The 57671-nt window shown below is 38.7% G+C and carries 55 protein-coding genes and 1 pseudogene (1 of these 56 running past the window's edge); 34 read left to right on the top strand and 22 right to left on the bottom strand.

Going from position 1 to position 57671, the window contains the following annotated elements; translation table 11 throughout:
• Window positions 1-231: the 3' end of a ribonuclease E activity regulator RraA gene (gene rraA, locus Xmir_RS17255; RefSeq protein WP_099115376.1), read on the top strand. It extends 279 nt beyond the left edge of the window; 231 of the gene's 510 nt are visible here — the last part of the coding sequence; its start codon lies off the left edge, out of view; its stop codon occupies window positions 229-231.
• 72 nt (window positions 232-303) lie between these two features.
• On the opposite strand, the gene zapB is transcribed toward rraA, so the two are convergent.
• Complete coding sequence (zapB, locus tag Xmir_RS17250; protein ID WP_099115375.1) at window positions 304-546, bottom strand: cell division protein ZapB; 243 nt, start codon at window positions 544-546, stop codon at window positions 304-306.
• A 322-nt stretch (window positions 547-868) separates the two neighbouring features.
• Between zapB and Xmir_RS17240 the strand changes: the two genes are divergently transcribed.
• Entirely contained in the window at window positions 869-1666 is a 798-nt protein-coding gene (locus Xmir_RS17240) for an MIP/aquaporin family protein (RefSeq protein ID WP_099115374.1), read from the top strand.
• 71 nt (window positions 1667-1737) lie between these two features.
• Entirely contained in the window at window positions 1738-3261 is a 1524-nt protein-coding gene (gene glpK, locus Xmir_RS17235; RefSeq protein ID WP_099115373.1) for a glycerol kinase GlpK, read from the top strand.
• A gap of 119 nt (window positions 3262-3380) precedes the next feature.
• On the opposite strand, the gene emrD is transcribed toward glpK, so the two are convergent.
• On the bottom strand, window positions 3381-4568 hold the full coding sequence (gene emrD / locus Xmir_RS17230; protein ID WP_099115372.1) for a multidrug efflux MFS transporter EmrD: 1188 nt from the start codon (window positions 4566-4568) through the stop codon (window positions 3381-3383).
• Window positions 4569-4902: 334 nt separating this feature from the next.
• Here emrD and fpr point away from each other — a divergent pair, with 334 nt between their 5' ends.
• On the top strand, window positions 4903-5649 hold the full coding sequence (gene fpr, locus Xmir_RS17225) for a ferredoxin--NADP(+) reductase (protein ID WP_099115371.1): 747 nt from the start codon (window positions 4903-4905) through the stop codon (window positions 5647-5649).
• A gap of 84 nt (window positions 5650-5733) precedes the next feature.
• On the opposite strand, the gene Xmir_RS17220 is transcribed toward fpr, so the two are convergent.
• Window positions 5734-6162, bottom strand: coding sequence for a DUF805 domain-containing protein (locus Xmir_RS17220; RefSeq protein WP_099115370.1), 429 nt, complete (start codon window positions 6160-6162; stop codon window positions 5734-5736).
• A gap of 59 nt (window positions 6163-6221) precedes the next feature.
• Between Xmir_RS17220 and Xmir_RS17215 the strand changes: the two genes are divergently transcribed.
• Together Xmir_RS17215 and tpiA are read left to right on the top strand one after the other, a co-directional pair.
• Window positions 6222-6842 carry a DUF1454 family protein gene (locus tag Xmir_RS17215; RefSeq protein ID WP_099115369.1) on the top strand — a complete coding sequence of 207 codons (621 nt, stop codon included), beginning with the start codon at window positions 6222-6224 and terminating at the stop codon, window positions 6840-6842.
• 144 nt (window positions 6843-6986) lie between these two features.
• Window positions 6987-7754, top strand: coding sequence for a triose-phosphate isomerase (gene tpiA / locus Xmir_RS17210; protein WP_099115368.1), 768 nt, complete (start codon window positions 6987-6989; stop codon window positions 7752-7754).
• A gap of 142 nt (window positions 7755-7896) precedes the next feature.
• Here the strand turns inward: tpiA and Xmir_RS17205 are convergent, their stop codons facing one another.
• The 6 genes from Xmir_RS17205 to Xmir_RS17175 all read right to left on the bottom strand — a co-directional run bounded on the left by Xmir_RS17205 (window position 7897) and on the right by Xmir_RS17175 (window position 13648).
• Window positions 7897-8949, bottom strand: a complete 1053-nt coding sequence (locus Xmir_RS17205) for a sulfate ABC transporter substrate-binding protein (RefSeq protein WP_422646024.1) — start codon at window positions 8947-8949, stop codon at window positions 7897-7899.
• Window positions 8950-9164: 215 nt separating this feature from the next.
• The gene (gene pfkA, locus Xmir_RS17200; protein ID WP_047962244.1) at window positions 9165-10142 is read right to left on the bottom strand and encodes a 6-phosphofructokinase; all 978 of its coding nucleotides are present in this window, start codon (window positions 10140-10142) and stop codon (window positions 9165-9167) included.
• Between the two features lie 233 nt (window positions 10143-10375).
• A complete protein-coding gene (fieF, locus tag Xmir_RS17195; protein WP_099115366.1) occupies window positions 10376-11278 on the bottom strand; it encodes a CDF family cation-efflux transporter FieF in 903 nt (300 codons plus the stop codon).
• A gap of 31 nt (window positions 11279-11309) precedes the next feature.
• Window positions 11310-12254 carry a phosphatidate cytidylyltransferase gene (locus tag Xmir_RS17190; RefSeq protein ID WP_099115365.1) on the bottom strand — a complete coding sequence of 315 codons (945 nt, stop codon included), beginning with the start codon at window positions 12252-12254 and terminating at the stop codon, window positions 11310-11312.
• A complete protein-coding gene (locus tag Xmir_RS17185) occupies window positions 12251-12892 on the bottom strand; it encodes a lysophospholipid acyltransferase family protein (RefSeq protein ID WP_099115364.1) in 642 nt (213 codons plus the stop codon). Before Xmir_RS17185 ends, Xmir_RS17190 begins: the two co-directional genes overlap by 4 nt.
• Window positions 12893-13147: 255 nt before the next feature.
• Entirely contained in the window at window positions 13148-13648 is a 501-nt protein-coding gene (locus tag Xmir_RS17175) for a Spy/CpxP family protein refolding chaperone (RefSeq protein WP_099115362.1), read from the bottom strand.
• Window positions 13649-13800: 152 nt separating this feature from the next.
• On the opposite strand from Xmir_RS17175, the gene cpxR reads away from it, so the two are divergent.
• The 18 genes and pseudogenes from cpxR to trmL all read left to right on the top strand — a co-directional run bounded on the left by cpxR (window position 13801) and on the right by trmL (window position 33631).
• Complete coding sequence (gene cpxR / locus Xmir_RS17170) at window positions 13801-14493, top strand: envelope stress response regulator transcription factor CpxR (RefSeq protein ID WP_099115361.1); 693 nt, start codon at window positions 13801-13803, stop codon at window positions 14491-14493.
• Window positions 14490-15866 (top strand): envelope stress sensor histidine kinase CpxA, encoded by a 1377-nt coding sequence (cpxA, locus tag Xmir_RS17165; protein WP_099115360.1) that lies wholly within the window; start codon window positions 14490-14492, stop codon window positions 15864-15866. Before cpxR ends, cpxA begins: the two co-directional genes overlap by 4 nt.
• Before the next feature lie 487 nt (window positions 15867-16353).
• On the top strand, window positions 16354-17337 hold the full coding sequence (locus Xmir_RS17160; protein ID WP_099115359.1) for an NAD/NADP octopine/nopaline dehydrogenase family protein: 984 nt from the start codon (window positions 16354-16356) through the stop codon (window positions 17335-17337).
• On the top strand, window positions 17337-19133 hold the full coding sequence (locus Xmir_RS17155; protein ID WP_099115358.1) for an aminotransferase class I/II-fold pyridoxal phosphate-dependent enzyme: 1797 nt from the start codon (window positions 17337-17339) through the stop codon (window positions 19131-19133). Before Xmir_RS17160 ends, Xmir_RS17155 begins: the two co-directional genes overlap by 1 nt.
• 16 nt (window positions 19134-19149) lie before the next feature.
• A complete protein-coding gene (locus Xmir_RS17150) occupies window positions 19150-19539 on the top strand; it encodes a ParB N-terminal domain-containing protein (RefSeq protein WP_167386004.1) in 390 nt (129 codons plus the stop codon).
• Window positions 19540-19607: 68 nt separating this feature from the next.
• On the top strand, window positions 19608-20855 hold the full coding sequence (locus Xmir_RS17145) for an oligosaccharide flippase family protein (RefSeq protein ID WP_099115356.1): 1248 nt from the start codon (window positions 19608-19610) through the stop codon (window positions 20853-20855).
• 10 nt (window positions 20856-20865) lie between these two features.
• Window positions 20866-21525 carry a LicD family protein gene (locus Xmir_RS17140; RefSeq protein WP_099115355.1) on the top strand — a complete coding sequence of 220 codons (660 nt, stop codon included), beginning with the start codon at window positions 20866-20868 and terminating at the stop codon, window positions 21523-21525.
• Between the two features lie 74 nt (window positions 21526-21599).
• Window positions 21600-22633: pseudogene (locus Xmir_RS17135) on the top strand (IS630 family transposase).
• A 283-nt stretch (window positions 22634-22916) separates the two neighbouring features.
• Window positions 22917-24551, top strand: coding sequence for a phosphoethanolamine transferase (locus tag Xmir_RS17130; RefSeq protein WP_099115354.1), 1635 nt, complete (start codon window positions 22917-22919; stop codon window positions 24549-24551).
• A gap of 545 nt (window positions 24552-25096) precedes the next feature.
• Window positions 25097-26089, top strand: coding sequence for a glycosyltransferase family 2 protein (locus Xmir_RS17125; protein ID WP_099115353.1), 993 nt, complete (start codon window positions 25097-25099; stop codon window positions 26087-26089).
• The gene (locus tag Xmir_RS17120; protein ID WP_099115352.1) at window positions 26076-27164 is read left to right on the top strand and encodes a hypothetical protein; all 1089 of its coding nucleotides are present in this window, start codon (window positions 26076-26078) and stop codon (window positions 27162-27164) included. Before Xmir_RS17125 ends, Xmir_RS17120 begins: the two co-directional genes overlap by 14 nt.
• Window position 27165: 1 nt before the next feature.
• Window positions 27166-28233, top strand: coding sequence for a glycosyltransferase family 4 protein (locus tag Xmir_RS17115; RefSeq protein ID WP_099115351.1), 1068 nt, complete (start codon window positions 27166-27168; stop codon window positions 28231-28233).
• Window position 28234: 1 nt separating this feature from the next.
• Window positions 28235-29266 carry a polysaccharide biosynthesis protein gene (locus Xmir_RS17110; RefSeq protein WP_099115350.1) on the top strand — a complete coding sequence of 344 codons (1032 nt, stop codon included), beginning with the start codon at window positions 28235-28237 and terminating at the stop codon, window positions 29264-29266.
• Entirely contained in the window at window positions 29259-30134 is an 876-nt protein-coding gene (locus Xmir_RS17105; RefSeq protein WP_099115349.1) for a dTDP-4-dehydrorhamnose reductase family protein, read from the top strand. Before Xmir_RS17110 ends, Xmir_RS17105 begins: the two co-directional genes overlap by 8 nt.
• The gene (wecB, locus tag Xmir_RS17100) at window positions 30109-31260 is read left to right on the top strand and encodes a non-hydrolyzing UDP-N-acetylglucosamine 2-epimerase (RefSeq protein WP_099115348.1); all 1152 of its coding nucleotides are present in this window, start codon (window positions 30109-30111) and stop codon (window positions 31258-31260) included. Before Xmir_RS17105 ends, wecB begins: the two co-directional genes overlap by 26 nt.
• A 2-nt stretch (window positions 31261-31262) precedes the next feature.
• On the top strand, window positions 31263-32465 hold the full coding sequence (locus tag Xmir_RS17095) for a glycosyltransferase family 4 protein (RefSeq protein WP_099115347.1): 1203 nt from the start codon (window positions 31263-31265) through the stop codon (window positions 32463-32465).
• Window positions 32466-32484: 19 nt separating this feature from the next.
• Window positions 32485-32997, top strand: a complete 513-nt coding sequence (locus tag Xmir_RS17090) for a WbuC family cupin fold metalloprotein (protein WP_099115346.1) — start codon at window positions 32485-32487, stop codon at window positions 32995-32997.
• A gap of 130 nt (window positions 32998-33127) precedes the next feature.
• On the top strand, window positions 33128-33631 hold the full coding sequence (gene trmL, locus Xmir_RS17085) for a tRNA (uridine(34)/cytosine(34)/5-carboxymethylaminomethyluridine(34)-2'-O)-methyltransferase TrmL (RefSeq protein WP_099115345.1): 504 nt from the start codon (window positions 33128-33130) through the stop codon (window positions 33629-33631).
• A gap of 69 nt (window positions 33632-33700) precedes the next feature.
• Here trmL and cysE read toward each other — a convergent pair whose 3' ends face one another.
• The 4 genes from cysE to Xmir_RS17065 all read right to left on the bottom strand — a co-directional run bounded on the left by cysE (window position 33701) and on the right by Xmir_RS17065 (window position 36542).
• On the bottom strand, window positions 33701-34522 hold the full coding sequence (gene cysE, locus Xmir_RS17080; RefSeq protein WP_099115344.1) for a serine O-acetyltransferase: 822 nt from the start codon (window positions 34520-34522) through the stop codon (window positions 33701-33703).
• Between the two features lie 21 nt (window positions 34523-34543).
• Window positions 34544-35563: an NAD(P)H-dependent glycerol-3-phosphate dehydrogenase gene (gene gpsA, locus Xmir_RS17075; protein ID WP_099115343.1), complete on the bottom strand. Its 1020-nt coding sequence runs from the start codon at window positions 35561-35563 to the stop codon at window positions 34544-34546.
• On the bottom strand, window positions 35563-36033 hold the full coding sequence (gene secB, locus Xmir_RS17070; protein WP_099115342.1) for a protein-export chaperone SecB: 471 nt from the start codon (window positions 36031-36033) through the stop codon (window positions 35563-35565). Before secB ends, gpsA begins: the two co-directional genes overlap by 1 nt.
• A 71-nt stretch (window positions 36034-36104) precedes the next feature.
• A complete protein-coding gene (locus Xmir_RS17065) occupies window positions 36105-36542 on the bottom strand; it encodes a rhodanese-like domain-containing protein (protein ID WP_099115341.1) in 438 nt (145 codons plus the stop codon).
• A gap of 367 nt (window positions 36543-36909) precedes the next feature.
• Here Xmir_RS17065 and envC point away from each other — a divergent pair, with 367 nt between their 5' ends.
• The 4 genes from envC (at window position 36910) to Xmir_RS17045 (ending at window position 40554) form a co-directional block, all read left to right on the top strand.
• Window positions 36910-38223: a murein hydrolase activator EnvC gene (gene envC, locus Xmir_RS17060; protein WP_099115340.1), complete on the top strand. Its 1314-nt coding sequence runs from the start codon at window positions 36910-36912 to the stop codon at window positions 38221-38223.
• A 30-nt stretch (window positions 38224-38253) separates the two neighbouring features.
• Window positions 38254-39231 carry a divergent polysaccharide deacetylase family protein gene (locus tag Xmir_RS17055; protein WP_099115339.1) on the top strand — a complete coding sequence of 326 codons (978 nt, stop codon included), beginning with the start codon at window positions 38254-38256 and terminating at the stop codon, window positions 39229-39231.
• A gap of 304 nt (window positions 39232-39535) precedes the next feature.
• On the top strand, window positions 39536-39751 hold the full coding sequence (locus Xmir_RS17050) for a hypothetical protein (protein ID WP_099115338.1): 216 nt from the start codon (window positions 39536-39538) through the stop codon (window positions 39749-39751).
• A gap of 5 nt (window positions 39752-39756) precedes the next feature.
• Window positions 39757-40554 (top strand): hypothetical protein, encoded by a 798-nt coding sequence (locus Xmir_RS17045; protein ID WP_099115337.1) that lies wholly within the window; start codon window positions 39757-39759, stop codon window positions 40552-40554.
• A 38-nt stretch (window positions 40555-40592) separates the two neighbouring features.
• On the opposite strand, the gene tdh is transcribed toward Xmir_RS17045, so the two are convergent.
• Both tdh and kbl read right to left on the bottom strand, forming a co-directional pair.
• Window positions 40593-41618, bottom strand: a complete 1026-nt coding sequence (gene tdh / locus Xmir_RS17040; RefSeq protein WP_099115336.1) for an L-threonine 3-dehydrogenase — start codon at window positions 41616-41618, stop codon at window positions 40593-40595.
• A 9-nt stretch (window positions 41619-41627) separates the two neighbouring features.
• The gene (gene kbl / locus Xmir_RS17035) at window positions 41628-42824 is read right to left on the bottom strand and encodes a glycine C-acetyltransferase (protein ID WP_099115335.1); all 1197 of its coding nucleotides are present in this window, start codon (window positions 42822-42824) and stop codon (window positions 41628-41630) included.
• Window positions 42825-43061: 237 nt separating this feature from the next.
• Between kbl and rfaD the strand changes: the two genes are divergently transcribed.
• The 3 genes from rfaD to rfaC are packed head-to-tail and all read left to right on the top strand — an operon-like array spanning window position 43062 to window position 46039.
• Complete coding sequence (gene rfaD / locus Xmir_RS17030; protein WP_099115334.1) at window positions 43062-44000, top strand: ADP-glyceromanno-heptose 6-epimerase; 939 nt, start codon at window positions 43062-43064, stop codon at window positions 43998-44000.
• A gap of 9 nt (window positions 44001-44009) precedes the next feature.
• Window positions 44010-45062, top strand: a complete 1053-nt coding sequence (rfaF, locus tag Xmir_RS17025) for an ADP-heptose--LPS heptosyltransferase RfaF (protein WP_099115333.1) — start codon at window positions 44010-44012, stop codon at window positions 45060-45062.
• A complete protein-coding gene (rfaC, locus tag Xmir_RS17020; protein WP_099115332.1) occupies window positions 45062-46039 on the top strand; it encodes a lipopolysaccharide heptosyltransferase RfaC in 978 nt (325 codons plus the stop codon). The genes rfaF and rfaC overlap by 1 nt, the downstream gene beginning before the upstream one ends.
• On the opposite strand, the gene Xmir_RS17015 is transcribed toward rfaC, so the two are convergent.
• The 7 genes from Xmir_RS17015 to rfaQ all read right to left on the bottom strand — a co-directional run bounded on the left by Xmir_RS17015 (window position 46019) and on the right by rfaQ (window position 54825).
• Complete coding sequence (locus tag Xmir_RS17015) at window positions 46019-46906, bottom strand: GNAT family N-acetyltransferase (protein ID WP_099115331.1); 888 nt, start codon at window positions 46904-46906, stop codon at window positions 46019-46021. The genes rfaC and Xmir_RS17015 overlap by 21 nt on opposite strands.
• 497 nt (window positions 46907-47403) lie before the next feature.
• Window positions 47404-48378 carry a glycosyltransferase family 2 protein gene (locus Xmir_RS17010; RefSeq protein WP_099115330.1) on the bottom strand — a complete coding sequence of 325 codons (975 nt, stop codon included), beginning with the start codon at window positions 48376-48378 and terminating at the stop codon, window positions 47404-47406.
• Between the two features lie 377 nt (window positions 48379-48755).
• Window positions 48756-50327, bottom strand: a complete 1572-nt coding sequence (locus Xmir_RS17005; protein WP_167386003.1) for a phosphoethanolamine transferase — start codon at window positions 50325-50327, stop codon at window positions 48756-48758.
• A gap of 99 nt (window positions 50328-50426) precedes the next feature.
• A complete protein-coding gene (locus Xmir_RS17000) occupies window positions 50427-51389 on the bottom strand; it encodes a polysaccharide deacetylase family protein (protein ID WP_099115328.1) in 963 nt (320 codons plus the stop codon).
• 144 nt (window positions 51390-51533) lie between these two features.
• Window positions 51534-52637, bottom strand: a complete 1104-nt coding sequence (locus Xmir_RS16995; RefSeq protein ID WP_099115327.1) for a glycosyltransferase — start codon at window positions 52635-52637, stop codon at window positions 51534-51536.
• Complete coding sequence (locus tag Xmir_RS16990; protein ID WP_099115326.1) at window positions 52634-53764, bottom strand: glycosyltransferase family 4 protein; 1131 nt, start codon at window positions 53762-53764, stop codon at window positions 52634-52636. The genes Xmir_RS16995 and Xmir_RS16990 overlap by 4 nt, the downstream gene beginning before the upstream one ends.
• Window positions 53761-54825 carry a putative lipopolysaccharide heptosyltransferase III gene (gene rfaQ / locus Xmir_RS16985; protein WP_099115325.1) on the bottom strand — a complete coding sequence of 355 codons (1065 nt, stop codon included), beginning with the start codon at window positions 54823-54825 and terminating at the stop codon, window positions 53761-53763. Before rfaQ ends, Xmir_RS16990 begins: the two co-directional genes overlap by 4 nt.
• A gap of 220 nt (window positions 54826-55045) precedes the next feature.
• Between rfaQ and waaA the strand changes: the two genes are divergently transcribed.
• Genes waaA through coaD form a run of 3 tightly spaced genes read left to right on the top strand, consistent with a single transcriptional unit; the run spans window position 55046 to window position 57578 of the window.
• Entirely contained in the window at window positions 55046-56323 is a 1278-nt protein-coding gene (gene waaA, locus Xmir_RS16980; protein ID WP_099115324.1) for a lipid IV(A) 3-deoxy-D-manno-octulosonic acid transferase, read from the top strand.
• Window positions 56323-57096 (top strand): glycosyltransferase family 2 protein, encoded by a 774-nt coding sequence (locus Xmir_RS16975; protein ID WP_099115323.1) that lies wholly within the window; start codon window positions 56323-56325, stop codon window positions 57094-57096. The genes waaA and Xmir_RS16975 overlap by 1 nt, the downstream gene beginning before the upstream one ends.
• The gene (gene coaD, locus Xmir_RS16970; protein ID WP_099115406.1) at window positions 57096-57578 is read left to right on the top strand and encodes a pantetheine-phosphate adenylyltransferase; all 483 of its coding nucleotides are present in this window, start codon (window positions 57096-57098) and stop codon (window positions 57576-57578) included. The genes Xmir_RS16975 and coaD overlap by 1 nt, the downstream gene beginning before the upstream one ends.
• Window positions 57579-57671 lie beyond the last annotated feature (93 nt).

Raw genomic sequence — 57671 nt, 5'->3', positions numbered from 1 at the left:
GGCGCGGTACGTCAGGTTGATCACCTTGCTGAACTTGATATTGGTATTCAGGCAATGGCCGCCATTCCTGCCGGTTCCAATAGCGAAGGCGTGGGTGAAAGTGATATCAGAGTGAACTTCGGTGGCGTAACTTTCTTCTCTGGTGACTACCTCTACGCAGACAACACCGGCATTGTGTTATCAGATGTACCACTGGATCTTGACGAAGACAGTGACGACGATGAAGCGTAATACCCATTATCTTTATTGGATATAAAAAAAGGGCGCAATCATCGCCCTTTTTCAGCTAAGCCTTTAGATACCTTATTGTACATCTTCCATCTTACCCAACAGGGTACGTAAGCGCTCTTGCCATGCTGATTGTTCTTGTTTGAGCTGCTCATTTTCACGTGCCAGTGAATCACGGCTGTCTGTCACATTCTGAACATTCTGAGATAACGCCGCATTCTGTTCTTTTAATTCTTCAATTTCCATTTGCAGCAAAGTGATGGTATCAATCGCCTGCTGAACTTTAGATTCTAGCTTTTCAAACACTTCAAATGACATTCTCGGGCCCTCTTGTAAGCAATCTCTTGATTGTATTTAGCCTATTAACGCCTGTCTAGTTTCATCCTTTCAATGTGCGTTATAACGAGAAATATAGCGACTAAAGCAAAATGTATACAAGATCACATTTCCAAGTGAAAGAAAGCCATAATCAAATGCGAATTCGCTCATTTTGTTGACGCAACACGCATATTTCAATTTCGCTATTTCTCGTTTACGCGCATTAACGATAAATTCACAGGCACCTTTCTCTTAATATATAAGAAATGACTAATCATTAATCTTTCCCTGTACTTTTTTATAGGATTTATAGGATATAGAAATGAGCCAAACCACTAATCCAACATTATCAGGTCAATGCGTTTCAGAATTTCTGGGTACTGCATTACTCGTTTTCTTTGGCTTAGGCTGTGTTGCTGCCGCCCGGCTTGCAGGGGCACAACTGGGTTTATGGGAAATCAGTATTATCTGGGGTTTTGGTGTTGCCTTGGCAGTTTATCTGACCGCAGGGATCTCAGGTGCACACCTCAATCCCGCAGTCACCATTGCACTATGTTTATTCGCTAACTTTGACAGAAAAAAAGTGCTGCCTTACATCATTGCCCAAATGCTTGGGGGCTTTGTTGCAGCTCTCATCATCTATATGATGTATTACAATCTCTTCCTGGATTATGAACAAGTTCACAACACGATTCGGGGTTCACAGGAAAGTCTCTTCACGGCGGGAGTTTTCTCTACTTACCCTGCTGCACAGATCTCCGTACTACAGGCATTTATCGTCGAAGTTATTATCGCCGCCGTTCTGCTGTGCCTGATTTTGGCCCTGACAGATGATGGCAACGGCATCCCGCGCGGGCCTTTAGCCCCTCTGCTGATTGGTATTCTCATTGCGGTTATCGGTGGTTCATTCGGTCCCCTGACCGGATTTGCCCTGAACCCGGCCCGTGACTTCGGCCCCAAATTGGTTGCTTATTTAGCAGGTTGGGGAGATGTTGCCCTGACAGGCGGCCGAGATATTCCTTATTGCCTTGTTCCTTTGGTAGCTCCTGTCGTTGGCGCGATTTTAGGCGCTTTTGGCTACCGTAAACTGATTGCTCGCCATTTACCGCGCGAGATTTAAACTTGCCATACTTAAGTGATGGCAATCCAATAAAACAATAAAAAATGAGTCATTGAAACCAGGTTATAGTTATGACAACAGAAAATATCACTGAAAAAAAATATATCGTCGCTCTGGATCAGGGCACAACCAGTTCACGAGCTGTTGTGCTTGATCACGATGCCAATATTGTCTGCATCTCACAACGCGAATTCCCTCAAATTTACCCCAAACCAGGTTGGGTAGAGCACGACCCAATGGAAATCTGGGCAAGCCAGAGTTCTACACTGGTTGAAGTACTGGCAAAAGCAGATATCAGTTCCGATCAAATTGCCAGCATTGGTATTACTAACCAACGGGAAACAACCATTGTCTGGGAAAAAGAGACTGGTAAGCCTGTTTATAATGCGATTGTATGGCAATGCCGCCGGACAGCAGATATCTGTACCAAACTGAAACAAAAAGAGGGTTTGGAAGAGTATATCCGCCACAATACAGGTTTAGTCGTTGATCCCTATTTCTCCGGCACAAAAATAAAATGGATTTTAGATAACATCGAAGGCGTTCGTAAACGCGCCGAAAACGGAGAGCTTTTATTCGGTACAGTCGATACGTGGTTAGTCTGGAAAATGACTCAGGGACGTGTACATGTGACCGACTATACCAATGCTTCCCGTACCATGTTGTTCAATATCCATAACTTGGATTGGGATCAAAAAATTCTTGATGAATTGGGAATACCTCGCATTATGCTGCCAAAAGTCGCAGCTTCCTCAGAGATCTATGGTCAAACCAATATCGGTGGTAAAGGCGGCACTCGTATTCCTATCGCGGGTATCGCAGGTGACCAGCAGGCCGCCCTGTACGGACAATTATGTGTTCATCCCGGCATGGCCAAAAATACTTACGGCACTGGCTGCTTCCTGCTGATGAACACAGGCAAAGATGCCGTTCGCTCCAGCCATGGCCTGCTGACGACCATCGCCTGTGGCCCACGCGGAGAAGTTAACTATGCACTGGAAGGCGCCGTATTCGTTGGTGGAGCTTCCATTCAATGGCTACGTGATGAGTTGAAACTCATTGCCGATGCGACAGATTCAGAATATTTCGCAACTAAAGTCAAAGACAGCAATGGCGTTTATGTCGTTCCGGCGTTTACTGGCCTGGGCGCCCCATACTGGGATCCTTATGCTCGTGGTGCTATTTTCGGCCTGACCCGTGGTGCAAATAGCAATCATATTATTCGCGCCACGTTGGAATCCATCGCTTACCAAACCCGTGATGTATTGGATGCGATGCAAGCTGACTCGGGGACACGCCTGCAAGCTTTACGTGTAGATGGCGGTGCTGTTGCCAATAACTTCCTGATGCAGTTTCAATCCGACATTCTCGGCACGCGCGTAGAACGCCCGGAAGTACGTGAAAGCACCGCGTTGGGAGCCGCTTTCCTTGCTGGTTTGGCCGTCGGATTCTGGCGAGATCTGGATGAAGTGAAGAGTAAGGCAGGCATCGAAAAAGAATTCCGCCCAGGTATCGAAACGACTGAGCGCAATCATAAATACAATGGCTGGAAGAAAGCCGTTGCCCGTGCTCAAGAATGGGAAGATCGCGCTTAATCGCGAACCACCGGATAAACAAAAGCTCTGGCATCGTAGAATGCAATATCACATTGCATCAATGTCAGAGCATTTTTATCGGATGCTCCGGTTTTCTTCGATTTTGCCAAGTCGAGACTTTATAAGGCCGTCGGCTCCTGACGTTGGATCCGTTGGGAAATCGGCAACCAGCAAAACAGAATCAACAGGGCCATGGAAAACATCAAAAGACCGACACTGAATTGGCTATTTTGCGGTAACATTGCCGACAGCCATGTCGCTACCCCCGAACCCACGTTCTGAAATCCCCCCACCAGAGCACCTGCCGCTCCTGCCAAATAGGGAAAAGGTTCCATCGCTCCTGTGGTTGCCAAAGGAAACAACATTCCTGCACCAAAAAAGAAGAGTGCAGCAGGTATCAGCAACGTCCAGATATTCATGATGCCGAACCAGCCGGGAAGCCACATCAAGACTCCGGCCAACAAGCAACAAATCACAGAATGCCACATCAGCCGATAAAATGTTTGACCTTCGCGTCCCGCATACCATGCACCAAAGAACGCCGCAGGAATTGGCAAAATAAACAGGATACTGACCGTTAAGCTATCCAACCCCAAAACAGCGCCCATCAACACACCGCTACTCGCTTCAAAAACAGCAACCCCAGCCAGACCGCCTACCAACATCAGCAGGTAAGCCACAAAAGAGCTATGGGAGAGTAACTGGTGGAAAACAACCAACATCGTGCGATGCTCAGTCTGCGTGGGGCGAGTTTCTGGTAGATGCCGGAACAGGAAAAAAGCCACTATCGCACCCAATGCTAATAGAAACCAATAGCAGGCACGCCACCCAAAATAATGAGCCACCAGACCGCCAATCATGGGAGCAGCCAAGGGGCTGATCAATACCGCCATATTCAGTAAGCTATTAGCATAGCGCAGCGTCGTACCCGTGTATAAATCCCGTGGCATAGTACGCACCATCACGCCGGCAACCCCCGTGCCCAATCCCTGAAACGCACTGGCAATAACCAGTATCAGTAAATTAGGGGCAAACAGTGCACATGTCGTCGCCGCCAGAAAAATGGACATTCCCGCCAAAATAACTGGACGACGCCCCACCTTATCGGATAACGGCCCATAAAAGAGCTGCGAAAGCCCATAAGAAAATAAATATGCTGCCATAACCCGCTGAACCTCACCTGCGGGTTTACTAAAATCACTCGCTATATCCGCAATAACTGGCACATAGATTGTCTGTGTCATTTGCCCGACAGCAGCCAAAGCAATCAGCATCAACAATAAATTAAAGTGTTCTATTTTTCTCATCGCATTTACATACAATTATTCGTTATCAAACAGTCATTCGTTATAAGATACTGACTTCATTGAAAGTGTCTTGTTTGACAAATCTATATTTTTTCATTGCAGTATACAATTTTGTATGAATAAAAAATAACAGTTAAATTACCCATACATGTCAATAAAAATGTACATATCAACCCATGATATTGGCAAAAATACAGTTAATTGAACTGTAACACGTAATCGATAATGCTATTTCAGGTAATCACGTAGAATCGTTACAAAAAATCACCAATTCACGCAGTATTTATTCACATCAAATTAATTTGCAGCATATTGTGTAGAGAGGTTAATCGTAATGGCAAACTGGGTTACAGGAAAAGTTACCGACATAACCAATTGGACAGGCTCACTCTTTAGCATCAGAGTACATGCGCCGATAGAAAAATTTACTGCCGGGCAATTTGCAAAACTTGCACTGGAAATTGAAGGTGAGCGCATTCAACGCGCATACTCTTACGTCAACTCCCCCGATGACAATAATCTGGAGTTTTATTTAGTGACCGTGCCGGGAGGTAAACTTAGCCCTCGGCTGGCAACATTAAAAACCGGAGATGAACTGCTCGTTACAGAACAAGCGGCAGGTTTTTTTGTCCTTGATGAACTCCCTGATTGCCAAACACTTTGGATGCTTTCAACCGGCACCGCCATTGGGCCTTATCTTTCCATACTCCAGCAAGGGGTTAATCTGGAAAGATTTGAAAATATCGTTCTGGTTCATGCAGTGAGGTGGGGGCAAGATTTGAGCTATTTACCAATGATGCAGCAATTAGAGAAGAAGCTACAAGGCAAGCTGAGAATACAGACCATCGTAAGTCGGGAAAAATCCCCCAACTCACTGATGGGGAGAATTCCCGCATTAATTGAGAGTGGGGAACTGGAATCGGCTGTTGGTCTGCCCATACAGGCGGAAAACAGTCATGTTATGTTGTGTGGGAACCCCCAAATGGTCAGGGATACCCAACAACTGCTGAAAGAGCAGCGCAACATGGTAAAACACTTGCGCCGTAAACCGGGCCATATCACCAGTGAGCAATATTGGTAATCAACATATTGATATTCACAACATTATTCATCAACTTACACACGTTTTAGAGCAGGCTATTTGACAGAAATTACTTGGCAGAAATTACTTGGCAGAAATGTAATCAACCATTTCTGCCGTTTCCCCAAAGCGATTAGCCCCTTCCGTACCACGGAATACACCACAATCAAGCATTACCATAACGAAAATCAATGTTGGGACAAAACGACCAATACCCCATTGCCATATTGGGGCCATTGCACTCCAGTCAAGGGACAATAATACCCAAGCCAATGCGAACAATAATACCCAGCCGCCACGTTTATTCCGGTCATGCAGGCGCTTAGAAAAAATCGCAACGGTTGGATACAATAGCAAGGCGACACCAACTGCTGCATAATTTATGGGGAGGACATTCATTCCATGCAGTGTCAGGAGCATAAAGATCAAGGCAAAACAGATGCCAATGCCAATCCAGAATTCCCGACGTCCAATTCGACCTTTGAATGAGAATCCCCATTGTTGTAATGTCATGTATTCTTTTCCAAATTGTGAATGCTGTTTTTTCAGTATTTAACTCAGTGAGTAGCAAAATGAAAACAGGCATGAATAAACTTCTGATGACAATATTAATCGCTTTTGGCATCAGTTTGCCATTATATGCCGTTGCGAGTGAGCCTGCTGTCACACCAGAAGTGAACCCACAGTTGATGTATCTGCTGCCAAATTCGCCGACTTTCGAAGATACAATCCCTATCTTCCGGGAAAAATACAACAAAAAACACCCTGAAATCCCCCTATACGAATATAAGGTCATTGCAAGCAAGGATATTTCTCTGCCTCTCATTCGCGCGGCCAGTAAAATCAATGAAAAAATATACTCTTCGGCAGTGCTGGAGCGGGGTAGCGAAAAGATTAAGAGCCTGCAAATTACGCTATTACCATCACAAGATGAGCCGGAAAATGAGCATAATTTCATTCTGGCAAAACAGTATATCACCGCGCTGATCGGCCAATTCGAGCCGACTCTTTCCCCTGATCAGGCTAAAACCCAATTAGAAAAACTATTACAAGCGGCGGAAAAACACCCTGCTTTCAGCCAGAAAATGGGAGCAACACGCTATATCATCGTGAACAGCAGCGAAAATATAATGACCTTCGCAATTGAACCGATTAAGCTATCGCTATCTGACGCCGCAGCAAATGAAAATTAGTGACACAGCGCAGAGCTATTCGCGCTGATGATCTTTATACTGTCGGGATTCCGCTTACAGGGAATGACATCCGATTGATGTCATTCAAAGAAAGAATATTCATTCAGTTCGCAATTTGATTATTTTCTGGTTGGAGGGAAAAACATGCGACATCCATTAGTTATGGGTAACTGGAAATTAAATGGCAGTACCCACATGGTTAACGACCTGATTACAGGCCTGCGTAAAGAACTGAGCAACGTTGACGGCTGTGGCGTCGCTATTGCACCACCAACAGTTTATGTTTCTCTGGCAAACAATGCACTGGCTGGCAGCCGCATCGCGCTGGGTGCACAAGATGTTGGCGTTAACCTTTCTGGCGCATTCACTGGCGAAACTTCCGCAGAAATGTTGAAAGACGCCGGCGCGAAATACATCATTATCGGCCACTCTGAACGTCGTACTTATCACAAAGAGAGCGACGAATTGATTGCCAAGAAATTTGCCATCCTGAAAGAGCAAGGTCTGATCCCAGTTCTGTGTATTGGTGAAACCGAACAGGAAAACGAAGCGGGTCAAACCGAAGCGGTTTGTGCACGACAAATCGATGCAGTCCTGAACACGCTGGGCGCTGAAGCGTTCAAAGGTGCAGTGATTGCCTACGAACCTGTTTGGGCAATCGGCACAGGTAAATCAGCAACGCCTGCACAAGCACAGGCAGTTCATAAATTTATCCGTGAGCATATCGCGAAACAAGATGCCGCTATCGCTGAACAGGTCATTATTCAATACGGCGGCTCTGTTAACGCCAGCAACGCAGCAGAATTGTTTACTCAGCCAGATATCGACGGTGCATTGGTCGGTGGCGCATCACTGAAAGCAGATGCTTTTGCTGTGATTGTAAAAGCCGCCGCCGAAGCGAAAAAAGCGTAATTTGTAATCTTTTATATCCAATTGATTGCAAAAAAATAACTTAACCGCCACGGAATATACCCGCGGCGGTTTTTTCTTACTTCCTCTGCCACATCACTCCTCTACCACAATTCTCTTCTACCCCAACCAATCGCCTCAATGATTAACGGCGGATAATTTCATCAAAAGTCCCGCCTGTGGCGAAATGTTCTTTCTGTGCTTTATCCCAACCAGCAAAAATCTCATCAATCGTAAAGAGTTTCAGATCGGGGAAAACAGCGTGGTATTTTTCTGCAATCGCCTTATCGCGCGGACGATAATAATTTTTGGCTGCAATTTCCTGCCCTATCGGAGAATAAAGATACTTAAGGTATTCCGTGGCCAGTTCGCGTGTACCCCGCTTATCAACTACCTTATCAACGACAGCTACTGTGGGTTCTGCCAGAATAGAAATGCTCGGTGTGACGATTTCAAATTTGTCCTTATCCAAAGCATTAATCGCCAGCAGCGCTTCATTTTCCCATGCGATCAATACATCACCAATCCCGCGCTCCACAAAGGTATTGGTTGCACCTCGCGCACCGGAATCCAGTACTTCGACATTTTTATAAAGTGCTTTCACGAATTCTTTGGCTTTAACCTGATCCTGATGGTGACTTGCCAGTCCATATCCCCAGGCAGCCAGATAATTCCAACGTGCACCACCGGAAGTTTTCGGATTCGGTGTTACCACAGAAACATCGGGACGGATTAAATCCGGCCAATCTTTTATCTGCTTGGGATTGCCTTTTCTCACCAGAAAAACAATCGTTGAGGTATAAGGTGCCGAATTATCCGGCAGACGCTTAATCCAATGCTGATCAATCCGGCCACGCTCTGCAATTGCATCCACATCATATGCCAGCGCCAGAGTGACGACATCCGCCTGAAGACCATTAATCACAGAAGTTGCCTGCTTGCCTGAGCCACCGTGTGACTGGCGGATCTTCACATCATCTCCCGTTTTTTTATGCCAGTACTCACTGAATGCTTTATCGTACTGTTGGTATAACTCACGAGTCGGATCATAGGATACATTTAAGAGTTGAACCTCTTTCGCCCATGCACTGTTTGCCAGCAATAACATCAGAACTGCTGATAACACGGCATAAACACTCGCCACTGCCCATTTCGCGCCTGATTTCACTACTTTTGTCTTTTTAATCATTGCATTCATAATCACGGTGCCATGCTCCCATAAACTATTCTCATAAACCATTCCCAGAATCTACGGTGATGTTTCACCATAAAAACTGACAGAAAGCGTTATGACGCAGAAATAATTTAAAATTTCTGCTTATGCGTAAGAAGAATATGAGAAGTGAGACAGCCACATAAAGTGACTGCCTATGAAGAAGGATTTTGCAGAAAAAACAGGATCAGAAGGCAGGATTAGTAGAGTTTCTTCGCCGTTTCCAACCAATCTTTTTTAAAGACACGCTGCATATTTTGTACTGCATCAATGATATCGTGATGAACAAGTTTCTCGTTCTGGATACCAACACACCGACCACCGTGTCCTTCCAACAGGAGTTGGACAGAATAAGCCCCCATGCGGGAAGCAAGGATACGGTCATAAGCCACTGGTGCACCGCCACGCTGAATATGGCCTAATACCGTTGCACGGGTTTCATGGCGAGTTTCTGCTTCAATATATTTCGCCAACTCATCAACATCACAAACATGCTCAGTGATGGCAACAATCGCGTGGCGCTTACCTTTTTGAATACCCGCCTGAATTTCAGACAACAACTCTTCACGACTGAATGGTGTTTCACTCTCAGGCAGAACAATAAACTCACATCCACCGGCAATTGCCGCCGATAAGGTCAAGTCACCGCAATAACGTCCCATCACTTCAACAATGGAAATACGCTTATGGGAAGTTGAGGTATCACGCAGACGGTCAATCGCCTCTACCACCGTTTCCAGCGCAGTGAAATAACCGATGGTGTAATCGGTGCCTGCAACATCATTGTCAATCGTTCCTGGCAGACCAATGCAAGGGAAACCTGCTTCGGTTAACTTCTTCGCGCCTAAATAAGAACCGTCACCGCCAATCACCACCAGCGCATCAATCTCATTTTTGCGCATATTTTCAATGGCAGTTTCCCGAACTTTATCATCCCTGAATTCAGGGAAACGGGCTGAACCTAAAAACGTGCCGCCGCGGTTAATCATGTCGGAAACGCTAAAACGGTCGAGCTTCTTCATGCGGTTTTCATACAACCCCAGATAGCCATCATAAATGCCGTAAACTTCCAACCCTTCGGTTAAAGCGGCACGAACAACACCACGAATAGCGGCGTTCATGCCAGGCGCATCACCGCCACTCGTTAGGACTCCGATTCTTTTAATCTTGTTGATCATGATGACCTCTGACTTGTAGATATATTATTTGTAGGTATGTTATTTGTAGGTATAAGTATTTGCCAATCTGCTGACTGCTTTCCTAATGGGAAAAATTGATGGCAACTTTTAGAAACCCGATTGTCACTGCATTGGCTGAATTGATTCAACAGAACCTATCATACGGAAAAAAACTCAGCCTGCATTAAGATTATGTCTATTTTTTGACGATCTTTTGATTATGAATAAATTCATCACCAATCCCAACGATTTTTGTGCTCTTTGGACACAACAGAGCAAGGATCTTGGTGAATAATAATATCGGCACCCGGAAATCGACTCCGCAATTTATTTTCAATTCCTTCGGCCAAAGCATGAGCCTGAACCAACGGCAGATTTTCATTTATCTCCAGATGGAACTGGATAAAACGCGTCGGCCCTGATTGACGGGTTCGCAGATCATGACCACCAGCAATCCCCGGATAACTCTGGATAATCTCAATAACTTCCTGCCGCTCTGTATCCGGTAAGGCACGATCAAGCAAAGATTGTACGGCATCATACCCCATTCGTAACGCGCTATAGAGGATATAAACTCCAATCCCCAAAGCAAATAGCGCATCTGCACGTTTAAAACCATACAGGCTCAAAAGCAGTGCCACCAAAATTGCGCCATTCATCAATAGATCAGACTTATAATGCAGCATATCCGCACGAATCGCCTGACTTTGGGTTTTATTAATCACCCACTCCTGAAACGTCACCAGACATAGCGTGGAAATCAGAGCAATAATGATTACCCAGACACCAACCGCGGCGTTCTCCAGAGGCTTAGGGGAAAACAGATGCTGAAAGCCCGTCAAAAACAGAAAAATCGCTGAACCGGAAATAAACATACTTTGTGCCAAAGCCGCCAGTGATTCGGCCTTACCATGTCCAAACGCATGTTCTTTATCAGCAGGTTGAAGTGAATAACGCACGACAAAAAAATTGGTCAAAGAGGCCGCCAAATCGACCAGAGAATCCACCAGCGCCGCCAATAAGCTCACCGAGCCAGTAAACCACCATGCAAAAATTTTCACAATCAACAACACACTTGCCAGTACCGTTGCCGCCAACGCAGCGGTACTGACCCATCGCCCATAATTTATATTCACTGACTACCACCCTTTGGTTATTGAGTTAGTCTCAGGTATAAAAATAGCGTGTAAGGTGGAAAAATATAGGAGCAGCGAAACAAAGCGAGTCAATTCTATCCAGCATTCCACCATGCCCTTCAATGATCCCGCCAAAATCCTTCACCCCACTGTCTCGTTTAATCGCCGACATACACAACCCGCCGATAAATCCCATCAAAGTGATAGCCAACGACATCAAGCCCGCTTCCCACAAAGAAAATGGCGTTACCCAAAATAACGACATTCCCAACAGCACAGAAGCTAAAATTCCACCAACAAACCCCTCAACCGTTTTATTGGGGCTGAGTTTTGGCACAATCGGGCGCTTGCCAAATAATTTACCGAATACATACTGTAAAACATCAGACATTTGCACCACAATCATCAGGAACAACAATAACTTGATATTTTGCCCTTCATATCCCGGGATATCTAACATCAACAAAGCGGGCGCATGGCTGATGGCAAATACCGTCACCAACATCCCCCACTGGATCTTGGCAGTTCTCTCCAGAAAATGCGTTGTATCCCCCACCAAGGCAATACGGGCAGGTAAAAACAAGAATACATACACAGGAATAAATACCGAGAATAACCCATACCATTGCACACCCACCAAGGCATACTGCACAGGCATAAAAACAAAGAAACACCAGAACAAGGCTTCATGATCACTGCGACGAGTAGGCGTTAGCGTGATAAATTCGCGCAAGGCAAAAAATGACATCACCGCAAACAAAATCACCGATCCCACAGGCCCAACAACAATAGCGACTACACAGATAATACACATCATCCACCAGCCACGGATCCGGGCATTCAGGTTATCGATGGTGGCGCTGCGCCTTTCTCCCGAATACCAAAGGGCTAAAATCCCCCCAATCACACTGGCGATAATCAATATCCCAAAGACCCCACCCAGCAGCAACATCAAGTCATGATCCATATTCGTCATAGCACTAACTCCTCTAATGCAAACCGGGCACGTTGCAGAAACTCTTCCTTGCTTTCATTCTCGCCTAATTTATCCAACGGCTTACCGAATGTGACGGAGCAAATAATGGGTATCGGTAATTTCTTACCTTTAGGCAAAGCACGATTCAAATTTTCAAAATAAACCGGCACGATTTCAGCATCGGGGTACTTACGCACCAAATGATACAACCCACTTTTGAACGGATTGATTTGCTCCCCATCCCCCCGAGTTCCTTCCGGAAAAATAATCAAAGATTCCTGTTGTGCCAGAACCGTCTCCAATGGTGCAAGAACCCTTTCTTTCGACTTATTTTCTCCATTGCGCTCAACTAAAACCGCCCGAAATACCTGATGAATGAGATAACGACGCAGCTTGGTTTTACCCCAATAATCGCGGGCAGCGACAGGATGAACCTGGTGACGCAACTTAGGCGGAAGCCCTGACCAAATCACCAATCCATCAAGATGGCTGGAATGATTCGCATAATAAATACGACTTGCAATTGATGGCTCACAACCAATCCATCGAGCCTGTACACCAGTTAAAAGGCGGCATAAACCGGATAACGTAGCACCCATGCCTTTCGCCAATAGACTGATTTTATGAGAGTTAGCCATGTTGGGTATCCTTATCCCCTTGATGTGGAATGACAGCGACAAGACTTTTTAAGTAACGGCGTGACAGAGCGTAAGATAATCAAGATTGGTCAAGATAACAACAGGTTGGGAGGATTAATGGGTAAGAGAGACTGTTATGAGTTAAAAATTCTACACAAAAAAAAGCCCCTCAAGGGGGCTGAAAGACAGGGATGGTGTCTATGGCAAGGAAAACCGTTATTGATGCTACTTGTGCATCAAAGTACTAGCAAAAAATTAGTCCATTCCTAGAGCTATACGCCTTTCATAACGTTTCTGTAATAGCGCTCTTTGCTCTGGCGTTAACAATTGGTACATCTGGTTGCGAATACGCGCAAGTTCCACACCCAATTCAACATTCTTTTTTGCTATTGTTTCAAGCTGCGATCGAGCCGCAGCTTCATCAAAATCTTTGGCTATCAGGAGCCCAAACATCTTCCGGCGTTCAATTAGCATATCGACCAGCGATTGCTCATGCAGATGCTGCATCTTCACCAAATCCCACATCTGCTGACGTTGTTGCTCAGTTAATGTTATTCCACCAAAGACATAACTATAGTTGTAATTATGTTCATCATGGCGGTAATGACTAAAATCTCTCTGATGATCATATGGCATACAATGCGGCGGGGGACTTGCAGTCTCAGGAGCATCATCCGTATCAGCAGTTTCAGCTAAAGCCACTGTTGTTCCAAGAACAGCCATTGACGCTAAAGCCAATATTGCTATGTTACGCATTAAAATTCCCCGCTTTCTCGAACAGACCCATTCGATTCAGTGAGGGTAACTATAACCCTGCGGCTGCAAACTAGCGTCAGAGCATGTAAAAGAACGTAAAGTCATGGAATAGCAGAGTTTGTTATCGTATTTTGCTCTTGGAGGAAGAATTAATGCATAAAATCTTATTAGTTGATGATGACCGCGAGCTGACATCGCTATTAAAAGAATTGCTCGAGATGGAAGGATTCAATGTTGTGATCGCCTACGATGGCGAGCAGGCTTTACAATATATCGATTCTTCAATTGATTTGTTATTGCTGGACATTATGATGCCACGTAAAAATGGCATTGAGACGCTTAAAGAGCTACGGCAATACCATCAGACCCCCGTTATCATGTTAACGGCACGTGGGAGCGATTTAGACCGCGTTTTGGGATTAGAACTGGGAGCTGATGACTATCTCCCTAAGCCTTTTAATGACCGTGAGCTGGTTGCCCGTATACGTGCAATTTTGCGTCGTTCCAACTGGAGCGAGCAACAAGCCGATGTTGGAACACCGATACTTGAGATCGATAAACTACAACTCAACCCGGGGCGTCAGGAAGCCAGCTTTGACGGTGCCATTTTGGATCTCACTGGCACAGAGTTCACTCTGCTATATTTACTAGCGCAACACTTGGGACAAGTTGTTTCCCGTGAACATTTAAGCCAGGAAGTATTAGGAAAACGCTTAACACCTTTTGATCGCGCCATTGATATGCACATTTCTAATCTACGCCGTAAATTACCAAACCGAACTGACGATCTTCCGTGGTTCAAAACATTACGTGGTCGTGGATATTTAATGGTTTCAGCAAAATGATAAATAGCCTGACAGCTCGCATATTCGCCATTTTCTGGTTCACTCTTGCACTTGTCCTGATGGTGGCCTTAATGGCCCCCAAACTGGATTCACGGCAATTGACCCCACTTCTGGACAGTGAGTATCAGCAAGGAAAAAATCTGGCAAAGCAGATAGAAGAAGAACTAATACGCTACCCGACCAATGATCTATTCTGGTGGCTACGGTTAGATCGCGCGCTCGTTCAATTGACGCCACCGGGTCAACGCCTGCTCCTTGTCACCAGTGAAGGACGCATCATTGACATTGATACGCCAGCTCGTCAGATACAAGTTGTCCGTAACTTTATCGGACAATCCGATAACGCAGATCATCCTAAAAAGAAAAAATATGGTCGCTCCGAAATCCTTGGCCCTTTCTCTATCCGGGATGGGGGAGATCATTACCAGCTTTACCTCGTTAGGCCTGCGGGCAGTCCGCAATCAGACTTTATTAACTTAATGTTTGACCGGCCGTTCTTACTTCCTGCGGCAACCATGTTAATCAGTGCCCCATTACTACTATGGCTGGCGTGGAGTTTGGCAAAACCCGCCCGTAAATTAAAAAATGCAGCAGATGAAGTCGCAAAAGGAAACTTACGGCAACACCCTGAGCTGGAATCCGGCCCACAAGAGTTTTTGGCTGCGGGCAGTAGCTTCAACCAGATGATTAGTGCACTGGAAAGAATGGTGACCGCTCAACAACGGCTGATTTCCGATATCTCCCACGAACTGCGAACGCCACTTACCCGCTTACAATTGGCGACTGCCCTACTGCGCCGCCGCCACGGTGAAAGCAAAGAACTGGAGCGCATCGAGACAGAGACTCAGCGTTTGGACGGAATGATTAATGACCTGCTAGTACTTTCCCGCAATCAACATAAAAACGAACTACTGCGCGAAAATATCAAAGCCTACGATATATGGCATGACATTCTGGAAAATGCCAAATTCGAAGTCGAACAGATGAATAAAACACTGGATATTGTTTCTCCTCCCGGTAATTGGATGATTTACTGCAACCCGACAACGCTCGGCAGCGCATTGGAAAACATCGTCCGCAATGCACTGCGTTATTCTAGCAATCATATCGCCGTTGCATTCAAGGCAGATAGCCAAGGGGTAACGATTACTGTTGATGACGATGGGCCAGGAGTGAGTCCTGAAGACCGAGAACACATATTCCGGCCGTTTTATCGGACGGATGAGGCCAGAGATAGAGAGTCTGGAGGAACTGGGTTGGGATTGGCGATTGTTGAAACGGCAGTGAGTCAACATCGTGGTTGGGTGAAAGCAGAAGATAGTCCTTTGGGCGGATTGCGATTGGTGATTTGGTTGCCGTTGCATGGGAGATAGGAAGCTTTCGTTTTGAAATTTAGTTAGTTACAAAATGTAACAATTAAAGAAAAAAAGCTATTCTACTTGACCAAAAAGCGGTGAGGGACTAACCTCGTCGCTGCTTAACACAAATCATTGATATGATAGTTTTTGTTAAATGAAAAAAACCTTTTATATTAATTGGATAAGTGAAATTTGCTACATATGGCAGGCACTCTGGGAGCCGTAACCTAGTGCGGTAGCTTTTGCTAAATAAAATACTATTCCAGACCGAAATAATTTATACTCTATAAAAAATGCTTAAATATCTAAAAAACCACTTCTGCCACTAGCATTTATACATCGTGTATATCATATTTTCTGACTTAAAAAAGTATTTTTCTATAAAATAAGTAAAAAACGTAAATAATATTCTCTATATCAATTTATAGAAAAACACTTTACCTAAATAAATACGATATATTAAAAAAATATCAATATAAATATATACAACGAATTAATCTTTATGAAAGATAGTACAGCTCTAATCATAGGCGGTGGAAATATTGGTCATGCCATTGCCTTTAATATATCTAAGAATATTAAAACATTTATTATAGTACGTGATAAATCACTCTGGAATGATTTCTTATCTTGCCATGACGAAAAGTCAATTAACTTCACCGTCTTATCTTGGTCTGATACAATAGACTTTACTCCTGATTTTATATTTATAACATTACCTTTATTATACCGTGAAAAAGCTATTGAATTAGTAAAAGAAAATAAAATAAAACCAACTAACATTATAGCAATACCTGGTTATGGAGGTTTTGAAATGCTACTAAAAAAGGACACCTATTTCAACAAATTCAACTATGGCTCACTTCAAAGGGTTCCATATATATCAAGAATCATTAATTATGGGAAAGAAGTAAATATAACAAGTCAAAAAGACACTCTCTTTCTCTATATACAAAAAAATCAGAAAAAAACAAAAGAAAATCTAGAATCAATTTTCAACATTTCTACTAACTTACTTGAAAGTCATTATCAGAACACCTTATCAAATTCTAATCCATTACTGCATACATCTAGATTATATAGTATATTTAAAGATAGTTTATCTCATAAAAATGAAATCCTTTTCTATGAGCAATGGGATGATTTTTCCTCAAAACTATTAATCGCTATGGACGAGGAAATGAGTAGTATATTCAAATACAAAGGAATACCTCATTTGCACAAAACAATCTGTGAACACTATTCAGTTTATGATTATAAAGAGCTAACAAAGAAAATAAGAGGTATTGATGCATTCAAAAATATCATGACTCCCATGATAAAAATTGGTAATAAGTATATACCAGATATTAACTCCAGATACTTTACCGAAGATTTCGGAATTGGGTTAAAATGCATCAATGACATAGCGCAAGACTGTAATTTAGAACTACCTAATATATCAAAAATCTTAGCTTGGTATCAGACTATTAAAAAGGAAATATAATGCAAGTTGTCATTCCAGCAGCAGGCATGGGTAATCGCTTAGGCAAACATACTAAAGATAAAACTAAATGTATGGTTGAAGTACATAACTTAACTTTAATCGAAAGAAGCCTAGAAATACTATCAAAATTTGATATAAGTAGATTTATCATTATAGTAGGCTATCACAAAGATAAGCTAATAAGTTTTTTAGGTAAAGAATATAATGGCATAGAAATAATATATATAGAGAATAATATTTATGACAAAACAAATAATATATATTCAATATATTTAGCCAAAGATAAATTAGTTGAAGATGACACCATTCTTTTAGAAAGTGATTTGATATATGAAAAAAATATTCTTGATAATTTAATATCCAATAAATTTCCTAATTTAGCCGTAGTAGATAAATATCAACCTTGGATGGACGGCACAGTAGTTGAAATCAATGAAACATTTGACATTATAAATTTTGTACCTAAAAAAGATTTCGACTTTAATAAAACCCCAAAATATTATAAAACAGTTAATATATATAAATTCTCTAAAGAGTTTCTTTCCAATACCTACGTTCCATTTTTAGAGGCCTATTCAAAAGCATTAGGTCAAAATGAATATTATGAACAAGTATTAAGAGTAATAACTCTTTTAGACACTCAAGAATTAAAAGCCTTACCGCTTAATAATGAAAAGTGGTATGAAATTGATGACATTCAAGATCTAGACAATGCCGAAATTATTTTTTCGCCTAGTAATAAAAAATTAAATCTACTTAGCAAGCGATATGGTGGATACTGGCGCTATAATGACATTATTGACTTTTGTTATCTAGTAAATCCTTACTTCCCTAATGATACTTTTATAGGAGAGATGAAAAACTCTTTTGATACCCTTATTCGAGAATACCCTTCAGGAGCTAATGTACAATCATTACTTGCAGCTAAGTTATTTAAATGTAATCCAGATCAAATTGCTGTCGGCAATGGTGCCGCTGAACTAATTGATAAACTTGCCGACGAATTAGACATAAAATTAGGATTATTTACACCTACTTTTGAAGAATACTCAACTAGATTTAATAATGTTATATTAGAAAAAATTTCCAACAAAAACTTTCAATATAATAAGCAAGATATAATTAAATTAGCACAAAAATCAGAAGGTGTTATATTAATTAATCCAGATAATCCCTCCGGTAATTATATTTCACATTCAGACGTCCTAGAACTCATTAAGTGGTTCAAAAAAGAACAAAAGACATTGATTGTGGATGAATCCTTTGTTGATTTTGCAGAAGACGGCCTACAATCCAGTCTTCTTTCAGAAAAACTATTAAATAGCTACGAAGGACTTATTGTAATCAAAAGCATCAGTAAAAGTTATGGAGTACCAGGAATTCGCTTAGGTGTTATTGCGTCATCCAACACCACCTTAATAAGCAATATTAAGAAAGACATTCCGGTATGGAATATTAATTCGCTTGGTGAGTTTTTCCTCCAAATAATCGGCAAATATGAAAAAGCCTATCAGCAAGCTTGTTCTAATATTATTAAAGAAAGAAATACTTTGTTAGAGCAATTATCACAAATATCATTCCTACGACCTATAAGATCTCAAGCTAACTATATCTTATGTGAAGTGTTAGAAAGTAAATCACATGAAATTATTTCTACTTTATGTAATAAATATAATATCTTAGCTAAAGATTGTTCTGGTAAAAAAGGTTTTGACAATAAAAATTACATTAGACTAGCAGTCAGAAATTCTTATGATAATCAATATCTTATTGATTGCCTTAAAGAACTAAAATAGTGAAAGGATGCTATCTGTGTATAGATTAGAACTCATCAATACTGATGTTATTCAAGTAACAGAAGAGCATATCCAAGAACGAGTTAATTGGCTTGAGGACAAAATAAAAAAAGAGGAACTATGGAGAGTTCCTCTTCTTCTTGAATGTAATACATTCGCTATTATGGATGGACATCATCGCTATGAAGTAGCAAAACGCTTAGGATTAAAACGAGTTCCTGCAATATTACTATCTTATAATAGTAAGAATGTCCAAGTTACATCATGGCGCAATGAATTCATTATCAATAAGGATATAGTATTAGAATATATCTCACAAAAAAAGATGTTTCCTCATAAGACGACAAAACATCTTATTACACCATATCCAAAAGAAATAGAGATACCACTGTCTTTTTTATATTAATTAAATGAAGTGATTACATTAGTAATTACCTATAAAATTATGCCAATTAACTATAACTCATTGAAAATATGTTTAGAATAGGATCAAACTTAACAATTATAAAAAACTTCTCATATCTTTCCTTTATACAGATTCTAACCCTTTTAATTCCTTTTATATATTATCCATATCTTATTAGAAAATTTAACCTAGAACAATATGGACTGATTATTTTTATACAATCTATAGTAATGATATTTGCAATAATCATAGACTTTGGATTCAACATATATGGAACAAAGTTAGCATCAGAAAATAGGTATGAAATAAATAAATTAAATGAAGCATACACTAACATATGTGCAATAAAACTAATATTAATGATTTGTTGTTTTTTTATTTTTTTAATATTCGTTTTTTATAATCACAACCTCAGAGAAAATATAAATTTATCCATACTATTATATTTTATCTTAATTGGTGACGTATTGTTCTCACAATGGTTATTTCAAGGGCTCGAAGAAATAAAACTAGCGGCTATTATAAACTTAGTATCAAAGATAGTCTTGTTAGGTTTTGTTTTTATAGGGACTAATACAAGATTAGGATTTTACGCTTTTCCATTAGGGCTGGTTACTTCATCAATAATGAATGGCATTCAATCATATTTCATGATTAAATATAAATTTAAAATTGAATTTACTAAAGTTTCACTAAAGACCTTTTGGACATATGTTACTGAATCATATTCATTTTTATTATCCAGAGCAGTTGGCACTATAATAATAAGAGTGAACGCTTATATATTAGGTAACTATGTGGGCTTCACGCAGGTTGCATATTATGATTTAGCTGAGAAATTAATCTCTCTATTAATAATGCCAGTCAACATGTTAAATCAAGTAATTTATCCACATATTGTCAGAAATAAAAAATACACCATAGCCCTAAATATAATAAAATATTTTATTCCTTTATATCTATTCATATACTTGGCCTCATATTTTTTAGGAGAACACTTTATTATAATGTTTGCTGGTGAAAATATGGCACCAGCATTCCTTATTTTTTCAATATTATTCTTAACATTGTTTACTAATACTATTTCTTACTTTTTGGGTAACTGTGTTTTAGTTGTTTATGGAAAAAAGCAAGACTTTAATAACAGTATATATATAGGGCTTCTATTCTACACCATATCTTTATTAATCACCCTCTCATTTATTAATATAAATGCATTTACATTAACTTGGCTAATAGTTATAAACTCTTTTATAATTTGTTTGCACAGAATAATAAAAGTCTATAATTATAAAATATATTCAAAGCTTTTATAGGAGTATTGTTTTGATTGAAAAAATAAAAAAAAGGTTCCCTTTTCTATCAAGAATGAAAAGTTCTTTCATGATCGCTAGAAAAAGTCGTATTTTAATTAAAAACAAAGATCAATTTTTACACAGGCTTTGCAAGTTCTTCGATAATAATAATTATACATATTGGCTTGAGTATGGGACAATGCTTGGTGCGGTTAGAGACCATAAAATAATTTCTCATGATTATGATATAGATATATCTATTCTTCAGAACGAATGGACACTATCAATTAGAAAAGAGCTTGCTAAAATGAATATATTCCTTATTAAAGAGTTCAGAGTTGATGGTGAGGTTATTGAAGAAACATATGATTTCAATGGTATTAATTTAGATATTTTTTATAGCAAGTTAATCAATAATAATCTAATGACTCCAATATTCAGGCCATTCGATAATTTTAATTGGAAAGAATCAATACAAAAATATGGTGGAGTGGAATTATATTATTTCATAAATGAATTTGATGGATTTATTTCTATAGACCTCGAATCATTAAAAATGAAAATTCCAAAAAATTATCACTCACATTTAATTAGTTATTATGGTGATAACTATATGATACCTATCCCTAACTGGAAAGGAGAGAATGATGCTATTCCCCAGAAAAAAGTTGGCTCTATCATATACAGATAGCAATAGTTCTTTTCTATACCCATTGTCATTGAAGATACTTGCTTTTTCATTCATATCAGATCATGATCGCACCCATGAAAATTACACTGACAGCTACCCAAAAAGACGCCCTTGAATTGATGCATGATACGACTCGTGATAGACGGGTACGTGACCGCATCAAGGCCGTGCTTTTGGCTCACGAAGGCTGAACTGCCCAGATGATTGCGCAGGCTTTGCATATTCATGAAAGTACGGTGAGTCGCCATCTGAAGGATGACTTCTCTGAGGAAAAACTCTCCCCTGAAAATGGCGGTTCTGAAAGCCGTTGTCTGCCGAAAAAACCACCTGACTTATTGAATATCTGACGTCTAATCTCTTACACACGACCGCTCAGATTGTTAATTATGTCCATGAACGCTGGCAAATAACCTTTACCGTTCCCGGTATGACCAAATGGCTTCACCATCAGGTCTTCCGTTACAAAAAACCGATGGGCGTTCCGCATAAATTCAAGGCGGATGAACAACAAAAGTTCATTGCCGCCTATGAAGCCCTGAAAGCGGTTGCTGCCAGTCAGGACGAACCGACCCTGTTCATTGATTCTGTGCACCCGACTCAATCGACCAAACTCAGTTACGCCTGGATATGCAAAGGTCAGGACAAAGTCGTCGAAACAACGGGTAGCCGCACACGGCTTAACATCATGGGCACACTCAATTTACAACATATTGAGAAGACCATTATCCGTGAATATCCCCAGATTAATGCCGAAAGCGTGGCGAGTTTCTTCTGGGGCATGAGAAAAACCTACCCCCTTTCTCAAAAAGTCCACATGATTCTGGATGGTGCGGGTTATCACCGGAGTGACCTGATTAAAGATATCGCGATCGTGCTCAATATTGAGCTGCATTATCTGCCGCCCTACATTCCGAATCTGAATCCGATTGATCGATTATGGAAGTACATGAATGAACAGGTTCGTAACAATGTTTATTTTCTGGAGTCAAAGGCTTTTCGCGAAGCGATTCATCAGTTTTTTGCGGTCACTCTTCCCAAAAATGCAAAGGAACTTGTCAGCAGGTTTACAGATAATTTTCAAATTCTGAAACCTTCATCTTCAAGTTAATTGCCTATAAATTGTTAACCCGAAATTGTATACCCGACATTCCGCAGGGTATTCGTAATCTATCGTTTTTATTAAGAATTAACGACTGTGCGAAATGAATACAAACATTTAAATATCAATGTATCACAGATATAACTGCGGAATGCTGGGTATACAAGGTGAACTGACTTTCTCTGACACAGTAACGTTGTTTAATAATGACAATTTCTTAGATGAAAAGGTTTATTAAGATATATCCTCTTCATTATAACTGCGGGAATAGGGCTCTGATTACAGATCAACTATGGCTGTAGTATTAAGTAATAATATTAAATTTATTATTATGTTGGTGTGTGGAATGTCGTCAATAAATTTTCTAGTTACTAATGGTATCATCGTGATAATAAGTAAATCAACTTCTAAAAAATCAATTCAAATAATAGCTGCAACCACATCTTTGTCGATTTTATTTTTTACCTGTAATTTAATGCTAAAAGGTGCAGGTATCGATTCTAATGTTCAAAATACGTTCTTATTAACCATATTAATAGTAATATTAAATTCATCAAAAAAATCTTTCTTTTATTTGGCTATTCCAATGGTCGTTCTATATGCATTATATGCACCTATAGGACTTCTGTTTGGAACTCCATCTTATCAGTCATTAGCATCGATAGTAGCGACAAATTTACTCGAAAGTAAAGAATTCTTTCAAAACATTCCATCGGAAAATTATCTTTTAGCGGCGTTAATTATTCCCGGTATTTTTTTGTTTAGATTTATCACTAATAAATTTGATATTAAACTTTATAGAAATAAAACTGCTCTATGTTTTTTTGTTATATTTTCAATGCTAAATCAATCTCCTGCTGAATTCTTTAAAAATATAATTAATTCAGGTATTAAGGTTAAAGATGAACTAGAAAAAATAAATAAAATGAAGGTGGATGATGAATGGGGAAAATCTACTCTTAATAGCGAATCTAAGTATGATAATTATATTTTAGTCATCGGGGAAAGCGCAAGAAAAGATTATCATCACGCTTATGGTTACCCTATAGAAAATACGCCATTCTTGAGTAAATCAAAGGGTGTACTTGTCAATGGATTGACTTCAGGGGGAGCAAATACTATATCCTCCCTACGATTGATGTTAACAAAGGCGGATAAAGTAAATTGGGAACCTGATTATAGCTTGAATTTTATTGATTTGGTTAAATCAGCAGGTGTAAAAACATATTGGATTTCTAATCAGGGTGTTATAGGAGAGCATGACACACCAATTGCAGCTCTCGCCAACAGAAGTAATAGTAAGATTTTTTTAAAATATGGAGCTTATGATTCAGTAAATACTAGTGATTTTGATCTTATTCCGCACCTTGATGAAATCATGCAACAGAATCCAAAAGAAAAAAAGCTTATTGTAATGCACTTGTATGGTTCTCATCCTTTTGTATGTGCAAGGATTACCGATTACCATAAGATTATAAAAATAAAAGATCCTATATATCGGGAAATAGCCTGCTATGCTACGTCAATAAATAAAACAGATGATTTATTACAGACCATATATAACAAAATGAAGGAAAACTATGCTAAAACAGGAGCAAGTTTTTCTATGTTATACTTTGCTGACCACGGTCTAGTACGCTCAGAGAATGGTGACAAGATTCATATCGTACATGGTTATAGCCAAGAAACTTACCAAGTACCATTATTTCAGGTTGCATCAGACTCTGAAGATAAAAAAATATGCCACTCATTTAAATCAGCTCTGAATTTTACAGAAGGACTCGCTAATTGGATGGGAATTAATAACGATAAGGCATCATTTGAGTACAATCTTTTTGATTGTAAAGATGATAAAAACGATTACGGCTTATCCGAAACACTCAAACAATATAGATTAGATAATCCTTTTGATTTAACGGATAAATAAAAAGTATTCAGATTGTAGGCTGCTTGTATTATATAGAAATTTGAGTAACGATGTGATTAGCGCTTAATTACTTGGATTTACCTGATAAGTGCAATTTTTAAGAAAGGAGGTCAGTTGCTATAATAGGCATCTTTCTCAGGGTGGGATTCTACTGTTGCACAAAAATTATCCATTTAGCAGATATTGATAGCTTCTCACATTCAATATGATTTTATTGATAGGTTTTGACATCTTCTGACTTGTGACAATAACAGCAATAAAGGTCAAGTTTAGATATATTGCATCCAAAAAAATAGTAGCCTATAACAATTTCTAACTCTTGAAGTCATGGCCCAACATATTTAATGAAAAACAACCATTAACTATTCTAAAAATGGTTAAAGGTAAAATTCAGTTGTTATCTAAATAATAGCATTTCAAAATGGTAGGACACTTCCTTACTCCCCACACTACTGGAATAAGGAGTCTTCAGAATTTCAGTGTTTATGAAAACTTATTTAAGTTTGCTCTAAAATTTCACATAAAATATCCCAAGGATATAAATAATGCCCCTTAATTTAAAAAATAAAATTTCAGTCATAGTACCCGTTTACAATGTGGAAAAATATATAGAGAAATGTATAAGTAGTATAAAAAAACAAAGTTATAATAACTTTGAAGTAATAATAATTAACGATGGAAGCATTGATAAATCGATAGAAAAAATCCTTCCTCTAATAGAGAACGACTATCGATTTAAGATAATCACTCAAAAAAACTCAGGATTAAGTGCAGCTCGCAATAAAGGCATAGAACACGCTACAGGAGAATATATTTCATTCATTGATAGCGATGATCATATACATAATGATTTTCTACAAGATATGATGAATAAAATTACACAAACTCACTCTGATATATGCGTATGTGATGTTCAAACTGTAGATGAAGATGGAAATAAAATAAGATATTTGAAACAACACATAAACCCAGAAAATAATTCCTTAGATATATATCATGTATTTTTAGAATCGGTTGCTGTATTACCTAGCGCTTGGAACAAAATTTTTAAAAAAGAGATTGTTAACGAAACTAAATTCCCTGTTGGAAGATACTTTGAAGATATTGCAATAATGCACCAAATAATACTTAACTCAAAAAAAATATGTTATATAAATAAGCCATTATATAATTATGTTATAAGGAAAAATTCAATAACGCAGACACAAAACGAAAAATATTTAATAGACCGATTTTGGGTAACAGAGTACATAAGAAATTATCTAGAAAAAAATAAAACATATAATAAATATGAAAAAAATTATGCAACTCTATATCTAGCTCATTTAGTTGTTCCCCTTATAATCTATTTAGTAAATAATCCTACTATCAATAGCATAAAAATAAAAAAAGAAATCAACATAGATATATATAACTTTAAGAATATTATTTCACTTTTAAGAAAGAGAACCAAACTATCGTTTCTATTACTTATGTTTAAATTGACACCTAAATTAACAATTAATATATTAAGAATAATCAAAAATGCAAATAACTAAACAGAATATATTATTTGGTTATCTATGGTTACTCGGTAGTAATTTGTATTTTACACAGATCACTCAATTTAGCCCTATATATATAATAGCATTTATATTATCATTAACTATAATTTTATACTCTATGGTTAATAAAAAGTTAACTGCTAATGAGCACTCTTTTTATTTTTTATTAGCAACAATATTATCTTTACTTTTATTTTTAAACTCACCATTTAATATGGTGTTAAATATAATAATATCTTTGTTATCTCCTATAATTACTTCTCACTTTTTGAATCATAAAAAAGCATCACAAAGAGTTATCCTTATCATTTTCATTACGTTAGCCTTTATATTTATTTTTGATGGAATATGGAGGATAAACAATCCAAATCTAGAAAATAAAGAAGTGCTAGAAAATTTAGATCTGGGTTATATGATATATAAGACAAACTCTCTTATGTATAGAGACTCTAATTTTCTTGGAATCCAAATTATTGCTATACTGTCATCTTTTCTTTTCATTTTTAAAGATGGAAGAATAAATAAATTCACATTTTATATTATAATATCCCTATTCCTATTATCAATTGCTCTAACTTTTTCCAGAGCTTCACTTATTTCCGCAATTATTTGCATATACTTTTTTATATATAGAAATAAAGGATTTATTCTTTTTATATTAACTCCAATCATAATTATTTTCACAATTCCATTTTTCATTAATGAGTTTAATACTGATCTTAGTTTTAATAGCAAATTCTACATTATTAATGCAGCAGTAAATAATATAGAAAACTCATCTTTACTTAATATATTTTTTGGTTACGGGCTTGGAAATAGTATAAATATTATTGGTATTGGAGCCCATAACCTTTTATTAACTATATTACTAGAAATGGGTTTGACTTTTTTCATTCTTTTTATAATATACTTAATATATTTAATAAAAGTATTTAAAATTCACTTTCTTTATTTAGTATTTCCTTTTATGATTTCATCATTTTCACTTTCAGGAACATCTTTACCATATTTCTTCTCTTATATAACATTATGTTTATTAATTCATAATAATAAGGTAAGTATAAATTAATATGAAAATAGCATATATAATACCAAAGTTAGAAAAAAAAGGCCCTATTATAGTTGTGCATGACTTAATATGTAATTTAATTAAAAAAAAAGAAATAGATGACATCTGTATTTATTATTTTGAGGACTGTATAAATCCATTAACATTCCCATGCAAATCAAAGAAAATAAAATTCAGTGATAAAATAAACATGGATTACTATGACGTAATTCATTCTCATACTTTAAGAACAGATTTATATCTGTTTAAAAATAGTTTTTTTAATAAAAATAGGAAAAAATTCATATCAACAATTCACCAATATAATTATGAAAGTTTCTACTATTCAACTAAAAAAAAGATAACCTCTTACTTAATTAGTATATTGTGGAGTATATTCCTATCTAGACACAAAATAGTTATCACATTATCAAAGAACATGGAAAGCTATTATATGAAAAATATTTTCTTAAAAAGAAAAATAGAGCATATATATAATGGGAGACCTCTCCAAAAATTCAACAAGAATAGTAAAGATGACATAAATCACATAATTAAAAATAAAAAAAATAACATTTTGATAGGAAGTTCCTGTTCTTTAACAAGAAGAAAAGGTCTTGAGCAAGTAATAAAAATATTACCTAAAATACCTAATGCTATATTTATCATAATTGGGGATGGCCCACAAAAAGATGAACTTATTAGGCTATCAATAGAATTAAATGTTAACAACAGAGTCTTTATTCTCGGGTTCAAAGATAACCCTATTGATTATATATATAATTTTGATATCTTTATATTACCATCTAGAAGTGAAGGTTTTGGCCTTTCATTAATTGAAGGTGCATCATGCAAATTACCTTTAGTATGTTCAGATATTCCTTCATTCAGAGAATTATTCTCAGAAAGTGAAGCTGCATTTTTTCAATTAGATAATGATAACTCTTTACTTATCGCACTATATTCTGCAATTGAAAATAAAGAAAATTTATCGAAAAATGCCTTTATAAAATATACTAAAAAATACACAGACGAAATTATGTCCCAAAACTATCTAAATGCGTATTTTAAATTGACTGGAATATATTAATATGTTTAAAAATAAAACTTTACTCATTACTGGTGGAACAGGTTCATTTGGAAATGCAGTTTTAAGGCGATTTTTAGATACTGATATAAAAGAAATCCGTATATTTAGTCGCGATGAAAAAAAACAAGACGATATGCGCAAGAAATACTCCAATGATAAATTAAAGTTTTATATAGGTGATGTGCGCGATTATAACAGCATCTTATCGGCAACCCGTGGGGTTGATTATATTTATCATGCAGCAGCATTAAAGCAAGTTCCCTCTTGCGAGTTTTATCCAATGGAGGCCGTAAAAACCAACATATTTGGCACAGATAACGTATTGGAGGCGGCAATAATCAATGGGGTGACACGAGTTGTTTGCTTAAGTACAGATAAAGCTGTATATCCCATTAATGCTATGGGTACATCAAAGGCTATGATGGAAAAAGTCATTGTTGGTAAATCACGTAACTCACCAAAGGACACCGTTATTTGTGCTACCCGCTACGGTAATGTTATGGCTTCACGTGGTTCTGTCATTCCTCTTTTTATCAATCAAATTTGGGAGGAACGACCTATTACAATTACAGATCCTAATATGACCCGTTTTATGATGACATTGGATGATGCTGTTGATTTAGTATTGCATGCATTTGAGCATGGTACAAATGGCGACATCTTTGTACAAAAATCACCAGCAGCAACGATCGAAACGCTGGTTCAAGCTATTTTACATGTCACTAAATCACCAGAGTATCCTATCAACATTATTGGTACTCGTCATGGTGAAAAACTTTTCGAGGTATTGTGTAGCCGTGAAGAAATGCTAGTCGCTGAAGATCAGGGTAATTACTATAGAATCCCAGCGGATAACCGTGATTTGAATTATGAAAAATACTTCGAAAGGGGAAATAAAGACATTCAGTCGATTGAAGACTATAACTCTCATAATACTTATCGTTTAAATGTTGATGAAATGATCTCAATGTTATGTAAACTTGATTACATAAACAAGGTTGAAGCAGGAGAAAAGGCTGATCCTGATGCATAAAAGAATTCTTGTTCTTGGTGCTAGTGGAATGCTCGGTGGTAGTTTGTTCAGGCATTTTTCTTCTAGCAAAAATTATGATGTCTTAGGAACCACACGCAGTGAAAATGCTGTACATTTAGTGAAACAACAAGGTTTCGAAAATATCATATCTAACATTAATGTTGATAATCTGTCCTCAATTGAAGACGTGATCCGAGATTTCAAGCCAGATTTTTTATTTAATTGTATTGGTATAATTAAACAGCTTGATGCTGCTAAGAATAATATTTGTTCAATTGAGATAAACTCATTATTTCCGCATAAACTAGCAAAGATATGTACAAAATACGGTGCAAAATTGATCCATTTTTCTACTGATTGTGTTTTCAGTGGGGAAAAAGGTAATTATTTTGAATCAAATATACCTGATTCGACTGATTTGTATGGAAGAACAAAACATCTTGGCGAAGTAACATACAGTGGTCATTTAACTTTAAGAACATCAATTATCGGGCATGAGTTAGCAAGTCACCATAGTTTGATTGATTGGTTTCTTTCTCAATCAATTGAAGTTAAAGGATTCTCTAAGGCTATTTTTTCTGGTTTACCAACTTGTTATATGGCTGAGATTATTGATAATTACGTATTACCATGCAGTTCTTTGTCCGGTCTCAAACATTTGAGTGTTTCTCCAATTAATAAATATGAACTACTTAACCTTGTTAATTCAATTTATGGAAAAAATATTCATATTCATGAATCTCAAGACTTGGTCATAGATCGTAGCTTAAATTCCGATTTATTTAAGAAAGAGACCGGTTTTCAAGCAGACAGTTGGAACAATTTGATCAAGAAGATGCATAATGAATACAATAAATATTTCCAATAAAAAACTAAAGGTAATAACGGTAGTTGGTACTAGGCCTGAGATTATTCGTTTGTCACGAATCATAGCAGAATTGGATAAATACACAGAGCATACTCTGGTTCATACAGGACAAAATTATGATTTTGAATTAAATCAGGTTTTCTTTAATGAATTAAGAATAAGAAAGCCTGATTTTTTCTTAGGAGCAGCGGGGAAAAATGCAGCAGAAACAATCGGCAATGTAATTATTGAAGCTGATAAGATCTTCGAAAAATTACAACCAGATGCACTCCTGATTTTAGGTGATACAAATAGCGCATTAGTTTCTATTGCAGCGAAGCGTAAAAAAATTCCAATTTTCCATATGGAGGCAGGTAATCGCTGTTTCGACTATCGTGTTCCTGAAGAAATAAATCGAAAAATTGTCGACCATATATCTGACATCAATATGACTTATAGCGAAATTGCTCGAGAATATTTATTACGAGAAGGGCTTCCTGCAGATCAGGTGATAAAAACAGGGAGTCCTATGCGCGAAGTTTTAAATTATTATAAAGAAGATATTTCACGCTCAGATATCTTGAAAAAACTAGGGTTACAGGCAGGAAAATACTTTTTGGTTAGTGCACATAGAGAAGAAAATGTTGATTCTCCAGAAAAATTGAAGTCGTTAATTAATACACTTAATTTAATTTCAGAAAAATATAATCAACCTGTAATTTTCTCAACACACCCTAGAACTCGTAACCAAATTAGTAGCTTAGATGTCACTCTCTCTGAAAATTTGCATTTTCTAAAACCATTCGGATTTCTGGATTATGTACATTTACAGCAAAATGCGCATGCCGTTCTGTCTGATAGTGGAACAATTACAGAAGAATCATCAATTCTTAACTTTCCAGCATTAAATTTGCGTGAAGTACATGAGCGTCCAGAAGGCTTTGAGGAAGCCTCTGTTATGTTTGTTGGTCTTGATGAAGAGCGAATTTTACAAGGAATAGAAATTCTCAGAGATCAACAACATGGTGAAGGTACGCGAGATTTACGCATGGTTGCTGATTATCAAATAGATAATGTTTCAATGAAAGTATTGCGTATAATTATGAGTTATACGAACTTTGTTAATCAGAAAGTTTGGAAAAAGTAATAATGCGTTTAGTGTTAATTTGCGATGATTATCTTCCTGATAGTACGCGTGTTAGTGCTAAAATGATGCATGAACTTGCCCTTGAACTATCAAATCAAGGGCATGAGCCTATTGTGATCACACCTAACACAAATAATAATTCTTCAAGCTTAGAAACAGATATTATAGATAACATTCAAGTAATCAGATTTCCAAGTGGAAAAATTAAAGATGTGCCCATGATTACCAGGGCATTCAATGAGTCTCTGTTATCCATCAGAGCATGGAATACCTTAAAAAGAGAACTAATTTCGAAAAACATTGATGGAATAATTTATTATTCGCCATCAATATTTTTCGGTAAACTAGTATCTAAGATAAAAAAAATATGGAACTGTCCTTCGTATCTTATATTGAGAGACTCTTTTCCTCAATGGATCATTGATGAAGGGTTAATTAAAGAAAAATCCATTATTGCAAAATATTTTAGATACTTTGAAAGGAAAAACTATCTGGCAGCTGATTATATTGGGCTAATGTCACAGAAAAATCTTGAAATATTCCAGGATAATTATCCACATTTCCATAATACTGAAACTCTATACAATTGGGCTGATTTTTCATCTAAAAAAAATACGCCTTGTAATATAAGGGAAAAACTAAGTTTAGCCGATAAAATAATTTACTTTTATGGCGGAAATATAGGTAAAGCTCAAGACATAGGAAATCTATTAAGACTAGCCAATAAAATGAAAGTATTTCCTGAGGCTCATTTTCTTTTCATTGGTCAAGGTGATGAAGTTTCCTTACTGAAAGAATATAAGGAAAAGTTTCATCTTGATAACATTACTTATTTACCATCAATATCGCAAGAAGAATTCAAAAAAGTTCTATTATCTGTTGACATTGGATTATTTAGTTTATCACAGAACCATAAGGTACATAATTTCCCGGGTAAATTACTTGGGTATATGGTTAATAGCATCCCTATTTTAGGTAGTGTTAACAATGGAAATGATCTCATGGAGCTTATTAACAAATATGAATCAGGTTTGATATCCATCAATGGAGATGATGATAAGCTATTTAATTCAGCTGTAAATTTATTACAAAATAGAGAGCTGCGTGAAAAAATAAGTAAAAATGCATTTAATTTACTTAAAGATAGATTTTCTGTTCAATCAGCAGCTAAAAAAATATGTGATAAATTTACTTTACCGAATTAACATTATTAGGTTATGAGTTATGAAAATGAAAGTAAAATGTTTTACCGAAGAATTTAATGATGAATTACTTTATAAGGCTAAATTATCACCAAGACTTCGTTATCATTATAACTTACATAACAGTTATTCAGAACCTGTACAGAGGCTTGCCATTGGCCTTCAATATGGTAGTTATATCCCTCCTCATTATCACGCTTTATCTTCACAATGGGAATTTTTTCATATTATAAAAGGCCATATATTACTTATGATTTTTTCACACAAAGGAATAGTTGAAGATATTTTTGAACTAGGAAAGGGAAGTAACATATACGCCGCAGAAATCCCACCAATGACTTGCCATACATTAATATGTAAAAGCTCAGATGCTATTATATATGAATGGAAACAAGGACCATTTGACAGTAAAAATGCTAAAGTCATACCATATTGGTCGCCTCCTGAATCTTATGAAAAGCACTCTAGAGAATATATTGTTCAGTATTTATTATCACTATCTATAGGTGAACGTGTTAGTATTCTCATAAATTAGATTTTTCAATTCATTTAATATAAATTAGCTAATGATTTTTCTGGAAAATCTAAATGGTATGAATTTATCCTTAATCACCATTAATTAAACGCAGATATTACTATCATAAATTCCTAATGCTAGAAGCACCATGCTAAACATCGTCCTATTCGAACCAGAAATCCCGCCTAACACAGGCAATATCATCCGCCTTTGTGCCAACACAGGCTGTCAGCTTCATCTCATTCAACCTTTGGGTTTTACATGGGACGACAAACGCCTCCGTCGTGCGGGGTTGGATTACCACGAGTTTGCTAATATCAAACAATATCACGATTACAACGCATTTCTGGAAAGTGAAAGACTCAGTTCAGTCAATTCACAATCCTCTTCTGGAGCCCGCCTGTTTGCCTTAACCACAAAAGGTACTCCGGCACACAGTAATGTGAGTTATCGTGATGGTGATTATCTGATGTTTGGTCCGGAAACCCGTGGCTTGCCATCTTATGTGTTGGATAACATGCCCACAGAACAAAAAATCAGAATCCCCATGCTGCCGGATAGCCGTAGCATGAATCTGTCCAATTCTGTTGCTGTGGTTGTGTTTGAAGCATGGCGGCAGCTGGGTTATCCCGGTGCGCTATTGCGGGATTAATACATAACATTCAGCGCCTAATCCGCGCTGAATGTTTTTTATTACTGCTTATAAAAAAAGAACGGTACTTTAAATCCCATCCCCGTTCTCAAATCCATTATTGATGCCATTAAAGAGCTGGTTCATATCCAGTGATGGCTTATCACTTTCCGGCTTTCCGACAATCCGCGCCGGTACGCCCGCCACTGTGGTATGAGGTGGCACTGGCCTTAATACAACAGATCCTGCCCCAATTTTTGCGCCGCGACCAATCTCGATATTTCCGAGGATCTTAGAACCCGCTCCAATCATCACCCCTTCACGTACTTTCGGATGACGATCTCCGCTAGTTTTGCCTGTTCCCCCAAGAGTCACAGATTGCAGAATGGATACATCATTCTCAACAACTGCCGTCTCACCAATCACAATGCCAGTTGCATGGTCAAGCATGATACCGCAGCCAATTTTTGCGGCAGGATGGATATCTACACCAAATGAAACTGAGATCTGGTTTTGCAGATAGATTGCCAATGCGTTGCGCTCTTGTTTCCACAACCAATGTGCGATGCGATAGGCCTGTAGTGCATGGAAACCCTTAAGGTAAAGTAATGGAGTAGAGTACTTGTCTACCGCCGGATCACGCAATCGAACAGCTTTGATATCACTTGCTGCGGATTCGATCATCTTGGGATCACTGCGATACGCACTTTCAACGACTTCTCTGACTTCAATGGGAGGCATAATCGGGGTTGCCAGCTTATTTGCCAGCATGTAGCTCAGGGCACTACCAAGATTTTCATGCTTGAGTAGTGTCGCGTGAAAAAAACTGGCTAACATGGGTTCACAGTCTGCCAGCGCTTTTGCCTCATTTTTTATATTTTTCCAGACTTCATTCAGTTCTTCTCGCGACATATCAGTCGTTCCTATCATTGCTTAAGAATGAGAGCTTTCTCCTTCATCTCTTGTAGCTCTTCCCAATAGTGCTTGAGCAGCTTCAATCACATTTTTATCGCAGTACAGTATCTGGTAAATCTGTTCTGTAATAGGCATTTCAACGCCTACTCTTTCCGCCAGCGCACGAACTTCTTTGGTGTTGCGATACCCTTCAACCACTTGCCCAATCTCATGTTGAGCATCATCAACATTGATACCCTGCCCCAACATCATGCCAAAACGACGGTTACGGGATTGGTTGTCAGTACAGGTCAGGACGAGATCACCTAATCCAGCCATGCCCATGAATGTAGATGGGTCAGCCCCTAATGCTACTCCGAGGCGGCTCATTTCTGCCAATCCGCGGGTAATCAATGCCGTGCGGGCATTCGCGCCGAATCCCATACCATCAGAGATACCCGCACCAATTGCAATAACATTTTTTATTGCACCGCCGAGTTGTACCCCAATGAAATCAGGGTTTTTGTATACCCGGAAGCTTTTGCCACAATGGAAAAACTGCTGGAGTTCTTCGCCAAATTCAGGTGTTGTAGCAGAAACGGCGATCGCAGTTGGTAAACCTGCCGCCAGTTCTTTTGCGAATGTCGGGCCAGAAACGACTGCCAAGGGGATTTCATTGCCTAATATCTCACGAGCCACATCTTGTAATAAGCGCCCTGTTTCAGCTTCAAGGCCCTTAGTTGCCCAAACAATGCGGCTATCATGTTGCAAATGTGGTTTTATCTGCTGTAAGACATTGCCGAAAACATGGCTGGGAACCACTATCAGGATGTTCTGGCTGGCTGATACCGCACTCTTCAGATCAGCTTCAAGCAGTAAGCTATCAGGGAAAGAAACATCCGGCAAAAATGCCTGATTACAACGCGCTTGTTGCAAGGCATGAACGTGCTCAGGGTTATGTCCCCAGAGCACGACCTCATGCCCATTGCGCGCCAACGTAATGGCTAAGGCGGTGCCGTATGAACCGGCACCGATCACTGTCATAGAAACAGTATTCATTAGGCTTCCTGTTCTGCCTCATCAGGCTGAGATTCAGCCTGCTGTTGCAGGTAGTTCATGAACAAAGCATCAAAGTTAACCGGAGCCAGGTTCAGTTGTGGGAAAGTACCACGTCCGACCAAGCTGGTGATACATTCACGAGCATATGGGAACAGGATGTTCGGGCAATATGCACCTAAGCAATGTGCCAGTTGGGTTCCTTCGATACCATCAATAGAGAAAATACCCGCTTGCTGAACTTCACACAGAAATGCGGTTTCTTCTCCTAATGTCGCCGTAACGGTGACACGCAGAACAACTTCATAGACTCCCTGAACCAATTCACTGGAAGCCGTATCCAGATCCAATTTGACTTCTGGTTGCCAGTCCTGCTGGAAAATCTGAGGCGCTTTTGGTGCTTCGAAAGAAACGTCTTTCGTGTAAATACGCTGGATCTGGAAAGCCATTTCTGTGTTGTTTTGTTCTGACATAATAATTACCTTTTTCAGACGTCCTTATTAAACCTTCGATAATGCAAGCATTCTGCTTGCACCTAAACTCGTTATCGCTTGCCTCGGGCCAATGGCAAGTTTTCACCCGCCCACCCAGCGATCCCCTCTTTCAGGGAATAGACCTGCTCAAAACCGGAGCGAATCAAGTTCTCCGCCGGTGTTCTGGATTCCAATCCATTCGCTGAAACAACAATGACAGGCTGCTTTTTATGTTTTTCCAGCTCACCCAGATTGTTATCTTTAATCTCGGATGGTGTCAGGTTAACGGCACCAATAATATGCCCTCTGCGGAAATCGTCACGGGAGCGTAAATCCACGACGATAGCATCTTCCTTATTGATCAAATGAATAGCTTGCGCACGGGTGATCTCTTTACTCTTGGAGAACACACTTTTCGCCGTCATGACGATGACAGCCACCAGCAATGCAATCCAAACAAGACTCAGGATCGTGTTCCGGCTAATAAATTGCATGATTTCTTGCAGCATGGAGGGCAACAACTCCCGTTAGTTAATAACAAATATCTAAGGTAGCAGAGTATACCTGTGTGTTGCGTCAATTACAGCCAATTAGCACTAACACTATGCACATTTGTGCAGATTTTGCGGAGAGTTTCGAGAAAAATTAAAAAATACACCGAGAAGCTCTCAATTGTAATACATCATTAAAATATTCCATGTCACATTGAGCTGGGGCAGGATCTTCGACAATATATGAACTAAATTAACTAAAACTTATATTGACGATAAAAAACAGACTGTTCTCTGGTCAGGGGCAATTCCTCATGAAATAATCGGGCTTTATATAGCAGAAAAAAAGATAGCAGAAAGGCATAGCAGCAGGGTATTCAATAAGATGGCTGAAAGTAAGGACCTAAAGCGCCGTGCGAATCGGCAGAAGCAATATCAGTGGCAAAAGAAAACCAGAGTGTTATCGCTCTGTGTCTTATTGTTTGCTTTTTTCAGCTTCAGTACAAACGCTTTCGCCAACCAGATCTCAGAGAATAAAAATCAGCTCAAAGATATTCAACAGGATATTGCCGAGAAAGAGAAAAGTGTAAAACAACAGCAAAAACAACGCACCGACCTCGTTAATCAATTGAAAGAACAAGAAAGCACGATCTCAGAAGTAGGCCGCTCTCTGCACGGTACTCAGGCTCGCCTGAATAAACTGGGAAACGAACTCTCATCAATGAATACAAATATCAAACGGCTGCAAACGCAACAAAAAGAACAACGTAAATTACTTGCCAGTCAATTGAATGCCGCATTCCGGCAAGGAAATCACCAAGGATTAGAGTTGTTGCTCAATGGCGAAGAAACTCAACGCAAAGAACGCATTCTTGCTTATTACAGTTACTTGAATCAGGCACGCCAAGAAACTATCTCCAAACTGCAAAAAACAACAGAAGAACTTAACCAGCAAAAAAAATTACAACTGGAAAAACAAAGTGAACAAAGAGTAATACTGAACAGCCAGAAGCAACAGAAACAAAAAATGGAAGTTGCCCGAACTGCACGACAAAACACGCTAACAGTGCTCGAATCTTCATTGAAAAAAGATCAACAGAGTCTGACGGAGCTTAGGCAAAATGAAACCAGCTTGAGAAATAAAATTGCCAAAGCTGAACGAGAAGCCAAAGCCCGTGCTGAACGTGAGGCTCGCGAGGCTGCTCGCGTTCGTGCCCAAGTTGCCGCTAAACAGAAACAGGCTCAGCAAAAAGGCGCCAGCTATAAACCTACAGAAGATGAACGTGCTCTCATGGCCCGGACAGGTGGTCTTGGGCGTCCGGCAAGGCAAGCAATCTGGCCTGTACGCGGCAATGTCATCCATAGTTTTGGTGAAGCAATACAGGGTGAACTGCGCTGGAAAGGGATTGTTATCGCCGCAGCAGAAGGCACAGAAGTGAGAGCCATCTCTGATGGACGCGTATTACTGGCAGACTGGTTGCAAGGCTATGGTTTGGTTATCGTGATTGAACACGGTAAAGGTGATATGAGCCTTTACGGCTACAATCAAAGCACACTCGTCAAAGTTGGGCAGCAAGTTCGGGCTGGTCAGCCAATCGCACTGGTCGGTAATAGTGGCGGACAAAAACAACCTTCACTGTACTTTGAAATTCGTCGTCAGGGGCGGGCTGTTAATCCATTACCGTGGTTAGGTAGATAGGGTAAAACACAACATAGGATGAACATATTAATGATGAAGATGCAGTATCTATTAATAAAACATGTTAGTTCGCTAACTCTGTTATTTTGGATATTGCTATTCGTCATGTCATTGACGTTTACCTTGAATGCCCACGCTGCACGCTTAGCCATTGTCATTGATGATGTTGGATACCGTGTTCACGAGGAAAACAAGATATTACAAATGCCCATTGCGATCTCTATCGCAATACTACCCAATTCTCCACACGGCAGGAAAATGGCAGAAAAAGCCCATCAACAAGGGCGGGAAGTGTTGATCCACCTGCCGATGGCGCCACTAAGCAAACAACCTTTAGAAAAAAATACCCTGCATCCGGCCATGAGTCAGGAAGAAATTGGTCGTATTATTCAAGATGCGATACAGAAAATTCCCCATGCTGTTGGTATGAATAACCATATGGGTAGCGCAATGACATCCAATCTCCGTGGCATGGAAAAAGTGATGCAAATATTATCTCGTCACCATCTCTATTTTCTGGATAGTGTCACGATCGGGAATACACAAGTCACTAAAGCAGCGATAGGAACATCTGTTCCAGTGATCCGCCGAAATATTTTTTTGGATAATGTTCAAACCGAAGCTGAAACAAAACACCAGCTCAACCGGGCAATTACCCTTGCCCGTAAACAAGGTTTTGCTATTGCCATTGGGCATCCACATCCAACGACTGTACGCGCCTTACAGCAAACTCTCGCAACATTACCCAGTGATATTGAGTTGGTAACACCCAGCATGTTACTAAGCCACAGACCTACAAATAAGAACAACCAACAACAACAAATAGCACGCAAGTGCAAGCCCGGCGAATCAGAGCCAGCCCCAGTAACTCAGTTGGCTTATATCAAGATGATAGGAAAAGAATTAGCTAACAATATCGTCATCAATACCTTAAATCAGCACATTCAAAAACTCTTGGGTAAAACAACGTCGCAGCAGAAAGAAGAGGCGAAGAAGAGTTCTCCATGATGGTTTGAACATAATTCGGGTTATTAATAGGTAGAATCTTCTGTCCTGTTGATATCACAAATGATACTGTATATACATACAGTATTTTATAATTGGTTGTATAAATGCTATTTTCTGGTCGATTAAAATTTACCGTGATTGCATTAACCGAATAAAGTATCAATATTGTGTTGTGTTTGGTGCATTACAGGACATTATCAGATTGATACAAGTGCTACTTGCAAGTAAACTTAGTATAGAAAACGAGCGGCTGTTGGTCGTTATGATTAAATCATGATAATACAGAGAGTAAGGAGAGGGGGTCATGTCATTTACAAAATTCATAGATAAGGCATATATTTCTCCTGATAAAATTATTAGAGAAACTGCCAGATTGTTAAGAACGAAAAACACAGATACTGAAGACAGCTCACAAAGATTGTTGATCAGAAATGATGGTACTGTCCTGATTAACAAGGAAAATAGTGAGGTAATTGCGGATTTTGAGCATAATATAAAAGCTTTATCGAAGGATAAATAACTATTATGTGGCCTGTTTTTATTACTTTTGTTTTGATCTGTGGCTACAAATATATTGATAGTGATATACCATCAAAAATTGAGCTACAAAAAGCGCAAGGATGGAATGCTTATTTTCAAGTGGCTCTAAAAGGCGGTGAGTTTTTGATCGCTGGCTTTATCATGGCTGTATTTATTGATGCTTTATTGTATTTAGCAATGTATATCATGAACATACCTTCATATTTAGGCGCAAAATATACTCAGTTTACATTTGCTACAGATTTGAATGGGTTCAGATACGCCACAGCAAGCTTTTTTTCATGGATAGTGGCCATATCTACAGTTCTTATGAGCATAGGCCAAGCTTCAACTGCTAAAAATAGATCAGAAAACTATAAATACAGGATTAAAGCTATTAGGAATAATGCGAAGAAAGACTCTGTAAATCAATTGTTGTTAGAATCCTTAGAGCACGGTCTTCTCGTTATGGTCACCCTTAAATCCCGGAAAGTATACGTTGGGATGGTTGATGAAGCGAAGTTTTATAATTTCCATACGCATTCAGATGCAATGGTGTCAATTATACCGTTTATAAGCGGATATCGAGATAAAGATAATTTGTCTTTCAACGTCGAACATTATTATGTGGATATTTATAATCAAAAAGGCATAACGTTAAGTTCTGAGCCATTATCAGTATATCAATTTCGACATATATTACCGATAGACCAGATAGAATCATTTTCTCTATTTGATGTAGATACTTATGTATCTTTTAGAGAAAAAACAATAAATACTCCGCTTACAGAAACCAGCCATTAATTATTATAAGGCCGCTTAACGCGGCCTTTTTCACGTTTTTAATCCCAATTTAAGATAACTTTGCCAGATTGCCCTGACCGCATGATATCAAAGCCTTTCTGGTACTCATCAATCGAGAATTGATGGGTAATAATTGGAGTCAGATCTAAGCCAGATTGGATCAATGCTGCCATCTTGTACCATGTTTCGAACATCTCACGTCCGTAAATACCTTTGATAAACAGCCCCTTAAAGATGACCTGATTCCAATCTATCGCCATGTCTGAAGGTGGAATGCCCAATAATGCAATGCGTCCACCATGATTCATGGTATTAAGCAAAGTACGGAACGCAGGTGGTGCGCCGGACATTTCCAGTCCAACATCAAAACCTTCTGTCATTCCCAATTCAGCCATCACATCAGCCAAATTTTCTTTGCTGACATTCACGGCACGGGTAACGCCCATTTTACGCGCTAATTCAAGGCGATATTCATTAACATCTGTAATCACGACATGGCGCGCCCCGACATGCTTACACACCGCCGCTGCCATAATCCCGATGGGACCAGCGCCGGATACCAGTACATCTTCCCCGACCAAATCAAAAGACAGCGCTGTATGTACCGCATTACCAAAAGGATCAAAAATAGCCGCCAACTCATCCGAAATATTGTCTGGAATTTTAAAGGCGTTAAGTGCCGGAATTACCAGATATTCAGCAAAAGCACCCTCACGGTTCACACCAACGCCAGTGGTATTACGGCATAAATGAGTACGGCCACCACGGCAGTTACGGCAATGACCACAGGTGATATGCCCTTCACCGGAAACACGATCACCAATTTTGAATCCTTTTACTTCCTGACCAATCGCAACCACTTCACCGACATATTCGTGCCCTACCACCATCGGGACAGGGATCGTTTTCTGGGACCAATCATCCCAGTTATAGATGTGAACATCCGTACCACAAATGGCCGTTTTGCGGATTTTAATCATCACATCATTGTGCCCAAGCTCCGGAGTGGGCACATCCGTCATCCAAATCCCTTCTTCTGACTTTAATTTTGATAATGCTTTCATAGTGATACCTTATGCAATGACGTCTAATTGCTTGCCAATCCGTGTAAACGCCGCCACCACTTGCTCAATTTGTTCTTCAGTATGGGCTGCTGAAATCTGGGTTCGAATACGCGCTTGGCCTTTAGGAACAACCGGATAGAAGAATCCAATCACATAGATGCCTTCTTTCAGCAATTCCGCCGCAAATTCTTGGGCTAATTTCGCATCACCCAACATGACAGGGATAATCGCATGATCTGCTCCTGCTAAAGTGAAACCTGCGGCAGTCATTTTCTCACGGAACAGATTCGCATTTCTCCAAAGACGCTCACGCAGGTCATCTCCATTTTCCAACATCTCCAGCACTTTGATAGATGCAGAAACAATGGCAGGAGCCAGTGAGTTGGAGAACAGATAAGGACGTGAACGCTGACGCAGCCACTCAACAACTTCTTTACGTGCAGCGGTATAACCACCCGACGCACCGCCCAGAGCCTTACCCAGCGTACCAGTGATAATATCGACACGTCCCATGACATCACAATATTCATGTGTGCCACGGCCATTTTTACCAACAAAACCAACCGCATGTGAATCATCCACCATGACCAATGCACCAAATTCATCAGCCAGATCACAGATGGATTTCAAATCAGCAATCACTCCGTCCATTGAAAAAACGCCATCTGTTGCGATCAGAATATTTTGCGCACCTTCGGCCTTCGCTTTCTCCAACTGCGCTCTTAATTCCTGCATGTCATTATTGGCATAACGGTAACGTTTCGCTTTGCATAAACGGATACCATCAATGATGGAAGCGTGGTTCAAGGCATCAGAAATAATGGCATCTTCCGGCCCAAACAGCGTTTCAAACAGGCCGCCGTTGGCATCAAAACACGAGGAATACAGAATGGCATCTTCCAAGCCTAAAAATTCAGCTATCTTATTTTCTAATTCTTTATGGGAGTCTTGCGTACCACAAATAAAACGAACGGATGCCATACCAAAACCGTGGCTATCCATTCCTGCTTTTGCAGCAGCGATCAGGTCAGGGTGATTAGCCAAACCTAAGTAGTTGTTAGCACAAAAATTAATGACTTGGTTACCCTCTGCGACAGCAATATTGGCATCCTGGGAAGATGTGATAATACGTTCAGTTTTAAATAAACCTTCAGAGCGGGTTTGTTCCAATTGCTCATTAATTTGCTGGTAAAATGACGCTGACATTTTTCTCTCCTGAGTACCTAAGTAAGTGGAAGGCTTGGCGTATCTTACTGATAGATGCTGCCAGTGACGACACACCAAGAAAGATAATATTTAACTTTGTAAAGCCGATCACGGCTCGGAGCCTGTTCTGAGACAATATTTCAGGATATTCCCCTGCTTAACCTACTGTCGTCAGTAGGGTTAAGTGCTATTATACGCGCCAAAGATATACCAACTGACTATTTAGAGGTGAGCCAAATGATTATTGTCACTGGTGGCGCAGGGTTTATTGGCAGCAATATTGTCAAAGCACTGAATGACGAAGGCTATAAGGATATTCTTGTTGTTGATAACCTGAAAGACGGCACAAAGTTCGTCAATTTAGTTGATTTGGATATCACCGATTATATGGATAAGGAAGATTTCATTGCCAGCATCGTTGCCGGTGATGATTTAGGTGATATTGATGCCATTTTCCATGAAGGTGCATGCTCATCCACAACGGAATGGGATGGTAAGTATATGATGGACAATAATTATCAATATTCCAAAGATGTATTGCATTATTGCCTTGAGCGCCAAATCCCGTTCCTGTATGCCTCTTCTGCCGCAACTTACGGTGGCCGCAGTGATAATTTCATTGAAGAGCGTCAATACGAAAAACCTCTTAATGTTTATGGTTATTCAAAATTCCTTTTTGACCAATATGTTCGCGATATTTTGCCTCATGCAGATTCCCAGATTTGTGGATTCCGTTACTTCAACGTGTATGGGCCACGCGAAGGGCATAAAGGTAGCATGGCCAGTGTCGCCTATCATTTAAATGATCAGATCCACCAAGGGAAAAATCCAAAATTATTCGCCGGTAGCGAGAATTTCCGTCGCGATTTTATCTATGTCGGCGATGTTGCCGCAGTCAATCTATGGTTCTGGAAAAACAATGTATCCGGCATTTTTAACTGTGGAACTGGCCGTGCTGAATCTTTCCAGTCTGTTGCCGATGCCGTTACTGAATTCCATACAGAAAAATCTCCAGTTGTGGAATACATCGATTTCCCGGAAAAATTAAAAGGTCGCTACCAGAGTTTTACTCAAGCAGATCTGACAAAACTTCGTGCTGCTGGCTATAACAAACCGTTCAAAACCGTTGCCGAAGGTGTCGCTGAATATATGCAATGGCTCAATCAGGATAATTAATCGACGTCTATGAAGATACTGGTGATCGGCCCATCATGGGTGGGTGACATGATGATGTCACAAAGCCTCTATCGTACTTTGAAGGCTTTGTACCCGAATGCAGAAATTGATGTGATGGCACCAGCATGGTGCCGCCCATTACTGGCAAAAATGCCAGAAGTGAATCAAGCACTCGCCATGCCGCTTGGTCATGGTGCACTTGCCTTGGGTGAGCGCCGCCGCCTCGGAATCACATTGCGTGAAAATAAATATAATCGCGCCTATGTGTTACCCAACTCATTCAAATCTGCACTCGTGCCTTTCTTCGCCAATATCCCGCTACGTACAGGCTGGCGTGGTGAAATGCGTTATGGGCTGCTGAATGATATCCGAGTCCTGAATAAAAATGCTTTTCCACTCATGGTACAGCGCTATGTTGCTCTCGCGTATGAAGGGAAAAATATACATAGCGCCGATGACATTCCACAGCCTCTCTTGTGGCCGCAGTTAACCGTCAATGACGAAGATATTGCAGAATCGACCTCAGCTTTCAATATTGCCGATCACCGTCCTATTATTGGCTTTTGTCCAGGTGCTGAATTCGGCCCGGCTAAACGCTGGCCGCATTATCACTATGCCGCGCTTGCCGAGCAATTAATTACCCAAAAAGGCTATCAGGTTCTGCTGTTTGGTTCCGCCAAAGATCATGAAGCGGGTGAAGATATTCGTACTCTTTTAAGTGATGAGGCCCGCGAAGATTGCCTCAATCTGGCGGGAAAAACATCACTTGAGCAAGCAGTCAATATCATCGCAGCTTGTGATGCCATCGTGACGAACGATTCAGGTCTGATGCACGTTGCAGCAGCCTTAAATCGTCCGTTGGTGGCATTATATGGCCCAAGCAGCCCAGATTTCACCCCCCCCCTTTCAGATAAGGCTGAAGTGATCCGTCTGATTACGGGCTATCATAAAATCAGAAAAGGTGACAGCGATGGCGGTTATCATCAAAGCTTGATTGATCTTCAACCCGAAAGGGTTTTAGCTTCATTAGAGAAACTGCTACAGGTGGAGAGTCAGCTTTAATGCGTGTTTTACTGGTAAAAACCTCTTCAATGGGCGATGTGTTACATTCTCTGCCAGCATTAACCGATGCTAAAAAACATTTTCCGGACATTCGATTTGATTGGGTGGTGGAAGAGGGATTTGCTCAAATTCCAACCTGGCACAGTGCAGTCGAAAATGTTATTCCCGTCGCGATTCGCCGTTGGCGGAAAAATTGGTTCAGAAAAGATATTCGTGAAGAGCGAGCGTTATTCCGAAAACAACTACAACAGCACCAATATGACGCCATTATTGATGCCCAAGGTCTGTTAAAAAGTGCTTTTTTGGTGACTCGGTTAGCTCATGGCCCAAAACATGGCTACGACAAAACAAGCATCCGCGAACCTATCGCCAGCTTCTTCTATGATCATCGTCATGCCGTTAGTAAGCAACAACATGCAGTTGAGCGCATTCGGGCCTTGTTTGCTGATAGCTTGGGCTATAAAAAACCATCGGAACAAGGTGACTATGCCATTGCCCGCCATTTTCTGAATCAACAAACAGAAAATCAAGGCCATTATCTCGTTTTCCTACATGCAACTACCCGCGATGAAAAACACTGGCCTGAAAATCATTGGCGGCAGCTTATTGCAGAACTCCAAACAACAGGACTGCGCATCAAACTCCCCTGGGGTGCAGAGCATGAGCATCAGCGGGCATTACGGTTGGCGGAAGGATTTTCTCATGTTGATGTTCTGCCAAAACTGACGCTCGCTGAAGTCGCACAGATCCTTGCTGACGCACGAACGGTGGTTTCCGTCGATACGGGGCTAAGTCATCTGACAGCCGCGCTTGATAGACCTAATATCACCCTATTTGGCCCGACAGATCCCGGTTTGATCGGTGGATATGGTAAAGAGCAACATTCTCTAAAATCGGCGGATAATACGATGCAAGGTATCACACCATCGGAGGTTATGTTGCTCTTACAGCAAGTGTTAAAAAAGCACTTTTCCTAGTTGTAATGTTTCACACCAACGGCTTTTATACTCAAACGTAGGATTACCCAAGGAGTAACGCATGGTTTTGCCACCCTGCTGGCACAATGCTTTTGCTTCTTGGATATTTACCCACATCAAAACGCTACCCACACTGAGATGGGCATATTCTGAATCATAGCCACCATTAATGGCATCAAAAGAGATCCATTTGGGGCTATCTGCCTTCAAAACAAAATCATAAGCACAGGGTTTTCCGTTGATCAGTAATACATTGCCAAATATATGCTCACTAAGTTCTGTATAGATTTCAATCAGATGTTGTTTTTGTTCTTCAGAATGACTGTAGTTCCAACGTTTCTGGTATAGATCGATATAGATATTCACTAACTCTTCGGCACTAAACTCACTTGAAGGACGAATTTCCCCTCCGGCTCGCTTAAATTTATTAATCTCGTTGCTACGATTACGGCGAGTTTTGTAAGAGAAACTGTCTTTGATAAGACAAATTTTTCGTTTGTTTAATCGAGGATTATAGCTGGTGTTCAGAAAATTATCTTTATGTATTGGGGACAATCTCTTTGATTTTATGGGCAAAAATAGCTTAACGTCTGTTGTGATAGGGAAAATCATTTCATCATATGAAACTGGATATTTAGTTTGCATATTTTCAGTTAATTTTTTGTTATTGAAAGTAAAACAGGCACCTTGAATTCCAGTTTTTGTTTTTTTGATATAGAAGCAAAATTTTCCATCAAGATGTTTATCCAGAAAAGATATGATGTTGGGGTGTGTTGATACACATCCTCCAAACAGATCATAAGCCTCTTTATATTGTTTAAAATCGCAGGATTTCCATCCTGAAAGAAGTGCTTTTGCAGCTTCCATAGAGAGTATTTCCATAAAGATATTCTGGTCTTATTTGTAATTAACTAAAAAAATTAGCTGGATTCCCTATTTTACATAAAAAGAATGTAATGAGATACAACTGCATTATCGATTAATACCTGAAGTTATTATCTTATCTATTAATGATAAATATTAATGATTTAATTCGAATAATAAGTACAACACCATTACTATCGAAGTAAATAAGAACGTATTTCTTTAAATAATTCATTGGATATTTTACCGCACCGTAATTTCCCAGGGTGATTATTTAATAAGGTTGCCAAAAAATAATCTCCTGTTCAGTCACTTTATTAAAACCAGCTCCCTTTGGAAAATATTATATAACGCATTTTTTATATCTAATATTATCTACCATACAAATTTCTGAATATGTATGGTAGATGAATAAAAATATTTTCAGACAAAAGGAAATTATTATTTTAACATGAAAAATAAAACAACTTAACCAACCATGAGTAATTAAACAAATTAAATCATTCAATAAAATCTTTTCTTTTTGTAAAAAACACCCGAGATAAAAATAAAAGTAATTTATTTTTCGATTTTAAAATATTTAATTTGAGCAAGGATTTTCTTTTCAAAAGAAGAATATCTTCATTACTATAATGAAGTTTTGAAATAAAATCTAAAAGCTCACCATTTTTATTTGAAGCAAGCAACTTCCACATATAAGATATTTTAAGAGACAATGTCTTAGAACCTATCTTTTGCATAAGAATCTTTCTGTTATTTTTATGGTAATCCATATCCATACTATGGTAAATAACTTCCCAAGCTTGGATCTCATTTATATAATCTTTAACAAACCACTTTTTATTCATTATAGATGAATCTCTATAAATATAATTATATAAGTGCTTTGGCACACATGATAAATTAGTTTTGCAAATACACATTAAAATAAACAAAACATCTTCTCCAACTATAAGATTTTCATTAAAATAAATATTATTATCCAATATAAAATTTCGCTTTATAAACAGACAACAAATATCAAAATAATCGAAATTAATATAGTTTAATGCCACTTCATTAATATCAGTATAATTCTTTGAAAGAATAACATTATTAAATTTATCAATTGTTTTATTTAAGCAAAATACTATATTACAATCATCCTCTCTACTTTTAGATAACATACATTCAACAAAATTAGGCTCTATAACATCATCACTATCCAAAAAAGAAATGTAATCTCCCGTAGCTTTTCTTAACCCTAGATTTCTTGCAGATGAAATCCCCTTATTTTCTTGAGAGAAGAAAACTATATTTTTATATTTATTTGCTAATTTTTCTATAATCTTTAAAGTATTATCATTTGAACCATCATTAATAATTACTATCTGTATATTATTATATGTTTGATTTAAAACACTATTAATAGTTTTAGTTATAAGTCTCTCAACATTAAATGCTGGTATTATAATAGAAACTAAAGAATTTTTCATAGCAGTAAGACACTCTTTTTATTTTATGATAACAAACCATCCTCTTATGACATGAGGGAGGTCGACTAAGATAAATATACCAGATTTTTTTGATATTGATATACTATTGTGAAAAGTTGTTAGTATATATTAGATAATCCAAAATACTCCCATATTCAATTGATAACACCTAGCTTATTTAAAAAATAACATAATAAGAATCTAAAAATTAGCATGTTTTTCCATTGAATAGTTCACTCCTCTTAAAGTCTATCAATTTTTGGACATCTAATATCTATTCATAAATTAAAACTAATCATTAGCCTGAGTAAACATAAACACTTTATCTTTCCTCAGGCACTAAAAAATACAATTACTGTTAAAGAGACAAAACTTATTCATTTTTCATCTGGTAATGAATTATAATATTTAGCTTCATTATTAAAATCAATAACTTTAACTTTTCTATCACAATCATCATTAGAAATATATTTGCAATTATTATTAATTCTAGTTTCACTCACACCTATCCATTCAGAATAAATAGATAGAAAATCAAATCCACTCCTAAATGCATTAATATAGTCTCTTTTTTTACTATCATAAGACGTAATGAAAAAAGGAACTTGGTAGTTCTGTTTGTATTTATCACCATGAGTTAATTTTTTATCTCTTAATTTCTCATTATAAAAAGAAACACCATGATCTGAAAAATACATCATTGACCATTTTTTATTGCTTGCGTTAGCAGCATCAACAATTTTTGATAAAAGGTGATCTGTATTTTTAATACTTTGAATATAACATGACATATCTTTATTTAAATAAAAATCATCATATTTTCCATTAGTTCTTTCACAATGATCTGCATGAGAGCCTATCAAATGAACAAAGATTATTTTCTTATTTATTGTATCATTCAGCGCATTAATGATCTTTGGAAATAAAATGTCATCAGATAATTTCACATAATTATATTCTCCTTTATTGGAGAAAAAATAATGATCTGCTTTCTGACCTATAGAACTTATAGCTGTATCATATATACCTAACATCCCTTGGTTTGACAACCAATAAGTAAAGTATCCGCTTTTATTTGCTAACGACACTATATTATCATTAATTTTCAGATCATTCTTTTCTCTCAAAGAAAAAGAATTCGTTAATGATAATACAGTTGAAGGCGCAGCAGAAATATAATTATTAAATAATATACCATTAGCCTTACTCATAAAAGGAGTATTATTTAAATGAAAACCATAACTATTCATCATATCTTTTCTGACACTCTCACCAATAACAACGATATAAGTATCATACTTATTAGTCTTTACTGACGGATTCCAATCATCAGCTGATTTTAATAATCTACTTTGCTCTTCATATTGTTTTTTTACTTCTATATTAGATAAATATATTTCACAAAAAAACCTTATAGCTGGAAAACGTATTGATAATACGTCAAATTTATTTTCTTTAAAATAAACCTTAATAGGATTATACAACACACTTAAAAACACAAAAACATAAAAACATAAAAACATCTTTTTGCTTTCTATTATTAATGATAAATTTAGACATAAAAAACCAATCGCTATAACTAAAAGACTAGGAATAAAATAAAGCTTAGGAATAGCACTGAGAAATTCCAAACTTTCATTGTTATTTGTATAATATAGTGAAAGAACTGAATTAAAAGATGGAGGCCCATAAATAAACCCAATAGGAAAATAAATCGCAGACAATATCAGTAAAAATACAACGCTAAACTTATATAAAATCCCAAATTGATTTAAAATAATAAATAAAAAAATCAATGAAAATGCATAAAAAGGTCTAAATTCATATCCAAAAGAAAAATTCACCAAGCAACTAAATATAGATATCAATATAAATGAAAATACTTTTTTGCGTATATTTTTCTCTTGTGTAATAGTAAGATGGATATTTTTTACAAAGTAATTTAACATGTTAAAAATCACCATAAATGCAATAATTTTAGTTATAAAAAAATTAAAATACGAAGAATAAATATGGCTTATATCCTATAAGATATAATCAGCTATTAATTAAGTCTTCAAAAATTTCAACCGATAATACTCACTCAACGTCATCCCTTGCATCAAGGGTTTCAAAAACTCAAACAACCCTTCCAAATCCCGATAAAGCTGTTCAATCTGTTCTTCATCTTTAAATGTTGGGCTTCCTCCCGGCATAAATTCGGAGGAGTGTAGCATAAACTCAACATAATCACTGCCAGATGCCAAAGTTTGCCGGACAACCGCTTTCATCTGCTCCAGATTCCCCCCTTTCGGACGCAACCAATTAACCGATGGCGAACGCTGTTTCCCTCTCAATCGATCATATTTCTGCTTAATAAAGTTCATGGCCGGAGAATGTTTATATTGAATACTCATCGGAACTTGCAGTAACGAAGAATGACCTTCTTTGGAAATATCTTGTAAATCCATAAAATAGGCATGAGCAGGAAAATGACTATAGTCTGTTCCACCGTTTCCATTAGGGTTTCCCTTAGTAAAGCGCCAATTAACTTTAGGGGTAACGGAACAATCTACTTGATATCCATATTCAACCAATAATTGCGCGTAATACTCATTAAATGCCCAACGACCTGCACGATGACTCAACATCTTTGTCTGAAGTCTTTCTTCCAGAAGATTGGTCATAAAATCGATCTTTGCTTTAATTTGCTCTTTCGGATATTCAATCAGATAAGGTTTATAACGCATATCATCATCAGTCAGGGAAACTATAGGGGGGTTGTTCCAGGCATGCAAATGCATCCCTATTTCCCCGGTATTTCTGGCGACCACATCTTTGGCAAATTCGATGTAGCTATCGTCCATTGCCATTTCATAGTTGGTTAGCCAAACTGGTTTGAAGCCAAAGCGCTCACATAGGTTTTGAAACCGCGGTAAGTATTGCGTATTCTCAGTGGAAATCTGATCACTGCGTTGCCAAAGGTTATCACCTTCAGTATCAATTGTGATAATAAATGCAGGTTGTGTCATGAGATACATGCCTAAAATAAAATTCAATAAAATACAGAGTAATGTTACTTATGAGTGTGTTAGTAAATAAATTGTCTACAGTAATGAAAATGCCACTATACCATCCTATGGTTGTAAATATTACGTCCAGAGCCCATGGAAAGTTTATGCTCCTATCAAAGCTAAATACTTTCCAAGCACACTATCTGAGTCAAATTTTTTATACATATCTTCCGTAATGCATGGCGGATTTTGATAAACCAATTGTATTTTTTCTGCTAATGATTCAGCAGTCAACTCAGATTTATATTGTTCCAATTCACCCATCATAATTTCACTGACCCCGCCAGGGCAATTAGTACTAACAATAGGTGTATGACAAATTAGGGCTTCAATCAAAACATTACCTAATCCTTCGCTATCTGAACTTAATACAACCGCTTTGGCTCCTCGTATGACCGGCAGTGGGTTCACCAAAAAACCGATGAGAAAAACTTTCGACTGTAAACCAAGCTCCTCAATCTTTTGTTTAATAGCATTAGTCATCTCATCATCCCCCTGACCTGCAATTAACAAATTACATGGAAGATCAGCGCTGGCAAAAGCTTCCAACAAGCGATCATGACGTTTCACATGGTGAAAACGACCGATATGGAGAAAATAATTCTCACCGGAATAAGGATTCTTTTCCAAAGAGCGAGTTTTAATTTCAGCAATATTGAATGGGTTATAAATCGTAACCATTTTTTTAGGAGTCAACGACAATTGTTCTTTTAAATCCAAGCCAACAGCATCAGAAACACAGATCAAATTACGATTTTGATAAACACGCTGAATTTTCCATTTCTTAATCCAACGCGACAATCCTGTTTTATTTTCAAGGTACGATTTTGAAAATACGCCATGAATACAAAACCATACATTTAAATCTGCCAATATCTTGGACTTCGAAACAATACGATCTGTTTTGTGTAAGTTAGATATCACTAACACAGGTGCACCTTTTTGAAGAAAGACTTTCTCAAGAATCTTATCCATAGATTTAGCTCTACGAATAATTTCAGTCTGTCTTCTAAAAAGACCTCTATATTCATCAGCATTAATGATTAATTCAACATGGTCAGGGATCGGATATTCACATTTTTCAGAGAGAGAAAACAAAGTAATATCAAAACTTTTTTGTCGCAAACCATCACATAAACGAATTGTGACATTCTCCGCGCCACCACCCGGTAACCCGTCAATGATAAATAGAATATGTCCTTTCATAAGGAAAGCACCTTGCTATACAATTCCGTGAGCTGCTGGGACAAATAAGCGGGTGTATAGTTCACTATCTTCTTTTTTGCTAACATTGACATCTTGCTGGTTAAATGATCTACTGGCACGAAAGAGATAGCTTCCGCTAAAGTTGAAATATTCAGGGCATCACACACAAACCCATTGTCTCCTGAAACAATGAATTCAGCTCCTCCACAGGTGTTACTTGTTATGACAGGTAAACCACAGGCCATTGCTTCCAGAATAACATTCGGGAAAGGATCATATAGTGTTGGTAATAATAACCCATCAACCATTTGATAAAAAGGTAATGTCTTTTTTTGTACTCCCAAAAATCGAACACGCTCATGGCAACCAAGGGAATTAGCTAACTGCTTATATCTATTTTCTTCCTTATCTTGTCCAATCACAATTAGATACGCATCCGTCTTGCTGATGGCTTCTATTGCCGCCTTTAGCCCTTTTCTTTCAAAACCTGAACCAACATACACAAAACATTTTGCCTGTGCAGGAAGAGCATATTTCTGTCGTAATGTGAGACGCTCTGTCTCCCCAACAGGAAAAAATTGTGACTGGTCAATAGCATTATAGATAACGGAAATTTTTTCATCGGGTAGGTCAAAATCCTCCATCACCTCACGTTTTACCATATGAGAATTACAGATGACCTTTTTTAATTCAGGTGAGAAATACATTCTTTTCTCGGCATCCATGACATAATGATGATAGCGACTGGCAAAAAGCAATTTACTTTTCCATGATGGCAATATCCGTGCCCGTTGCTGTAACCAGCGTTGGTGTACTCCATCCCCCGCCCGATACACATCACATCCTGAAATTCGTTCATGGCTCTGAACTATATCGAATTTTTCCTTTTGCCAAATGGCCCTAGCAGCATCAGCGAATCCCTTCTCTCGGCTAATTCGCCCCCATTTAAAAGGGTTTGCCAAGTGCACGTGCCAATTAGGATTGAGGCTCCCTTGCCAAGAGCGAGTAATGACATTCAAATCCAAATTGTCATCTCCCAAAGCCTCGAGTGCTCTGGAAATAAAACGTTCAGCGCCGCCATCAGGACGATATTTTTGCCGGACAATCGCTAGGCGCATAGGTTTCATGGTAAGTATCTCCGGGCAGCAGCAATGACGACGTCAGTCGGGATCAGATCCAAATAACGAACATCTGTTTTAGTATCAATATCATCAGGATCTGGTAATTTACCGTAATTTCCCGCCCAAATCACTTCCCCATTAACATCCCATGGACGCCAAAAAACTAATTTAGATGGCCCGAATAATGCTATGCAAGGTGTTTTCAAGGCAGCGGCCATATGCATGGGTACAGAATCAACCCCTATGAATAATTTGGCATGAGCAATCAGCGCCCCTAGTTGAGGTAATGTAATCTGACCTGCTAAAGAGACAATATTTCCCTGATTACAAGTAGATAATATTTTCTCAACCATCTCTTTTTCCCGCGCTTCCGTTCCTGATGTCACAACAATTGCGTGTCCATCTGCTTGTAAAGCATTAATCGTTTCACTTACTTTCTCATCATTCCAGCATTTGAAAAACCAACGTGATGCGGGATGAATAACGATATACTTGTCATTAATTCCACCAATGTGCAGAAGATCTGACACTTTCTTCCAATCGTCTTCACTATAGCTCATTGTTACATCGAAATTGATATTGGAAAGATTAAGAGGTTTTAGTGCTGATAGATTTTGCTCAACGACATGTAGAGATTCTTCACCTTCAGTAGAAACCAAATGACTAAAGCAAACTTTCCATAAGAAGCTTTGCCGCTTGGGAAAATCAAAAGCAATACGAGTTGAAGCACCAGAAATCTTAGACACCAGAGCGCTGTGCCACTGATCGGCAAGGTTAATTACAAGATCATACTTTCGCTTTTTCAATTGAGTCAATAAGAGCCAATGATGGGCAATATAGGCTTTTGTACCTTCCTTTTTCCACTGTCTGTCTACGGAAAAAATATGGGATACTTGAGCAAAATTCATCAGCATCGGCTCTGTTTCTTTGTACAGTAAGACATCAATTTCAGCGCTCGGAAAGTTTTCTTTCAACGTACTCACAACTGGAGTGACCAGCAATGTATCACCATGATGCCTTAATTTTATGATCAGAATCTTTTCAAATTGAGGGAATCTTTTACCCATTATGTTTCCAATGTGCGCAATTGAAGCAGAGGTCTTATCAAATTATATCCTAAAGACAACAGCCCCTCTTTCTATCTTTAGATATTAAGTATATTCACCTGACGAGCAGTTGTTATCTTTTCCCCTATGGGAATAGTTGAACAACATAGCCGCATTTTACACACTTTCTTCAAGCCAATGTGATACTATAGCCGCAGTCTATGTCAGTGAATTTGATAGAATGTTGCTTCGCTTATATCAGGTACTTCTCTACCTTATCCAACCAATTATCTGGTTACGCTTGCTGTTGCGCAGCCGTAAAGCACCTGCGTACCGAAAACGCTGGGGAGAACGTTATGGTTTCTGTGCCAAAAAAGTTACCCCCGGTGGGATCTTACTGCATTCCGTTTCTGTCGGAGAGACATTGGCTGCCATTCCGTTAGTGCGGATTTTGCGGCATCATTACCCTTTTTTGCCCATAACAATAACAACCATGACACCGACGGGTTCTGAAAGGGTTCTGTCTGCACTGGGCACAGATGTTAATCATGTATATCTTCCTTACGATTTGCCCGGTTCAATGAGCCGCTTTCTTGATAACGTTAATCCAAAGCTAGTGATCATTATGGAAACCGAATTGTGGCCAAATCTGATCACTCAGTTGCACCAACGCGAAATACCGTTGGTTATCGCCAACGCAAGGTTATCAGCCCGTTCTGCTGCCGGGTATCAAAAAATTAGCAGCTTCATTAAGACCATTTTAAATAAGATCACACTGATTGCTGCGCAAAACCAGGAAGATGGTGACCGTTTTATCGAATTGGGATTAAGGCGTTCCCAACTCTCTGTGACCGGCAGTCTTAAGTTCGATATTTCTGTGACGCCGGAATTGGCTGCCAAAGCCATCACACTGCGTCGCCAATGGGCTCCTCATCGCCCTGTATGGATTGCAACCAGCACCCATGACGGGGAAGAAAGCATCATTCTGGATGCACATTGCAAGCTACTCAAACAATTCCCCGATCTCTTGTTAATTTTAGTACCTCGTCATCCTGAGCGTTTCGGTAAAGCTGCTGAGCTGACACAAAAAGCCGGGCTGAACGCGATATTGCGGAGTGCTGACACAATCCCGGGTGCCAATGTGCAGGTGGTCATTGGAGATACCATGGGCGAATTAATGCTCTTGTACGGAATCGCTGATTTGGCTTTTGTCGGGGGAAGCCTGACAGAGCGCGGTGGGCATAATCCTCTGGAAGCGGCAGCACATGCCATTCCCGTTATTATGGGTCCGCATACATTCAATTTTAAAGATATCTGTGCCAAGCTGGATAAAGCTGACGGGTTGATTACTGTCACGGATAGCCAATCATTAAGTTCAGCCATCAACAGCCTACTGACAGATGAAGATTACCGACTCTATTACGGCCGCCATGCCGCAGAAGTCCTGCACGAAAACCAAGGCGCACTTCAGCGCTTGCTAAAATTACTGGAACCTTATCTCCCGCCAAGGAGCCATTGATGAGTGCGCAAAAACGTCTGTCCGTTGTCATGATTGTTAAAAATGCAGCCGACTTGATTGAAGATTGCCTGCTTTCCGTAAATTGGGCAGATGAAATCATTGTGTTAGATTCCGGCAGCACCGATGAAACCTGCCAGATAGCCAGTGAGATGGGCGCAAAAGTCTACACGAATACCCAATGGCCTGGTTTTGGCCGCCAGCGGCAGCTCGCTCAATCCTATGCCAGCGGCGATTATATTTTTATGATTGATGCTGACGAACGCGTGACTCCAGAACTAAAAGCATCAATTGAACAAGTCCTAGCCAACCCTGATGACAAGAAAGTCTATAGTTGTGCACGCCTGAATCTCTTTATGGGGCGGTTCATGAAACACAGTGGCTGGTATCCTGATAAAGTGATTCGTCTCTATTGTCGTGAACGTTATCAATACAACGACAATCAGGTTCATGAATCCCTTGATATTCAAGGTACGTCCATCGTGACACTAAAAGGTGACTTGCGTCATTTAACCTGCCGCAATCTGATGGAATTCCAGCAAAAACAATTGAATTACGCGAAAGATTGGGCAAAACATCGCTACGAACAAGGCAAAAGAACCCATTATTTTTCTATCTTCAGCCATATGTCAGGCGCATTTTTCAAAACCTGGCTGTTAAGGGCGGGCTTTCTTGATGGTAAGCAAGGGTTGGTGTTAGCTATAGTGAATGCTCAATATACATTCAATAAATATGCTGCACTTTGGGAATTGACTCAAACAAAGAGTAAAAAATGATGAAAAAAAAAGCTATTTATCCCGGTACCTTTGACCCCATCACTTACGGTCACCTTGATATCGTTACTCGTGCAGCCAATATGTTCGATCATGTTCTACTGGCTGTCGCCAATAGTGACAGAAAAAATCCGATGTTCAGTTTGGAAGAACGCGTTGCTTTGGCAAAAGAGGCCACTGCCCATCTGGAGAATGTCGATGTGGTTGGATTTTGTGAATTAATGGTCAATTTCGCCAAAAAACAACAAGCTACCATCTTAATTCGCGGGGTACGTTCTGTTTCCGATTTTGAATATGAGTGGCAACTTGCCAATATGAACCGACATTTTATGCCAGAACTGGAAAGTGTCTTTTTACTGCCTTCTCAAGATCTATCCTTCATCTCCTCATCCTTGATCAAGGATGTTGCACGCCATGATGGTGATATTTCATCATTCCTGTCTGAGCCAGTTGCTCAGGCAATGCGACAGAAATTAGGTAATTAACCCGAATTCTGCTTAAGCCATCACTGGAAGATCTTCTTCTGAGTAGAAAACTTTAAGTGATGGTTTTTTCAATTTAAGGCAGTAAGCAATGAC

This window comes from Xenorhabdus miraniensis, from assembly GCF_002632615.1.
The sequence above is the reverse complement of the archived record's forward strand: the minus strand, read 5'-3'. Positions and strand labels throughout refer to the sequence as shown.

What these genes read in the sequence shown, in the direction of transcription:
- zapB (WP_099115375.1), bottom strand. Translation starts at nt 546, where the DNA reads ATGTCATTTGAAGTGTTTGAAAAGCTAGAATCTAAAGTTCAGCAGGCG.
- Xmir_RS17240 (WP_099115374.1), top strand. Translation starts at nt 869, where the DNA reads ATGAGCCAAACCACTAATCCAACATTATCAGGTCAATGCGTTTCAGAA.
- glpK (WP_099115373.1), top strand. Translation starts at nt 1,738, where the DNA reads ATGACAACAGAAAATATCACTGAAAAAAAATATATCGTCGCTCTGGAT.
- emrD (WP_099115372.1), bottom strand. Translation starts at nt 4,568, where the DNA reads ATGAGAAAAATAGAACACTTTAATTTATTGTTGATGCTGATTGCTTTG.
- fpr (WP_099115371.1), top strand. Translation starts at nt 4,903, where the DNA reads ATGGCAAACTGGGTTACAGGAAAAGTTACCGACATAACCAATTGGACA.
- Xmir_RS17220 (WP_099115370.1), bottom strand. Translation starts at nt 6,162, where the DNA reads ATGACATTACAACAATGGGGATTCTCATTCAAAGGTCGAATTGGACGT.
- Xmir_RS17215 (WP_099115369.1), top strand. Translation starts at nt 6,222, where the DNA reads ATGAAAACAGGCATGAATAAACTTCTGATGACAATATTAATCGCTTTT.
- tpiA (WP_099115368.1), top strand. Translation starts at nt 6,987, where the DNA reads ATGCGACATCCATTAGTTATGGGTAACTGGAAATTAAATGGCAGTACC.
- Xmir_RS17205 (WP_422646024.1), bottom strand. Translation starts at nt 8,949, where the DNA reads ATGAATGCAATGATTAAAAAGACAAAAGTAGTGAAATCAGGCGCGAAA.
- pfkA (WP_047962244.1), bottom strand. Translation starts at nt 10,142, where the DNA reads ATGATCAACAAGATTAAAAGAATCGGAGTCCTAACGAGTGGCGGTGAT.
- Xmir_RS17190 (WP_099115365.1), bottom strand. Translation starts at nt 12,254, where the DNA reads ATGACGAATATGGATCATGACTTGATGTTGCTGCTGGGTGGGGTCTTT.
- Xmir_RS17185 (WP_099115364.1), bottom strand. Translation starts at nt 12,892, where the DNA reads ATGGCTAACTCTCATAAAATCAGTCTATTGGCGAAAGGCATGGGTGCT.
- Xmir_RS17175 (WP_099115362.1), bottom strand. Translation starts at nt 13,648, where the DNA reads ATGCGTAACATAGCAATATTGGCTTTAGCGTCAATGGCTGTTCTTGGA.
- cpxR (WP_099115361.1), top strand. Translation starts at nt 13,801, where the DNA reads ATGCATAAAATCTTATTAGTTGATGATGACCGCGAGCTGACATCGCTA.
- cpxA (WP_099115360.1), top strand. Translation starts at nt 14,490, where the DNA reads ATGATAAATAGCCTGACAGCTCGCATATTCGCCATTTTCTGGTTCACT.
- Xmir_RS17160 (WP_099115359.1), top strand. Translation starts at nt 16,354, where the DNA reads ATGAAAGATAGTACAGCTCTAATCATAGGCGGTGGAAATATTGGTCAT.
- Xmir_RS17155 (WP_099115358.1), top strand. Translation starts at nt 17,337, where the DNA reads ATGCAAGTTGTCATTCCAGCAGCAGGCATGGGTAATCGCTTAGGCAAA.
- Xmir_RS17145 (WP_099115356.1), top strand. Translation starts at nt 19,608, where the DNA reads ATGTTTAGAATAGGATCAAACTTAACAATTATAAAAAACTTCTCATAT.
- Xmir_RS17130 (WP_099115354.1), top strand. Translation starts at nt 22,917, where the DNA reads ATGGCTGTAGTATTAAGTAATAATATTAAATTTATTATTATGTTGGTG.
- Xmir_RS17125 (WP_099115353.1), top strand. Translation starts at nt 25,097, where the DNA reads ATGCCCCTTAATTTAAAAAATAAAATTTCAGTCATAGTACCCGTTTAC.
- Xmir_RS17120 (WP_099115352.1), top strand. Translation starts at nt 26,076, where the DNA reads ATGCAAATAACTAAACAGAATATATTATTTGGTTATCTATGGTTACTC.
- Xmir_RS17115 (WP_099115351.1), top strand. Translation starts at nt 27,166, where the DNA reads ATGAAAATAGCATATATAATACCAAAGTTAGAAAAAAAAGGCCCTATT.
- Xmir_RS17110 (WP_099115350.1), top strand. Translation starts at nt 28,235, where the DNA reads ATGTTTAAAAATAAAACTTTACTCATTACTGGTGGAACAGGTTCATTT.
- Xmir_RS17105 (WP_099115349.1), top strand. Translation starts at nt 29,259, where the DNA reads ATGCATAAAAGAATTCTTGTTCTTGGTGCTAGTGGAATGCTCGGTGGT.
- wecB (WP_099115348.1), top strand. Translation starts at nt 30,109, where the DNA reads ATGAATACAATAAATATTTCCAATAAAAAACTAAAGGTAATAACGGTA.
- Xmir_RS17095 (WP_099115347.1), top strand. Translation starts at nt 31,263, where the DNA reads ATGCGTTTAGTGTTAATTTGCGATGATTATCTTCCTGATAGTACGCGT.
- Xmir_RS17090 (WP_099115346.1), top strand. Translation starts at nt 32,485, where the DNA reads ATGAAAATGAAAGTAAAATGTTTTACCGAAGAATTTAATGATGAATTA.
- trmL (WP_099115345.1), top strand. Translation starts at nt 33,128, where the DNA reads ATGCTAAACATCGTCCTATTCGAACCAGAAATCCCGCCTAACACAGGC.
- cysE (WP_099115344.1), bottom strand. Translation starts at nt 34,522, where the DNA reads ATGTCGCGAGAAGAACTGAATGAAGTCTGGAAAAATATAAAAAATGAG.
- gpsA (WP_099115343.1), bottom strand. Translation starts at nt 35,563, where the DNA reads ATGAATACTGTTTCTATGACAGTGATCGGTGCCGGTTCATACGGCACC.
- secB (WP_099115342.1), bottom strand. Translation starts at nt 36,033, where the DNA reads ATGTCAGAACAAAACAACACAGAAATGGCTTTCCAGATCCAGCGTATT.
- Xmir_RS17065 (WP_099115341.1), bottom strand. Translation starts at nt 36,542, where the DNA reads ATGCTGCAAGAAATCATGCAATTTATTAGCCGGAACACGATCCTGAGT.
- envC (WP_099115340.1), top strand. Translation starts at nt 36,910, where the DNA reads ATGGCTGAAAGTAAGGACCTAAAGCGCCGTGCGAATCGGCAGAAGCAA.
- Xmir_RS17055 (WP_099115339.1), top strand. Translation starts at nt 38,254, where the DNA reads ATGATGAAGATGCAGTATCTATTAATAAAACATGTTAGTTCGCTAACT.
- Xmir_RS17050 (WP_099115338.1), top strand. Translation starts at nt 39,536, where the DNA reads ATGTCATTTACAAAATTCATAGATAAGGCATATATTTCTCCTGATAAA.
- Xmir_RS17045 (WP_099115337.1), top strand. Translation starts at nt 39,757, where the DNA reads ATGTGGCCTGTTTTTATTACTTTTGTTTTGATCTGTGGCTACAAATAT.
- tdh (WP_099115336.1), bottom strand. Translation starts at nt 41,618, where the DNA reads ATGAAAGCATTATCAAAATTAAAGTCAGAAGAAGGGATTTGGATGACG.
- kbl (WP_099115335.1), bottom strand. Translation starts at nt 42,824, where the DNA reads ATGTCAGCGTCATTTTACCAGCAAATTAATGAGCAATTGGAACAAACC.
- rfaD (WP_099115334.1), top strand. Translation starts at nt 43,062, where the DNA reads ATGATTATTGTCACTGGTGGCGCAGGGTTTATTGGCAGCAATATTGTC.
- rfaF (WP_099115333.1), top strand. Translation starts at nt 44,010, where the DNA reads ATGAAGATACTGGTGATCGGCCCATCATGGGTGGGTGACATGATGATG.
- rfaC (WP_099115332.1), top strand. Translation starts at nt 45,062, where the DNA reads ATGCGTGTTTTACTGGTAAAAACCTCTTCAATGGGCGATGTGTTACAT.
- Xmir_RS17015 (WP_099115331.1), bottom strand. Translation starts at nt 46,906, where the DNA reads ATGGAAGCTGCAAAAGCACTTCTTTCAGGATGGAAATCCTGCGATTTT.
- Xmir_RS17010 (WP_099115330.1), bottom strand. Translation starts at nt 48,378, where the DNA reads ATGAAAAATTCTTTAGTTTCTATTATAATACCAGCATTTAATGTTGAG.
- Xmir_RS17005 (WP_167386003.1), bottom strand. Translation starts at nt 50,327, where the DNA reads ATGTTAAATTACTTTGTAAAAAATATCCATCTTACTATTACACAAGAG.
- Xmir_RS17000 (WP_099115328.1), bottom strand. Translation starts at nt 51,389, where the DNA reads ATGACACAACCTGCATTTATTATCACAATTGATACTGAAGGTGATAAC.
- Xmir_RS16995 (WP_099115327.1), bottom strand. Translation starts at nt 52,637, where the DNA reads ATGAAAGGACATATTCTATTTATCATTGACGGGTTACCGGGTGGTGGC.
- Xmir_RS16990 (WP_099115326.1), bottom strand. Translation starts at nt 53,764, where the DNA reads ATGAAACCTATGCGCCTAGCGATTGTCCGGCAAAAATATCGTCCTGAT.
- rfaQ (WP_099115325.1), bottom strand. Translation starts at nt 54,825, where the DNA reads ATGGGTAAAAGATTCCCTCAATTTGAAAAGATTCTGATCATAAAATTA.
- waaA (WP_099115324.1), top strand. Translation starts at nt 55,046, where the DNA reads ATGTTGCTTCGCTTATATCAGGTACTTCTCTACCTTATCCAACCAATT.
- Xmir_RS16975 (WP_099115323.1), top strand. Translation starts at nt 56,323, where the DNA reads ATGAGTGCGCAAAAACGTCTGTCCGTTGTCATGATTGTTAAAAATGCA.
- coaD (WP_099115406.1), top strand. Translation starts at nt 57,096, where the DNA reads ATGAAAAAAAAAGCTATTTATCCCGGTACCTTTGACCCCATCACTTAC.